The sequence below is a fragment of the Allomuricauda sp. NFXS6 genome (assembly GCF_040148835.1).
Classification (GTDB): Bacteria; Bacteroidota; Bacteroidia; order Flavobacteriales; family Flavobacteriaceae; genus Flagellimonas.
On sequence record NZ_JAGEMG010000001.1, the window covers coordinates 633,217 to 689,894 of the forward strand.

General features: G+C 42.2%; 66 protein-coding genes (2 of these 66 only partly in view). 23 read left to right on the plus strand and 43 right to left on the minus strand.

Annotation, left to right across the window (positions count from 1 at the left end; all coding sequences use genetic code 11):
* The 29 genes from rpsK to rpsL form a co-directional block, all read right to left on the minus strand.
* Positions 1-319, minus strand: partial view of a 30S ribosomal protein S11 gene (rpsK, locus tag J4E06_RS02695; protein ID WP_014031989.1) — the 5' portion only. It extends 74 nt beyond the left edge of the window; the window shows 319 of its 393 coding nt (coding positions 1-319); its start codon is at positions 317-319; its stop codon lies beyond the left edge, outside the window.
* A 12-nt stretch (positions 320-331) separates the two neighbouring features.
* On the minus strand, positions 332-706 hold the full coding sequence (gene rpsM, locus J4E06_RS02700; protein WP_349522506.1) for a 30S ribosomal protein S13: 375 nt from the start codon (positions 704-706) through the stop codon (positions 332-334).
* Between the two features lie 2 nt (positions 707-708).
* On the minus strand, positions 709-825 hold the full coding sequence (gene ykgO / locus J4E06_RS02705) for a type B 50S ribosomal protein L36 (protein ID WP_010519235.1): 117 nt from the start codon (positions 823-825) through the stop codon (positions 709-711).
* A gap of 4 nt (positions 826-829) precedes the next feature.
* Entirely contained in the window at positions 830-1,045 is a 216-nt protein-coding gene (gene infA / locus J4E06_RS02710; RefSeq protein WP_014031991.1) for a translation initiation factor IF-1, read from the minus strand.
* Between the two features lie 3 nt (positions 1,046-1,048).
* Positions 1,049-2,392, minus strand: coding sequence for a preprotein translocase subunit SecY (secY, locus tag J4E06_RS02715; RefSeq protein ID WP_349522507.1), 1,344 nt, complete (start codon positions 2,390-2,392; stop codon positions 1,049-1,051).
* A gap of 10 nt (positions 2,393-2,402) precedes the next feature.
* Positions 2,403-2,855, minus strand: coding sequence for a 50S ribosomal protein L15 (gene rplO / locus J4E06_RS02720; protein ID WP_349522508.1), 453 nt, complete (start codon positions 2,853-2,855; stop codon positions 2,403-2,405).
* A gap of 14 nt (positions 2,856-2,869) precedes the next feature.
* Complete coding sequence (gene rpmD / locus J4E06_RS02725; RefSeq protein WP_163626136.1) at positions 2,870-3,049, minus strand: 50S ribosomal protein L30; 180 nt, start codon at positions 3,047-3,049, stop codon at positions 2,870-2,872.
* Positions 3,050-3,061: 12 nt separating this feature from the next.
* Entirely contained in the window at positions 3,062-3,586 is a 525-nt protein-coding gene (gene rpsE / locus J4E06_RS02730) for a 30S ribosomal protein S5 (protein WP_349522509.1), read from the minus strand.
* 6 nt (positions 3,587-3,592) lie between these two features.
* Positions 3,593-3,946: a 50S ribosomal protein L18 gene (rplR, locus tag J4E06_RS02735; protein WP_014031996.1), complete on the minus strand. Its 354-nt coding sequence runs from the start codon at positions 3,944-3,946 to the stop codon at positions 3,593-3,595.
* Positions 3,947-3,957: 11 nt separating this feature from the next.
* Positions 3,958-4,500 carry a 50S ribosomal protein L6 gene (rplF, locus tag J4E06_RS02740; protein ID WP_349522510.1) on the minus strand — a complete coding sequence of 181 codons (543 nt, stop codon included), beginning with the start codon at positions 4,498-4,500 and terminating at the stop codon, positions 3,958-3,960.
* Positions 4,501-4,519: 19 nt separating this feature from the next.
* A complete protein-coding gene (gene rpsH / locus J4E06_RS02745; RefSeq protein ID WP_349522511.1) occupies positions 4,520-4,918 on the minus strand; it encodes a 30S ribosomal protein S8 in 399 nt (132 codons plus the stop codon).
* Positions 4,919-4,936: 18 nt separating this feature from the next.
* Positions 4,937-5,206 carry a 30S ribosomal protein S14 gene (gene rpsN, locus J4E06_RS02750; protein WP_207096771.1) on the minus strand — a complete coding sequence of 90 codons (270 nt, stop codon included), beginning with the start codon at positions 5,204-5,206 and terminating at the stop codon, positions 4,937-4,939.
* 1 nt (position 5,207) lies between these two features.
* Positions 5,208-5,759 (minus strand): 50S ribosomal protein L5, encoded by a 552-nt coding sequence (rplE, locus tag J4E06_RS02755; protein ID WP_349522512.1) that lies wholly within the window; start codon positions 5,757-5,759, stop codon positions 5,208-5,210.
* A 2-nt stretch (positions 5,760-5,761) separates the two neighbouring features.
* A complete protein-coding gene (gene rplX / locus J4E06_RS02760) occupies positions 5,762-6,073 on the minus strand; it encodes a 50S ribosomal protein L24 (protein ID WP_349522513.1) in 312 nt (103 codons plus the stop codon).
* 16 nt (positions 6,074-6,089) lie between these two features.
* Positions 6,090-6,458 carry a 50S ribosomal protein L14 gene (gene rplN, locus J4E06_RS02765; protein ID WP_014032002.1) on the minus strand — a complete coding sequence of 123 codons (369 nt, stop codon included), beginning with the start codon at positions 6,456-6,458 and terminating at the stop codon, positions 6,090-6,092.
* A 2-nt stretch (positions 6,459-6,460) separates the two neighbouring features.
* Positions 6,461-6,718, minus strand: a complete 258-nt coding sequence (gene rpsQ / locus J4E06_RS02770; RefSeq protein ID WP_100816200.1) for a 30S ribosomal protein S17 — start codon at positions 6,716-6,718, stop codon at positions 6,461-6,463.
* A 13-nt stretch (positions 6,719-6,731) separates the two neighbouring features.
* Positions 6,732-6,923, minus strand: coding sequence for a 50S ribosomal protein L29 (rpmC, locus tag J4E06_RS02775; RefSeq protein WP_100816201.1), 192 nt, complete (start codon positions 6,921-6,923; stop codon positions 6,732-6,734).
* A 19-nt stretch (positions 6,924-6,942) separates the two neighbouring features.
* On the minus strand, positions 6,943-7,362 hold the full coding sequence (gene rplP / locus J4E06_RS02780) for a 50S ribosomal protein L16 (protein WP_014032005.1): 420 nt from the start codon (positions 7,360-7,362) through the stop codon (positions 6,943-6,945).
* Between the two features lie 19 nt (positions 7,363-7,381).
* On the minus strand, positions 7,382-8,092 hold the full coding sequence (rpsC, locus tag J4E06_RS02785; protein ID WP_100816202.1) for a 30S ribosomal protein S3: 711 nt from the start codon (positions 8,090-8,092) through the stop codon (positions 7,382-7,384).
* A 9-nt stretch (positions 8,093-8,101) separates the two neighbouring features.
* Positions 8,102-8,509 (minus strand): 50S ribosomal protein L22, encoded by a 408-nt coding sequence (rplV, locus tag J4E06_RS02790; RefSeq protein WP_293168762.1) that lies wholly within the window; start codon positions 8,507-8,509, stop codon positions 8,102-8,104.
* A gap of 7 nt (positions 8,510-8,516) precedes the next feature.
* Positions 8,517-8,795 carry a 30S ribosomal protein S19 gene (rpsS, locus tag J4E06_RS02795; RefSeq protein ID WP_014032008.1) on the minus strand — a complete coding sequence of 93 codons (279 nt, stop codon included), beginning with the start codon at positions 8,793-8,795 and terminating at the stop codon, positions 8,517-8,519.
* Positions 8,796-8,806: 11 nt separating this feature from the next.
* The gene (rplB, locus tag J4E06_RS02800; protein WP_349522514.1) at positions 8,807-9,631 is read right to left on the minus strand and encodes a 50S ribosomal protein L2; all 825 of its coding nucleotides are present in this window, start codon (positions 9,629-9,631) and stop codon (positions 8,807-8,809) included.
* A 9-nt stretch (positions 9,632-9,640) separates the two neighbouring features.
* Positions 9,641-9,931, minus strand: a complete 291-nt coding sequence (gene rplW, locus J4E06_RS02805; protein ID WP_062787449.1) for a 50S ribosomal protein L23 — start codon at positions 9,929-9,931, stop codon at positions 9,641-9,643.
* Positions 9,932-9,938: 7 nt separating this feature from the next.
* The gene (gene rplD, locus J4E06_RS02810) at positions 9,939-10,568 is read right to left on the minus strand and encodes a 50S ribosomal protein L4 (protein ID WP_349522515.1); all 630 of its coding nucleotides are present in this window, start codon (positions 10,566-10,568) and stop codon (positions 9,939-9,941) included.
* The gene (gene rplC, locus J4E06_RS02815) at positions 10,568-11,191 is read right to left on the minus strand and encodes a 50S ribosomal protein L3 (RefSeq protein ID WP_349522516.1); all 624 of its coding nucleotides are present in this window, start codon (positions 11,189-11,191) and stop codon (positions 10,568-10,570) included. The genes rplD and rplC overlap by 1 nt, the downstream gene beginning before the upstream one ends.
* A gap of 239 nt (positions 11,192-11,430) precedes the next feature.
* Entirely contained in the window at positions 11,431-11,736 is a 306-nt protein-coding gene (rpsJ, locus tag J4E06_RS02820) for a 30S ribosomal protein S10 (RefSeq protein ID WP_014032013.1), read from the minus strand.
* An 11-nt stretch (positions 11,737-11,747) separates the two neighbouring features.
* Positions 11,748-13,874 (minus strand): elongation factor G, encoded by a 2,127-nt coding sequence (fusA, locus tag J4E06_RS02825; RefSeq protein WP_349522517.1) that lies wholly within the window; start codon positions 13,872-13,874, stop codon positions 11,748-11,750.
* Between the two features lie 8 nt (positions 13,875-13,882).
* Positions 13,883-14,359 carry a 30S ribosomal protein S7 gene (gene rpsG / locus J4E06_RS02830; RefSeq protein ID WP_349522518.1) on the minus strand — a complete coding sequence of 159 codons (477 nt, stop codon included), beginning with the start codon at positions 14,357-14,359 and terminating at the stop codon, positions 13,883-13,885.
* 19 nt (positions 14,360-14,378) lie between these two features.
* Positions 14,379-14,753 (minus strand): 30S ribosomal protein S12, encoded by a 375-nt coding sequence (gene rpsL, locus J4E06_RS02835; RefSeq protein ID WP_014032016.1) that lies wholly within the window; start codon positions 14,751-14,753, stop codon positions 14,379-14,381.
* Positions 14,754-15,282: 529 nt separating this feature from the next.
* Between rpsL and J4E06_RS02840 the strand changes: the two genes are divergently transcribed.
* The 5 genes from J4E06_RS02840 to rlmB all read left to right on the plus strand — a co-directional run bounded on the left by J4E06_RS02840 (position 15,283) and on the right by rlmB (position 23,050).
* Positions 15,283-18,528 (plus strand): SusC/RagA family TonB-linked outer membrane protein, encoded by a 3,246-nt coding sequence (locus J4E06_RS02840; RefSeq protein ID WP_349522519.1) that lies wholly within the window; start codon positions 15,283-15,285, stop codon positions 18,526-18,528.
* Positions 18,529-18,580: 52 nt separating this feature from the next.
* Positions 18,581-20,230 (plus strand): SusD/RagB family nutrient-binding outer membrane lipoprotein, encoded by a 1,650-nt coding sequence (locus tag J4E06_RS02845; protein WP_349522520.1) that lies wholly within the window; start codon positions 18,581-18,583, stop codon positions 20,228-20,230.
* Positions 20,231-20,248: 18 nt separating this feature from the next.
* A complete protein-coding gene (locus J4E06_RS02850; RefSeq protein WP_349522521.1) occupies positions 20,249-21,217 on the plus strand; it encodes a hypothetical protein in 969 nt (322 codons plus the stop codon).
* Between the two features lie 289 nt (positions 21,218-21,506).
* A complete protein-coding gene (locus tag J4E06_RS02855) occupies positions 21,507-22,250 on the plus strand; it encodes a hypothetical protein (protein WP_349522522.1) in 744 nt (247 codons plus the stop codon).
* Between the two features lie 62 nt (positions 22,251-22,312).
* Positions 22,313-23,050: a 23S rRNA (guanosine(2251)-2'-O)-methyltransferase RlmB gene (gene rlmB, locus J4E06_RS02860; protein WP_349522523.1), complete on the plus strand. Its 738-nt coding sequence runs from the start codon at positions 22,313-22,315 to the stop codon at positions 23,048-23,050.
* Positions 23,051-23,192: 142 nt separating this feature from the next.
* Here rlmB and J4E06_RS02865 read toward each other — a convergent pair whose 3' ends face one another.
* Positions 23,193-23,915 carry a rhomboid family intramembrane serine protease gene (locus tag J4E06_RS02865; RefSeq protein ID WP_349522524.1) on the minus strand — a complete coding sequence of 241 codons (723 nt, stop codon included), beginning with the start codon at positions 23,913-23,915 and terminating at the stop codon, positions 23,193-23,195.
* Between the two features lie 120 nt (positions 23,916-24,035).
* Here J4E06_RS02865 and J4E06_RS02870 point away from each other — a divergent pair, with 120 nt between their 5' ends.
* Positions 24,036-25,313 (plus strand): replication-associated recombination protein A, encoded by a 1,278-nt coding sequence (locus J4E06_RS02870; protein WP_349522525.1) that lies wholly within the window; start codon positions 24,036-24,038, stop codon positions 25,311-25,313.
* Here J4E06_RS02870 and J4E06_RS02875 read toward each other — a convergent pair.
* Genes J4E06_RS02875 through radC form a run of 6 tightly spaced genes read right to left on the minus strand, consistent with a single transcriptional unit; the run spans position 25,310 to position 30,913 of the window.
* Positions 25,310-26,155 carry a hypothetical protein gene (locus J4E06_RS02875; protein WP_349522526.1) on the minus strand — a complete coding sequence of 282 codons (846 nt, stop codon included), beginning with the start codon at positions 26,153-26,155 and terminating at the stop codon, positions 25,310-25,312. The genes J4E06_RS02870 and J4E06_RS02875 overlap by 4 nt on opposite strands.
* A 12-nt stretch (positions 26,156-26,167) precedes the next feature.
* Complete coding sequence (locus J4E06_RS02880; protein WP_349522527.1) at positions 26,168-27,631, minus strand: DUF5723 family protein; 1,464 nt, start codon at positions 27,629-27,631, stop codon at positions 26,168-26,170.
* Positions 27,628-28,179 (minus strand): hypothetical protein, encoded by a 552-nt coding sequence (locus J4E06_RS02885; RefSeq protein WP_349522528.1) that lies wholly within the window; start codon positions 28,177-28,179, stop codon positions 27,628-27,630. The genes J4E06_RS02880 and J4E06_RS02885 overlap by 4 nt, the downstream gene beginning before the upstream one ends.
* A 54-nt stretch (positions 28,180-28,233) precedes the next feature.
* On the minus strand, positions 28,234-28,923 hold the full coding sequence (locus J4E06_RS02890; RefSeq protein ID WP_349522529.1) for a YjjG family noncanonical pyrimidine nucleotidase: 690 nt from the start codon (positions 28,921-28,923) through the stop codon (positions 28,234-28,236).
* A complete protein-coding gene (locus tag J4E06_RS02895; RefSeq protein ID WP_349522530.1) occupies positions 28,916-30,211 on the minus strand; it encodes a polysaccharide deacetylase family protein in 1,296 nt (431 codons plus the stop codon). Before J4E06_RS02895 ends, J4E06_RS02890 begins: the two co-directional genes overlap by 8 nt.
* A 3-nt stretch (positions 30,212-30,214) precedes the next feature.
* On the minus strand, positions 30,215-30,913 hold the full coding sequence (gene radC, locus J4E06_RS02900; RefSeq protein WP_349522531.1) for a RadC family protein: 699 nt from the start codon (positions 30,911-30,913) through the stop codon (positions 30,215-30,217).
* Positions 30,914-30,966: 53 nt separating this feature from the next.
* Between radC and J4E06_RS02905 the strand changes: the two genes are divergently transcribed.
* The gene (locus J4E06_RS02905) at positions 30,967-31,419 is read left to right on the plus strand and encodes a DUF1569 domain-containing protein (protein WP_349522532.1); all 453 of its coding nucleotides are present in this window, start codon (positions 30,967-30,969) and stop codon (positions 31,417-31,419) included.
* A gap of 3 nt (positions 31,420-31,422) precedes the next feature.
* Here J4E06_RS02905 and J4E06_RS02910 read toward each other — a convergent pair whose 3' ends face one another.
* Entirely contained in the window at positions 31,423-32,316 is an 894-nt protein-coding gene (locus J4E06_RS02910) for a Mur ligase domain-containing protein (RefSeq protein WP_349522533.1), read from the minus strand.
* A 95-nt stretch (positions 32,317-32,411) separates the two neighbouring features.
* Here J4E06_RS02910 and J4E06_RS02915 point away from each other — a divergent pair, with 95 nt between their 5' ends.
* The 3 genes from J4E06_RS02915 to J4E06_RS02925 all read left to right on the plus strand — a co-directional run bounded on the left by J4E06_RS02915 (position 32,412) and on the right by J4E06_RS02925 (position 33,983).
* Positions 32,412-32,723, plus strand: a complete 312-nt coding sequence (locus J4E06_RS02915; protein ID WP_349522534.1) for a cupin domain-containing protein — start codon at positions 32,412-32,414, stop codon at positions 32,721-32,723.
* A gap of 3 nt (positions 32,724-32,726) precedes the next feature.
* A complete protein-coding gene (locus tag J4E06_RS02920) occupies positions 32,727-33,512 on the plus strand; it encodes an SDR family oxidoreductase (RefSeq protein WP_349522535.1) in 786 nt (261 codons plus the stop codon).
* Positions 33,513-33,605: 93 nt separating this feature from the next.
* A complete protein-coding gene (locus tag J4E06_RS02925) occupies positions 33,606-33,983 on the plus strand; it encodes a DoxX family membrane protein (RefSeq protein WP_349522536.1) in 378 nt (125 codons plus the stop codon).
* A 145-nt stretch (positions 33,984-34,128) separates the two neighbouring features.
* Here J4E06_RS02925 and J4E06_RS02930 read toward each other — a convergent pair whose 3' ends face one another.
* The 5 genes from J4E06_RS02930 to J4E06_RS02950 all read right to left on the minus strand — a co-directional run bounded on the left by J4E06_RS02930 (position 34,129) and on the right by J4E06_RS02950 (position 39,142).
* Positions 34,129-34,854 carry a LytR/AlgR family response regulator transcription factor gene (locus J4E06_RS02930; protein WP_349522537.1) on the minus strand — a complete coding sequence of 242 codons (726 nt, stop codon included), beginning with the start codon at positions 34,852-34,854 and terminating at the stop codon, positions 34,129-34,131.
* Positions 34,851-35,909: a sensor histidine kinase gene (locus J4E06_RS02935; RefSeq protein ID WP_349522538.1), complete on the minus strand. Its 1,059-nt coding sequence runs from the start codon at positions 35,907-35,909 to the stop codon at positions 34,851-34,853. Before J4E06_RS02935 ends, J4E06_RS02930 begins: the two co-directional genes overlap by 4 nt.
* Before the next feature lie 501 nt (positions 35,910-36,410).
* Complete coding sequence (locus J4E06_RS02940) at positions 36,411-36,935, minus strand: DUF4136 domain-containing protein (protein WP_349522539.1); 525 nt, start codon at positions 36,933-36,935, stop codon at positions 36,411-36,413.
* A gap of 64 nt (positions 36,936-36,999) precedes the next feature.
* The gene (obgE, locus tag J4E06_RS02945) at positions 37,000-38,001 is read right to left on the minus strand and encodes a GTPase ObgE (RefSeq protein ID WP_349522540.1); all 1,002 of its coding nucleotides are present in this window, start codon (positions 37,999-38,001) and stop codon (positions 37,000-37,002) included.
* 34 nt (positions 38,002-38,035) lie between these two features.
* Entirely contained in the window at positions 38,036-39,142 is a 1,107-nt protein-coding gene (locus J4E06_RS02950) for an adenylate kinase (RefSeq protein WP_349522610.1), read from the minus strand.
* 117 nt (positions 39,143-39,259) lie between these two features.
* Between J4E06_RS02950 and J4E06_RS02955 the strand changes: the two genes are divergently transcribed.
* From J4E06_RS02955 to J4E06_RS02990, 8 genes are all read left to right on the plus strand, one after another.
* Positions 39,260-40,414, plus strand: coding sequence for a 5-(carboxyamino)imidazole ribonucleotide synthase (locus J4E06_RS02955; RefSeq protein WP_349522541.1), 1,155 nt, complete (start codon positions 39,260-39,262; stop codon positions 40,412-40,414).
* A 3-nt stretch (positions 40,415-40,417) separates the two neighbouring features.
* Positions 40,418-40,912, plus strand: a complete 495-nt coding sequence (gene purE / locus J4E06_RS02960; protein WP_349522542.1) for a 5-(carboxyamino)imidazole ribonucleotide mutase — start codon at positions 40,418-40,420, stop codon at positions 40,910-40,912.
* A gap of 16 nt (positions 40,913-40,928) precedes the next feature.
* Positions 40,929-41,321, plus strand: coding sequence for a hypothetical protein (locus tag J4E06_RS02965; RefSeq protein WP_349522543.1), 393 nt, complete (start codon positions 40,929-40,931; stop codon positions 41,319-41,321).
* Between the two features lie 5 nt (positions 41,322-41,326).
* A complete protein-coding gene (locus J4E06_RS02970; protein ID WP_349522544.1) occupies positions 41,327-43,348 on the plus strand; it encodes a M3 family metallopeptidase in 2,022 nt (673 codons plus the stop codon).
* Between the two features lie 151 nt (positions 43,349-43,499).
* On the plus strand, positions 43,500-45,359 hold the full coding sequence (locus J4E06_RS02975) for a PAS domain-containing sensor histidine kinase (protein ID WP_349522545.1): 1,860 nt from the start codon (positions 43,500-43,502) through the stop codon (positions 45,357-45,359).
* 12 nt (positions 45,360-45,371) lie between these two features.
* Positions 45,372-45,770 (plus strand): response regulator, encoded by a 399-nt coding sequence (locus tag J4E06_RS02980; protein ID WP_349522546.1) that lies wholly within the window; start codon positions 45,372-45,374, stop codon positions 45,768-45,770.
* Between the two features lie 224 nt (positions 45,771-45,994).
* Positions 45,995-46,549, plus strand: a complete 555-nt coding sequence (locus J4E06_RS02985) for a sigma-70 family RNA polymerase sigma factor (RefSeq protein ID WP_349522547.1) — start codon at positions 45,995-45,997, stop codon at positions 46,547-46,549.
* 3 nt (positions 46,550-46,552) lie between these two features.
* Positions 46,553-46,783 (plus strand): hypothetical protein, encoded by a 231-nt coding sequence (locus tag J4E06_RS02990; protein WP_349522548.1) that lies wholly within the window; start codon positions 46,553-46,555, stop codon positions 46,781-46,783.
* On the opposite strand, the gene J4E06_RS02995 is transcribed toward J4E06_RS02990, so the two are convergent.
* On the minus strand, positions 46,780-47,604 hold the full coding sequence (locus J4E06_RS02995; RefSeq protein ID WP_349522549.1) for a UbiA prenyltransferase family protein: 825 nt from the start codon (positions 47,602-47,604) through the stop codon (positions 46,780-46,782). The two genes, J4E06_RS02990 and J4E06_RS02995, sit on opposite strands and share 4 nt — an antisense overlap.
* A gap of 126 nt (positions 47,605-47,730) precedes the next feature.
* Here J4E06_RS02995 and gcvP point away from each other — a divergent pair, with 126 nt between their 5' ends.
* The 5 genes from gcvP to J4E06_RS03020 all read left to right on the plus strand — a co-directional run.
* A complete protein-coding gene (gene gcvP / locus J4E06_RS03000) occupies positions 47,731-50,583 on the plus strand; it encodes an aminomethyl-transferring glycine dehydrogenase (RefSeq protein ID WP_349522611.1) in 2,853 nt (950 codons plus the stop codon).
* A 168-nt stretch (positions 50,584-50,751) separates the two neighbouring features.
* The gene (locus tag J4E06_RS03005) at positions 50,752-51,810 is read left to right on the plus strand and encodes a 3-oxoacyl-ACP synthase III family protein (protein WP_349522550.1); all 1,059 of its coding nucleotides are present in this window, start codon (positions 50,752-50,754) and stop codon (positions 51,808-51,810) included.
* Positions 51,811-51,991: 181 nt separating this feature from the next.
* Positions 51,992-52,516 (plus strand): class I SAM-dependent methyltransferase, encoded by a 525-nt coding sequence (locus J4E06_RS03010; RefSeq protein ID WP_349522551.1) that lies wholly within the window; start codon positions 51,992-51,994, stop codon positions 52,514-52,516.
* A gap of 224 nt (positions 52,517-52,740) precedes the next feature.
* Entirely contained in the window at positions 52,741-53,583 is an 843-nt protein-coding gene (locus J4E06_RS03015) for a glycosyltransferase family 2 protein (protein ID WP_349522552.1), read from the plus strand.
* A 402-nt stretch (positions 53,584-53,985) separates the two neighbouring features.
* Positions 53,986-56,678, plus strand: partial view of a T9SS type A sorting domain-containing protein gene (locus J4E06_RS03020; RefSeq protein ID WP_349522553.1) — the 5' portion only. It continues 79 nt past the right edge of the window; the window shows 2,693 of its 2,772 coding nt (coding positions 1-2,693); its start codon is at positions 53,986-53,988; its stop codon lies beyond the right edge, outside the window.

Genomic DNA, 56,678 nt, shown 5'->3' on the forward strand with positions numbered 1-56,678 from the left:
CAATACCCGAGTTGTGAATGGAACGGATAGCAGATTCCCTTCCGTTACCTGGTCCTTTTACATATACCTTCACTTTTCTCAATCCTGCTTCGTGAGCCACCTTGGCACAATCCTCTGCTGCTATCTGGGCTGCATAAGGAGTGTTCTTTTTTGAGCCTCGGAATCCCATTTTTCCAGCGGAAGACCATGAAATAACATCACCTTTCTTATTGGTAAGTGAAATAATGATGTTGTTGAAAGATGCAACAACGTGCGCCTCTCCGGTAGATTCTACGACTACTTTGCGCTTCTTAGCTGTTTTAGTACTTGCCTTTGCCATACTACCTACTTATTATTTAGTTGCTTTTTTCTTGTTGGCAACTGTTTTTCTTTTTCCTTTTCTGGTCCTAGAGTTATTTTTGGTACGTTGACCTCTTAACGGCAATCCAGATCTGTGGCGAATTCCACGGTAACAACCAATGTCCATCAAACGTTTGATGTTCATTGAGGTTTCGGAGCGAAGCTCACCTTCAATTGTGAAAGATCCCACCGCTTCCCTAATTTTTCCGATTTCATCATCGGTCCAATCGGAAACCTTGGTGTCCTCACTTACTTGGGCTGCTGCCAAAATTTCTTGCGCCCTACTTTTACCTATCCCGTAGATGTAGGTAAGCGAGATAACGCCACGCTTTTGTTTAGGTATATCTACCCCTGCAATTCTTGCCATAATTACCCTTGTCTTTGTTTAAATCTAGGATTCTTTTTGTTGATTACGTACAATCTGCCCTTTCTGCGAACAATCTTGCAGTCGGCACTTCTCTTCTTTATTGATGCTCTTACTTTCATGTAACTAGTATCTATAAGTAATTCTTGCTTTTGTTAAATCGTATGGACTCATCTCCAACTTTACTTTATCCCCAGGAAGCAACTTAATGTAGTGCATACGCATTTTCCCGGAAATGTGCGCCGTTACCACGTGCCCATTTTCTAATTCTACCCTGAACATTGCATTGGACAATGCTTCAATAATAGTCCCATCTTGTTCTATTGCTGGTTGCTTTGCCATGAATTATGCTACTTTTCTATTTTTACCGGTTTTCATTAAACCATCGTAATGTCTATTCAACAAATAAGAATTTACTTGCTGTACCGTATCTATTGCAACCCCCACCATAATCAATAGCGAGGTACCTCCATAAAACAATGCCCAACCGGCCTGAACATCCATCAATTTTACAACTACTGCGGGCAACACGGCCAACAGCGCCAAAAAGATGGAACCCGGTAATGTAATCAAGGACATTATCTTGTCCAAATAATTTCCGGTTTCCTTTCCTGGACGTATGCCCGGGATGAAACCACCACTTCTCTTCAAATCATCCGCCATTTTGTTGGTAGGGACGGTAATTGCCGTGTAGAAGTAGGTAAATATTATAATCAATACTGCAAATAGGATGTTATAGGCCAATCCAAAAATGTCGGCGAATTGTACTTCCATCCACTGACCTGCAGCTGTATCGTTAAATGTTCTACCGATCAAACTCGGAGCAAACATAATCGCCTGTGCAAAAATAATGGGCATTACACCAGATGCATTCAACTTAAGTGGAATGTACTGACGTGCTCCCATAACGTTCTTTTCGTATCCGCCAGAAGCCGTTCTTCTTGCGTACTGAACTGGAATTTGCCTTATGGCCATTGTTAGGTAAACACTTGCCAAGATTACCAAGAACCATATGATTACCTCTATCAACATAAACATGATGCCTCCAGTATTATTGGTAGTTCTTGATACAAATTCCTGTGCAAATGCTTGTGGCAATGTTGCGATGATACCTACCATAATCAACAAAGAAATACCGTTTCCAATGCCCTTATCGGTAATTTTCTCACCCAACCACATTGCAAATACACATCCTGTTACCAATATGACAACAGCCGGTGCGATAAAATCCAACCCCTTGCCCAAAACAAATGCACTATCCGGTACACCAAGGGCACCCAAACCGTACAAATACGCTGGAGCTTGAACAATACAGATACCTATGGTTAACCAACGAGTTATCTGATTGATGGTTTTTCTACCACTTTCTCCCTCTTTTTGTAGTTTTTGAAGATATGGAATTGCGATTCCCATCAACTGTACCACAATGGATGCTGATATGTAGGGCATAATACCCAATGCGAACACTGAGGCGTTCGCAAAAGCACCTCCCGTAAAAGCATTCAGAATACCCAAGATACCATTTTCGGTATTCGAGGATAATTCCGCCAATTGGGTGGTATCAATACCAGGAAGAACAACTTGAGCTCCAAATCGGTAAACCAATAATAGTCCCAATGTAAGGATGATACGCTGTCTCAGTTCATCAATCTTCCAGATATTTGATATGGTCTCAATAAATTTCTTCATGCTATAATTCTTATAAACTTATTGCTTCACCTCCTGCTGACTCGATGGCAGCTTTAGCGGAAGCAGTAAATTTATGTACAGATACTTTAAGGGCAGCTTTCAATTCGCCGTCTCCCAATATCTTTACCAAATCTTTTTTCTGGGCCAAACCGTTTTCCACAAGTGTTTCCAAGGTCACTTCTTTTTTAACAGCACCCTTGTCCACCAATTCTTGGAGTTTGCCCAAATTGACTACGGCATACTCTTTTCTATTTATATTGGTGAAACCGAACTTGGGTACACGTCTTTGCAATGGCATCTGACCACCCTCAAAACCAATCTTTTTGGAATATCCAGACCTAGACTTGGCTCCTTTGTGTCCACGGGTAGAAGTGCCTCCTTTACCGGAACCTTCTCCTCTTCCTACACGTTTTCCTTCTTTGTGCACAGCGCCATCCGCTGGTTTTAGATTATTCAAATCCATGTGCCTTTATTATTTTAAGCTTCCTCTGTGGAAACCAAGTGTTTTACCTTATTTACCATTCCAAGGATACTAGGAGTTGCTTCGTGCTCAACTACCTGTCCGATCTTATGCAATCCAAGAGCCTCCAAAGTTCTTTTTTGGTTCTGTGGCTTTTTGATGCCGCTCTTTACTTGTTTAACTTTAATCTTTGACATGTTATCCTCTATTTATCCTTTAAAGACTTTTTCCAAAGAAACTCCTCTTTGCTTTGCAACGGTATCCGCACTTCTCAATTGCAACAATGCATCGAAAGTAGCTTTTACCACGTTGTGCGGGTTGGAAGATCCTTGTGATTTAGACAATACATCCTGAACGCCTACAGCTTCCAATACGGCTCTTACGGCTCCACCGGCGATTACCCCGGTACCGTGGGATGCAGGCTTGATGTAAACTCGTGCCCCACCGTATTTTCCTTTTTGCTCGTGAGGAAGGGTTCCTTTGTTCAATGGAATGCGAACCAAGTTTTTCTTGGCATCCTCAATGGCTTTGGCGATCGCTGTGGCCACTTCTTTGGATTTTCCCAAACCATGTCCAACAACTCCGTTTTCATCACCAACAACGACAATGGCCGAAAAACCAAAGGCTCTACCCCCTTTTGTTACCTTGGTAACACGTTGTACACCAACCAAACGGTCTTTCAATTCCAGTCCACCTGGCTTTACTATCTCTACGTTTTTGTAATTCTGGTACATAGTTTCTTAGAATTTTAGTCCTGCTTCCCTAGCTCCTTCAGCCAATGATTTTATTCTTCCGTGATATAGGTTTCCTCCCCTATCAAAAGCTACGGCTTCAAAACCAAGCTTAAGCGCTTTTTCAGCTATGGCCTTACCCACGTTGGTCGCTACCTCGGATTTTGATCCTTTGGCATCCACATCCTTGTCTCTAGATGAAGCCGCCGCCAAAGTTACACCTTTATCGTCGTCAATCAACTGTGCGTATATTTCTTTATTGCTTCTGAACACAGACAACCTTGGTCTTGCTTCAGTTCCGAAGGATACTTTTCGTATTCTTCTTCGGATGCGTAATTTTCTTTCAGTCTTAGATAATCCCATAGTCTTAATTATTAAGCTGATTTACCTGCTTTTCTTCTTAATTGCTCACCTACAAACTTCACACCTTTTCCTTTGTAAGGTTCTGGCTTGCGGAAACCTCTAATTTTAGCGGCTACCTGACCCACCAATTGTTTGTCGTGAGATGTTAGTTTTACGATAGGGTTTTTCCCTTTTTCCGAGATAGTCTCAATTTTTACTTCGGGAGCGATGTCCAGAACAATATTATGAGAGAATCCTAGGGCCAAATCCAATTTTTGTCCTTGGTTGCTGGCTCTGTAACCAACTCCTACAAGCTCCAATTCCTTGGTCCATCCATTGGTCACCCCTTCTACCATATTATTGATAAGAGCGCGGTATAACCCATGCTTTGATTTGTGCTTATTGTCATCGGAAGGCCTTTCCAAAACTACACTTCCGTCTTCGATTTTAATGTCAATTCCTGAAAACTCTTGTGTAAGTTCTCCCAATTTACCTTTTACAGTAACGATGGAATCATTCACTTCTATAGTGACCCCATCAGGAATTTTTACTGGACTGTTACCTATTCTAGACATTTTTCTTCTCTTTTCTCAATTAATATACGTAGCACAATACCTCGCCACCTACGTTATCTTGTTGGGCCTGCTTACTGGTCATTACTCCATGAGAAGTAGACACAATTGCAATTCCCAATCCGTTCAATACTCTAGGCAAATCATTAGAGCTTGAATACTTTCGCAGACCGGGCTTACTTACCCGCTGCAATTTTTTTATGATAGGCTCCTTGGTGAATTTATCGTACTTAAGGGCGATCTTAATATTGCCTTGTACTTTATCTTCCTCGAATTTATAGCTCAAAATATATCCTTGATCGAACAATATTTTGGTAATCTGTCTCTTTAGATTGGAACCAGGGATATCAACAACCCTATGACCTGCCTTGCTGGCATTTCTCAATCTGGTCAAATAATCTGAAATTGGATCTGTAAGCATTTCTTTTCTTTATCTAAATTACCAACTTGCCTTTTTAACTCCTGGAATCAAACCTTTATTGGCCATTTCCCTGAACATCACCCTGGATACACCAAAAGTTCTCATGTAACCACGGGGCCTCCCTGTAAGTTTACAACGGTTTCTCATTCGAACAGGAGATGCATTCTTTGGCAACTTCTGCAAAGCCTCATAATCTCCCGCTTCCTTAAGAGCTTTTCTTTTCTCGGCGTATTTTTCTACCATTTTAGCCCTTTTTCTTTCACGGGCTTTCATTGATTCCTTGGCCATACTAGTTCTTTTTAAAGGGTACTCCCAGTTCGGTTAACAATGATTTTGCTTCTTTATCAGTTTCAGCAGAAGTAACAAACGTAATGTCCATTCCATTGATTCTGTTGATTCTATCTATATTGATTTCTGGAAAGATGATTTGTTCGGTAACTCCCAAATTGTAGTTTCCTCTACCATCGAACCCTGTAGCTTTAACTCCAGAGAAATCACGCACCCTCGGAAGGGCACTAGTAATCAATCTATCCAAAAATTCGTACATGCGCTCTCCTCTAAGGGTCACTTTTGCACCAATCGGCATTCCTTTTCTCAATTTAAAAGATGCAACATCTTTCTTGGAAAGGGTAGCCACCGCTTTTTGACCTGTGATGTTGGTCAACTCATCCACGGCATGATCGATTAATTTTTTATCGGAAACAGCAGCTCCGACTCCACGGCTGACTACTATTTTTTGCAACTTAGGAACCTGCATTACATTTTTGTAACCAAATTCTTCCGTTAGCGCCTTGATCACGCGCTCCTTATATTCTTGTTTTAATCTTGGAATGTAACTCATGACTAAATTACTTCATTGGATTTTTTGGAAAACCTTACTTTCTTACCATCCCTTACCTCGTACCCTACTCTAGTGGCTTCACCAGATTTTGGATCGATCAAGGAAAGATTGGAAATGTGCATCGGAGCTTCCTTTTTTGTTATGCCTCCTTGAGGGTTGTTAGCACTTGGCTTTTCGTGTTTGGACACCTCGTTGACGCCTTCCACGATAGCTTTGTTCTTTTCACGGTCTACTTGAAGTACTTTACCTTCGCTGCCTTTGTGGTCTCCCGCAATGACTTTTACCGTGTCCCCTGTTTTTATTTTCAACTTCATCTTTCTGATATTTCTTTTATAGCACTTCAGGCGCCAATGAAACAATCTTCATGAATTGTCTGTCCCTCAACTCTCTGGCAACAGGACCAAATACACGAGTTCCTCTCATCTCCCCGGTTGGGTTCAACAACACACATGCGTTGTCATCGAAACGGATGTAAGAACCGTCTGGTCTTCTCACTTCCTTCTTAGTTCTTACAACAACTGCTGTAGAAACAGAACCTTTCTTTACAGTACCGTTTGGAGTAGCTTCTTTAACGGTAACAACGATTTTGTCACCCAAGGAAGCGTATCTTCTTTTTGTTCCTCCTAGTACGCGGATGGTCAAAACTTCTTTTGCACCGGTATTGTCCGCAACCCTTAATCTTGATTCTTGCTGTACCATAATTATTTAGCTCTTTCTAGGATTTCTACCAACCTCCAGCATTTTGTTTTGCTGAGTGGTCTGGTTTCCATTATTTTAACGGTATCACCTTCGTTGCAATCGTTCTTCTCGTCGTGGGCAACATATTTCTTGGTCTTCAGAACGAATTTCCCGTACATGGGGTGCTTCATCCTTTTTACCTCAGAAACCACTATCGATTTCTCCATTTTGTTGCTGGTAACAACGCCTATTCTTTCTTTTCTTAAATTTCTGTTTTCCATAAGGCAGAACCGATTATTGTAATTCCCTTTTAGTTAATTCAGTTGCAAGTCTTGCTACCGTCCTTCTCGTCTTTCTGATCTGTAAAGGATTTTCCAAAGGAGTAACAGCGTGCGCCATCTTAAGATCAGCGTGTTGTTTTTTCAACTCGGCCAAACGCTCCTTTAGCTCTTCAATTGAAAGTTCTTTTATTTCTGATTGTCTCATCTTTCTTCTCAATTAAAAATTAGGCGGAATAATCCCTAGCCACGATAAACTTGGTTTTAACCGGCAGTTTTTGCGCTGCTAGCCTCAAGGCTTCCTTAGCAACATCCATTGGCACACCACCGACCTCGAACATGATTCTTCCAGGCTTTACCACGGCTACCCAATATTCTGGAGCACCTTTACCTTTACCCATACGAACCTCAAGAGGTTTTTTGGTGATAGGCTTGTCCGGGAATATTTTGATCCACAACTGACCTTGTCTTTTCATGTATCTTGTCGCAGCGATACGTGCAGCCTCTATTTGGCGGGAAGTAATGAAGTGAGAATCCATTGATTTGATACCGAACATTCCATTGGAAAGCTGGTGTCCTCTCTGGGAGTTACCCTTCATACGCCCTTTCTGGGCCTTACGAAATTTTGTTCTTTTTGGCTGTAACATTTTACCTTACTTTATCTTATTACTTTCTACGACGGGATTTCTTGTTATCCTTGCCGCCTTTTCCTTGACTCTTGCTCAATCCTACCAATGGGGAAAGCTCTCTTTTACCGTAAACCTCTCCTTTCATGATCCATACCTTTACGCCCAATCTACCATAAGTAGTGTGAGCTTCGTGCAAGGCATAGTCCACATCTGCACGGAAAGTCGACAAAGGAATCCTTCCTTCTTTGTAAGATTCTGAACGTGCCATTTCAGCACCGTTCAAACGTCCGGAAATCTGAATCTTGATTCCTTCGGCATTCATACGCATTGCTGCTGCAATCGCCATTTTGATGGCTCTTCTGTATGAAATCCTACTCTCAATCTGTCTTGCAACACTTGCCGCAACCAAATTGGCATCAAGCTCAGGTCTCTTGATCTCGTGAATATTGATCTGAACCTCTTTGTTGGTAATTTTCTTAAGCTCTTCCTTAAGTTTGTCTACCTCTTGCCCACCTTTACCGATAATGATACCAGGCCTGGACGTGGTAATGGTAATGGTGATCAATTTCAAGGTTCTCTCTATAATTACCCTAGATACGCTAGCTTTCGCCAAACGCGCATAAAGGTATTTTCTGATTTTATCGTCTTCAGCCAGTTTATCGCCGTAATCATTTCCTCCGTACCAGTTGGATTCCCATCCTCTGATAATTCCTAAGCGATTTCCTATTGGATTGGTCTTCTGTCCCATATTATTCTTCTAGCTTTGAACGTTGTTATTGGCCTCCAAAATCATAGTAACATGATTGGAACGCTTTCTGATTCTATGTGCTCTACCTTGTGGAGCTGGTCTCAATCTCTTCAACATACTTCCTCCATCTACACGGATTTCCTTGATGTAAAGATCGGCAGCTTCAATATCAGCACCCTCATTTTTAGCTTCCCAGTTGGCGATTGCAGAAAGCAATAGCTTTTCCAGTTTTCTGGATGCTTCTTTTGGGTTGAACCTTAGGGTAGCCAATGCCATCTCAATTTGCTTACCCCTTACCAAGTCAGCGACCAAACGCATTTTTCTTGGGGAAGTTGGGCAATTGTTAAGCTTTGCAATAGCAAGTTGCTTCTTCTCTTCTTTTAACCTTTCGGCCATTTGTCTTTTACGAACTCCCATAGCTTACTTACTTTTTACCTTTGTTTTTAGCTCCTGCATGACCTCTAAAAGATCTTGTAGGTGAAAATTCCCCTAATTTGTGACCTACCATGTTTTCAGTTACAAATACCGGAACAAATTGTCTACCGTTATGAACTGCGATGGTTTGCCCAACAAAGTCCGGCGTTATCATTGAGGCTCTTGACCATGTTTTGATAACTGATTTCTTACCTGATTCTATATTGGCCTGGACTTTTTTCTCCAGACTAAAATGAACGTATGGTCCTTTTTTTAACGAACGTGCCATTTACTTTTCTTTTATTTCTTTCTACGTTCTATGATATATCTATTGGTGTCCTTAGTTCTAGAACGGGTTCTAAATCCTTTTGCAGGAATACCGTTTCTAGATCTTGGGTGACCTCCTGAAGCTCTACCTTCACCACCACCCATCGGGTGATCAACAGGGTTCATAGCTACTGGTCTAGTTCTTGGTCTTCTGCCCAACCATCTGCTTCTACCCGCTTTACCGGATACCAGCAACTGGTGGTCAGAGTTGGAAACTGCTCCGATAGTGGCCAAACATGTGGCCAAAATCATCCTTGTTTCACCAGAAGGCAACTTCAAGGTCACGAACTTACCGTCCTTCGCCATCAACTGGGCAAAAGTTCCAGCACTGCGCGCCATGATCGCACCTTGACCAGGTCTTAATTCTATACAAGACACAATAGTACCCAATGGAACCTCACTCAATGGAAGTGCATTTCCAATCTCGGGAGCAGAACCAGAGCCAGACTTGATCGTCTGACCTACCTGCAATCCGTTTTGGGCAACTACATATCTTTTTTCACCGTCCTTGTACTCTACCAAGGCGATAAATGCAGTTCTATTGGGATCATACTGAATGGAAACCACAGTGGCTTCAACATCTTGTTTGTCCCTTTTGAAATCGATGATTCGATATCTTCTTTTATGACCGCCACCTTTGTGACGCATGGTCATTTTTCCTTGACTGTTCCTACCACCTGTCTTTTTGATCGGAGCAAGCAAGCTTTTCTCCGGCTTATCAGTAGTAATCGCGTCAAATCCGTTTACTACTCTAAAACGCTGACCAGGGGTTATCGGTTTTAATTTTCTAACTGACATTTCTCGTCTTTATAGATTACTGTAAAAATCAATAATATCACCTTCAGCCACATCAACAATTGCCTTTTTGATAGCATTTGTTTTACCGTGCTGAATTCCGGTTTTTGTATAACGACTCTTACGCGATGGACCATAGTTCATGGTTCTTACCTTTTCAACAGAAACACCATAAGTAGCCTCTACCGCTTCTTTGATTTCCAACTTGTTAGCAGCTGGGCTTACAAAGAATCCGTAGCGATTGAAAAGCTCGCTATCAGCGGTCATTTTTTCCGTAATGATCGGTTTTATCAACACACTCATGATACTTTTATTTCTTTAGGTTCGATTCAATTCCTTCCAAAGCGCTTTCCGTCAATACTAAACTTGTTGCGTTAACAATTTTGTAAGTATTTAATTCTGAGCCTGTTACAACTTCGGAACGTTCCAAATTACGCGACGACAAATATACGTTATTATTTGAATCGCCCAACACAATAAGGGACTTTTTCTTTTCTATTCCCAAGGAAGACAAGAAATTAACGAAATCCTTGGTTTTTGGAGCCTCAAAATTGAAATCTTCCACAACCACTATTGATTGCTCTTTGGACTTTATGCTCAAGGCCGATTTTCTGGCCAAACGCTTCATGTTCTTGTTCAACTTTTGGGTATAATCCTTAGGTCTGGGACCAAAAATTCTACCACCACCTCTAAAAATCGGTGATTTGATACTACCGGCCCTTGCGGTACCCGTACCTTTTTGCTTTTTGATCTTTCTGGTACTACCAGCAATCTCTGCTCTTTCTTTGGCTTTGTGCGTTCCTTGTCTCTGATGGGCCAAGTATTGCTTTACATCCAAATAAATAGCGTGCTCGTTAGGCTCTATCGCGAAAACATCGTCAGAAAGTTCTACTTTCCGTCCTGTTTCTTTTCCTTTGATATCTAAAACTGCTACCTTCATTATTGCCACCTTTGAATTGTTACGTAAGCATTCTTATGACCTGGAACACATCCTTTAACTACCAAAAGATTTTTCTCAGGAACCACTTTCAATACTTTTAAGTTTTGCACGGTAACTCTGTCACCACCCATTCTACCGGCCATTCGCATACCTTTCACAACTTTGGAAGGGTACGACGCGGCACCGATGGAACCAGGAGCTCTCAATCTGTTGTGCTGACCGTGGGTCGCTTGTCCAACTCCACCGAAACCATGACGCTTTACAACACCTTGGAATCCTTTTCCTTTTGATGTACCAACTACATCAACAAACTCTCCTTCTACAAATAAATCAACACCTACGGTGTCTCCCAATTTGTATTCACCTTCAAACCCTTGGAACTCAATGACTTTCTTTTTTGGAGAAGTACCTGCTTTTTTGTAGTGACCTGTTTCGGCCTTGTTAGCACGTTTTTCTGCCTTGTCATCGAAACCTAGTTGAAGGGCACTGTACCCGTCTACCTCTTCGGTTCTGACTTGGGTAACCACGCATGGCCCAGCTTCCAATACGGTGCATGGAACGTTCTTTCCATTCTCGTCGAAAATGCTGGTCATACCGATTTTCTTACCTATTAACCCAGACATATTTAATTAATTAACAATTATTTACTTTTTCTAACTCTAGCCAATTTCTTGGCAAAAAAATTGGGTCAAGAAAATATTCTGTTCTGACCCAGATTTTTTTCTTTCTCCGTTTTTCCCGAACCGTCGTTCGGGACATGTTTATGCTGAACTTGTTTCAGCACCTCTTCATTGAGACACTTCGGCTTCGCTCAGTGTTTGTTCGGCTAAAACTTTCTGTTAACCAGAAAGTCCAGTCCTCATCAAACTTTGATCTCAACCTCGACACCACTTGGAAGCTCCAGCTTCATAAGGGCATCGATAGTTTTTGATGAAGAGCTGTAAATATCCAATAATCTCTTGTAAGAGCTCAATTGGAACTGCTCCCTTGATTTTTTGTTCACGTGGGGCGAACGCAAAACCGTAAATATCTTTTTGCGCGTTGGCAATGGAATTGGTCCAGTTACCACAGCACCTGTTGTCTTTACTGTCTTCACGATCTTCTCAGCAGATTTGTCCACCAAATTGTGATCGTAAGATTTCAATTTTATTCTAATTTTTTGACTCATCTTGCTGAAAATTAAGCGGTTACTCCTTTAGCTGCTTTAATTACTTCCTCCGCAATATTGGAAGGAGTATCTGCATAGTGTGAAAATTCCATTGTCGATGTTGCCCTACCTGAAGACAAAGTCCTCAAAGAAGTTACATAACCAAACATCTCGGATAGTGGCACTTCAGCTTTGATCACCTTGGCACCTGCTCTATCTGACATACTGTTCACCTGACCTCTTCTACGGTTCAAGTCACCAACAATATCCCCCATGTTTTCTTCTGGAGTAAGCACCTCCAACTTCATAATGGGCTCCATAATTACCGCTTTGGCTTTCTTGGCAGCTACCTTGTATCCAAGTTTTGCAGCAAGCTCAAAAGAAAGCTGGTCGGAATCCACAGGGTGGAAAGAACCATCTTTAAGAGTAATTTTCATGGAATCCATTTCGAATCCGGCCAAAGGACCATTCTTCATAGCCTCTCTAAATCCTTTTTCAACGGATGGAACAAATTCCTTAGGAATGTTACCACCTTTTATAACGTTCACGAACTCAAGTCCGGACTTACCTTCTTCTGCAGGCTCCATAGTAAATACGATATCCGCAAATTTACCACGACCACCCGTCTGTTTCTTGTAAGTTTCCCTATGATCGGCTGTTCCGGTAATTGCTTCTTTGTACTCTACCTGCGGCTGACCTTGGTTAACATCCACCTTAAACTCTCGTTTTAGACGGTCACAAATAATATCCAAGTGAAGCTCGCCCATCCCCGAAATAATGGTTTGACCGGATGCTTCATCCGTTTTTACCTGGAAGGTTGGATCCTCTTCGGCCAATTTAGCCAAAGCCATGCCCAATTTATCAACATCAGCTTTTGTTTTTGGCTCTACCGCGATACCGATTACCGGCTCTGGGAACTGCATACTTTCCAAAACAATCGGATGTTTTTCATCGGAAAGGGTATCCCCAGTCTTAATATCTTTAAAACCTACTGCCGCACCAATATCTCCTGCTTCGATAAAGTCGATTGCATTTTGCTTATTGGAGTGCATTTGATAGATTCGAGAAATACGCTCTTTATTACCTGAACGGTTGTTCAAAATGTAAGAACCCGCATCCAAACGACCGGAATATGCTCTAAAGAATGCCAAACGACCTACGAAAGGATCGGTAGCAATCTTAAAGGCAAGAGCGGCAAATGGCTCTTTTGGGTCTGGTTTTCTCCTTTCTTCCTTCTCCGTATCTGGATTTATACCTATAATATCATCTTTATCCAAAGGTGATGGCAGGTAACGGCAAACGGCATCCAACAAGAACTGAACTCCTTTATTTTTAAATGAAGAACCACAGATCATTGGAATAATCGCCCTGTCCATAACGGCAGCACGCAAAGCAGCGTGTACTTCATCTTCAGTGATGGAGTCTTCATCTTCGAAGAATTTTTCCATCAACTCCTCATCATATTCTGCAACAGCTTCGATCAAGGCAGCTCTATACTCCTTAACCTCGGCTTTCATTTCTTCGGGAATATCCACAACATCAAAAGTAGAACCGAAGTTATCCTCATGCCATACAACAGCCCTGTTCTTAGCCAAGTCAACAATCCCTCTAAAATCTGCTTCGTCACCAATTGGCAATACAATCGGCACCGCATTGGAACCCAACATTTCACGAACTTGCTTGCACACGTTCAAGAAGTTGGAACCTTGACGGTCCATTTTATTAACAAAACCTATTCTTGGAACTTTATAGTTATCGGCCAATCTCCAGTTGGTTTCGGATTGTGGCTCAACACCGTCCACGGCACTGAACAAGAACACCAATCCATCCAACACACGCAAAGAACGGTTTACTTCAACCGTAAAGTCAACGTGTCCGGGAGTGTCAATAATATTAAAGTGGTAATCTTTTGTGTCAGGCAAGTCTTTTGCATTCTCCATTGGAAACTTCCATGTACAAGTGGTAGCAGCAGAGGTAATGGTAATACCACGCTCTTGCTCTTGCTCCATCCAGTCCATGGTTGCGGCACCATCGTGCACTTCACCAATTTTATGACTCACACCTGTATAGAAAAGAATACGTTCAGTAGTAGTTGTCTTTCCAGCATCAATGTGAGCTGCAATACCTATATTCCTTGTATATTTTAAATCTCTTCCCATTGTATTGATTAGAATCTAAAGTGTGAGAATGCTTTATTGGCCTCAGCCATTTTATGTGTATCTACTCTTTTCTTCACTGCCGCACCTTCTTCTTTGGCTGCCGCTAATATTTCAGCTGCCAATCTTTGGGCCATGGATTTCTCATTACGCTTTCTAGAAAAGCTGATCAGCCACTTCATGGCAGTGGAAATTTTTCTATCTGGACGAATCTGCATCGGAATCTGGAATGTTGCACCACCCACTCTTCTACTACGAACCTCTACGTGCGGCATAACATTGGAAAGAGCATCTTTCCACAGCTCCAATCCTGTTTTTTCTTCGTCAGTGTTCTTTTCATCAACAATCTCGATCGCATCATAAAAAATCTTGAATGCAACCGATTTTTTACCGTCCCACATCATCATGTTCACGAAACGCGTAACAAGTTGATCGTTAAATTTTGGATCCGGTAATAAAGGTCTCTTTTTTGCCTGCTTTTTTCTCATCGCTTCTTCTTAAAAATGATTAATTTTTAGGACGCTTTGCACCATACTTAGATCGTCGTTGCGTTCTTCCCGCAACACCTGCGGTATCCAAAGCGCCACGAACGATATGATATCGCACACCAGGCAAATCCTTTACTCTTCCGCCTCTTACCAATACTATCGAGTGCTCTTGAAGGTTGTGTCCTTCGCCGGGAATATATGCGTTCACCTCTTTACCATTGGTCAACCTTACCCTTGCAACTTTACGCATTGCAGAGTTTGGTTTCTTTGGCGTGGTAGTGTAAACACGTGTACAAACCCCTCTTCTTTGAGGACACGAATCCAAAGCAGCCGATTTACTCTTCTTGGTAATTGTGGCCCTTCCTTTTCGTACTAATTGTGAAATTGTTGGCATTAAATTTCTTTTAAAAACTAAATAACCCTCATTTTGAGGGCTGCAAATGTAGTGATATTTCCCAATAATTCAAATCCCAAGCAATTAAATTTAAGCTGAATCCAAAAAAAGTTAAAATACCTATACATAAGAGTCGTAGCATCCACGATACAACCGATCCTGCCAGATAGGTCTTCTCCAAAAAATCGAGTCCTATTTAAGTATATATATTAAGGTATCACCTATGAAGTCCGAAAAAAAATAATCTTTTCAACGCCGCACCAACCCAAATGGCCAATCAAAAAAAGCATCTTTAAATATGGTTAAAGTTTTGTCAAAAAAAATAAAACCCATTGTTCACTGGGCCTGACCGCCATTAATTGCATTAAGAACAATTCCACCCCCTCTAAATTATATAGTTGATAATGTATTTTAATGAATTTGCGGTTATTTCATTTAACACAGAACTCTTAAAGATTTTGTAAAATTAGTTTGGATTATTAACATGAAATTAGGATTTTAGCAATCAGCTAATTCAAATAATTTAACAATGAGAACAAAACTTAATGGATTGTTAACGCTATTATTGGCGTTTGTAGTGCATATATCCTATGCGCAAGACAAGACGATTACAGGTACAGTTACGGATGCCAATGGCCTCCCGCTGCCTGGAGTCAACATTGTCGTTGAAGGGACCTCGACAGGTACCCAAACAGATTTTGACGGAAACTATGCAATCAGCGCTAGTGAAGGACAAACATTGCTTTTTACTTACATTGGACAAAGACCTTCGACCAAAGTTGTCGGTGCCAGTAGTGTAATCAATGTTCAAATGGTGGAAGACACCCAAGCCCTTGAAGAGGTAGTCGTTACCGCACAGGGTATCAAGCGCGAGAAAAAAGCACTTGGATATTCGGTGACCTCGGTAGGTTCGGACCAAATTGAAGGAAAGTCCGAGGGCGATGTTGCCAGGGTACTTAATGGTAAGGCAGCCGGTGTGCAAATCACCTCTGGAGGTGGTACTTCCGGTTCCGGTACCAACGTTACCATCAGGGGATTCAGTTCCTTTAGTGGTAGCAACCAGGCACTTTTTATAGTGGATGGCGTACCCTTTAGTAACGATACCAACGCACCAGGGGACTTTTTGGACGGTAACCCAGCTCCATCACGTTTCTTGGACCTTGACCCGAACAACATCGCCAATGTGGAGGTGTTAAAAGGTCTGGCCGCAACAACGCTCTATGGAACCTTGGGCCGTAACGGTGTGATCTTGATCACCACCAAGGCCGGAGCTGGACAAGGAGGCGGCGCCAAGAAGACCGAGATCACCGTGAGCCAATCGGTCTTCACGAACGAGTTCGCTTCTTTGCCGGATTACCAAGATCAGTTCGGTAACGGTTTCGACCAAGCCTTCGGATGGTTCTTCAGTAACTGGGGACCTAGCTTTGACCGCGATGGTCTTTCCGGGTGGGGCAACCAACCGGCCATTGACGATCAAGGTACTCTGTTGCACCCCTATGCTTCCTCTGCTTTCTTGAACCCTGATGGTGCTAATACAGGTACAGGTGCATTGGCGCAACAGTTTGCAAATGCAAGATATGACTGGAAACCGTACAACTCCGTTGAGGAGTTCATGAGGCCAGGTAGAACCTTGAACACCTCCGTAAACATAGCAGGTAGTTCGGAAGATGGAAAAACTACGTTCAACGCTAACCTTGGATACTTGGACGAAGAGGGCTTTACACCTGGAAACTCGTTGAACCGTTTCAATTTTTCAGTGGGTGGTCAATCCCAGCTTTCCAACAAGTTCTCCATCCAGGCCACGGCCAACTATGCAAGGAGCGACGTTAAGACCCCTCCCATTGCAGCGAGTAGGGGTAATGGTACTTTAGGACTATCCGTATTTGGTAACATCATGTTTACACCTCGAAGTGTGGATTTGATGGGGCTTCCCTTTGAACAACCAGAAGACGGTTCCAGTATTTACTACCGTAACGGTAACGATATCATCAACCCGAGATGGACCGCAAAGAACGTTACCTACAATAACTTGACAAACAGGTTCAACTTCAATGCTTCATTGAATTACGAAATAAATGAGAACCTTGGGCTTACCTGGAGAACAGGTCTTGATTACTACAACGAAAGAAACGTCAACGGTTCCAACAGAGGGGGTGTGGAGTTCACTCAGGCCATATTCGGTTTCTTGAACACCTATGACAATAATAATACCATCTGGGACCACTATGTGGCTCTTAACGGAAACTACGATCTTTCGGAAAAAATCGGTATGACTTTCATCGCCGGTGCCAACGCACGTTCTGATTTCTTTGACCAACAAGGTGTTGCCAGTACCGGACAAATCGTGTACGGTATTAAAAGACATTTCAACTATGAAAACCAATTACCCATCCAGTCTTCTCAAAAGAGAAACATCGTTGGACTATTGGGTCAGGTGTCCTTTGATTATGACAGCATGTTGTTCTTGAACTTGAACAGCAGAACTGACTGGGTATCCAACCTGGCAACGGAAAACAGAAGCTTGACCTATCCTGGGGTAAGTGTTTCCTTCTTGCCCACGGCGGCCTTTAGGGATTTACAGTCCCAAAATGGGCTGAACTACCTAAAACTACGTGCGGGTTATGCCACATCGGCCAACTTCCCAACAGGCTATCCGACCGTTAGTGTTGTGGAGCAGAACACCCAGGTATATGGTGAAGGTGGTGAAATCACCAACAACCAAGTGGACAACTTTAGAGCCAATCCTGACCTGAAACCAGAGCTTTTGAAAGAGTTTGAGGTGGGTATCGAGTCCCGTCTTTGGCAGAACAGGATATCCTTTGATTTCACCTATTATGATAGAAGGACGGATGATTTGATCGTGAGCCAGCCGCTTCCCCCATCTACAGGATTTACATTGACCCAGTCCAACATTGGACAGATCAGCAACAAAGGTATCGAGGCCAATTTGGGAGTTGATATCTTCCGAGGTGGCGCTGACGGATTCAATTGGAACGTAAGGGCCAACTTCTTTGCCAACGAAGAGGTAGTGGAAGAGCAGGAAGAAGACATCATCTTCTACGCCGGTAGTACAGCGCTTTTTGTGGGGGCGAACGCCGCCATCGAAGGAGAATCATTGGGTACCATCGTAGGTACGGCCATTGGGCGTGACGATGACGGAAATTTCCAAGTGAACAATGGAGGGGATTACGTGATCGTGGAACAAGACAACGAAGGTAACGTGCCGATTATAGGGGATGCAATTCCTGACTACACGATGAACGTGTTCAACAACATCTCTTTCAAAAACTGGAGCCTTGGTTTCCAGATACAGCACGTCAAAGGTGGGGACGTCATGTCCAGTACTATAGCGACATTGTTGGGTAGAGGTTTGATCACAGAAACAGTTGACAGGGAAAATACCTACATCCTGCCTGGTGTGAGTCAAACAACAGGAGAGCCGAACAACAAACAGATCAACAACTCGACCTATTACTTCAACAACGTTTTGTTCGGTCCAGCTGAATTGAAGATTTATGACGCATCGGTCCTCCGTTTGCAAGAAGTTTCCCTGTCCTACTCCTTCCCAAAGAAGTTCTTGGACAAAACACCTTTCGGATCTTTGACATTGACCGCACAGGGCTTCAACTTATGGTATGATGCCTACAACACTCCCGATGGGGCCAACTTTGACCCCAACGTGGCAGGTATCGGTATCGGCAACGGACGTGGTTTCGACTTTATAAACGGGCCATCACAACGTAGATACGGATTCAGTGTAAGGGCATCGTTCTAATAAAAATTGTTAATGATATAGCATTATGAAAAATTATTTAAAATATATTTCGATGGTTTTGTTTGCAGGCCTCACTTTCAATGCCTGCGAAACGACCGAACTGGACTTAAGAGTAAGTCCAAACGATCTTGCTGCCGATCAGGCAGACCCCAATCTCCTGTTGAACTCCATACAGTTGGCCTATGCCTCCAATATGGATGCCATCAGCGATTTGGGAGCAGAACTCACCCGTATCGACTATATGTTCGGTAGGAACTATTTCAACGAATATCCCGGTGATACTTTTAATGGTATCTGGTCCAGAACCTACAGTAGTGGGTTCAACGATCCGGGGGATGGTACTGTTCAAGTTGGTATGTTCACCAACGTAAGTACCTTGGAGAGAATCAACGACGAAACTGATGTTGATTATTCGTTCCATGTTGGAGTCGCCAAAACGCTACAGGCACATATGCTGATGTTGTTGGTGGATTACTTGGGCGAAGCTGGTTTTAGCCAAGCAGGGAATCCCGATGAATTCCCCGCGCCCACTTTGGACGATGGTGCATCCGTGTACGCAGCTGCGCTGGCCTTGTTGGATGAAGCGGAAAGCCTTTTGTCCACAGAACCATTGACATTGGGTGCCGATGACCTGTTTTATGCCGGAGACACTGAAAAATGGTTGAAACTCGTAAATACGGTTAGGTTGAAAGCCTATGTGACCACAAATGATGCGGCCAGTTTCAATGCTGTTATCGCTGATGGAAACTATATTTCCTCAGCAGAGGATGATTTTGAATTTCAGTACGGAACAAGTGAATTGCAACCGGATACCCGTCATCCTGATTACGCATTGGACTACACACCTTCCGGGGCAGGAATTTACCAGTCCAACTGGATGATGGAGTTGATGCTGAACAACGAGGATCCGCGTATCCGTTACTATTTCTATAGGCAGACCGATGCCACTCCTGGTGCGGATGGTGAGCCCGCGAACGAAGAAACCTTGGCGTGTTCCCTGGCCGTACCACCACAGCACTACATTGACGGTGGATTCACCTATTGCAGCGTGCCCAATGGGTACTGGGGCAGATCACATGGAAACAACGAAGGTACGCCTCCGGACAACTTCTTCAGGACTGCAGTTGGCGTTTATCCAGCAGGCGGTAGATTTGACGATAGCAGTTTCGGTGTAGTTGGCCTCGGAGCAGGTGGAGGTGGAGCAGGTATTGAGCCCATCATTCTATCCTCTTATGTAGATTTCTGGAGAGCCGATATGGCGAGCAATGATGCCGACCGTGCCACGTTGATGGCAAGTGCATTGCAAAAATCCATTGACAAGGTACAATCCTTTGGAGCCTTGGATGCGGATGCGGACCTTTCCGTAGCAGCGGATGAAGCTGAAGTAACCGCTTATATCGACGGCATCGTTGCCGATTTCAATGCGGCAACGGGAGACGACAAGGAGAACATCTTTGCCGAGCAGTACTTTACGACATTGTTCGGGGGTGCAACGGAAGCTTACAATTATTACAGGAAAACGGGTTATCCGACCACGGTATTACCGAACTGGGAACCAAATCCAGGGCCATTCCCTAGGACCTTCCTTTATCCACAGAACGAGGTGGTGACCAACCCTTCGTTGACACAGAAGCAAACAATGACGCAGCAGGTATTCTGGGACACCAATCCGGCAAGTCCAACTTTTCCACCTGCTAACTAAAAATTTAAAACATACAATATGAAAAATTGGTTTAAACATATTACGATACTCTTCGCGGGAGTTGCGCTATTGGCAACATCCTGTGACGATGGTGACGCGGTCATTGACGAGGTCACCGCTGAGACCACAAGAGGAGCTATACTGAGAACCGTAGCCATAGACCAGAACGAAGTTATTTTCGACTTGGACAACAGTGTCTTAGTTGAGGGTGGTTTTTCAGCTACTGTTGAGGTTCAGGATACCGAAGGCGGTGACCTGCTCTCTGAAATTGAAGTTTACGGAGGTTTTCGGGATAACACTTCCGATGGCGTAGATGATAGAGCAGAGGTGTTGTTGGAGACAATACCGGCTTCCGAGGGTGTACCTGGTGAATTTGGTTTACCACGATTCACTTATTCAGCCGGTTACGAGGAATTACAACAAGCTTTGGACCTTCCGGGTGATGCCTTCTTTGGAGGTGATCAGTTCACCGTGCGTTTTGAACTCGTTCTTACCGATGGCAGAAGGTTCTCCTTTGACGACAACACGGGTACCATAACAGGTTCTTTCTTTAGTTCGCCTTTCCTATATACCGCAAACGTTGTTTGTTTTGTTCCAGATGGCTACTTTGAAGGAGAATATTCCATTACCCAAAACAGCGGCTCTGGACCATTCGATATTTTTGATGGTTTTAGCCAACCGAGTGTAACAGTTGAAGCTAATTCAATGACAGGTAGGTCCATTGGATTCACCTATGACCCGGGAGGATTTGATTCAGCCTATACCTTCACTTTTGACCTTGTTTGTGGAGAAATCCAGAACTTCTCAGGAACCATTAACTCTGGAAGTTTAGGGTGTGATGGCAGTAGTATTGGACAAACCGCAGTTGCCAACGTGGAATATGATGTAGAAGATGATTCAGAATTTACCATACTAATCGAGGATTTTAATCCTGATGGCGGATGTGGCGGAACCTATGAAGCTTCTTTGACATTTACTAAGCTTTAATTGAACAATCTTTTTCAAAGATTTGTTTTTAAAAATAAATTTATTAACCCCCGTGCGCGCACGGGGGTTAATTTTTTAATAAACTTAATTTTACGTTATTTTATGGTGTTAAATAATGATTTAATTATTCCTCAAACATCAATTGACCAAGCTTAAAAGTTGGAGTAAAACCATAAAATCCAGATATTCGCAACGATAATACAGGTAGACTAAAACTTTATAATCTATTTAACGTAGTTTTCCATTGTTTTGCTTTAGTTTACAATCACTTAACAAAAAAATTCTATCCATGAAATCCATTAAATTTTTAACATTTTTTCTTTCCTTGATCACCACACATTTTGCCGTGGCCCAATTCGCAGGCCAATCTCCTGTCGTAGCTGGGAAAGGCGGTCCGGGAGGAGCCAGTTCTGCTGCCATAGGATACGTTACCGGTTCCATGATGGACGAAAAAAACACCAAACTGGACGTGACCGATTTTCAAGGATCTCCATACACCTCAAACGAGTTCCAACCCACCGTGCTTTTTGACAAAGACAAAAGAGTGGGTGAAATCTATTACCGTTACAATGCGTACAACGGTGAAATAGAGATAAAGGCTTCGCCCTTGGACTCAGAAATTGGCAGTTTGAGCCGGGACAAATCGATTGCCATTTTGGAAGATGGGAAAAAACTCAGCTTCAAGACCTTTATCGATAAAAACAACAATACCTTGAACGGGTATCTTACAGAGCTTATCGATGGAGAGCGGTACAATCTGTACAAGAGGATAACGGTGAAATATACCGAGGGGGCACCAGCGGCAAATTCCTTCGTAAAGGCCACCCCAAACAGATTCTCACAGTTTACCGAATATTATCTTGAAAAAGAGGGAGCCAACCGAATCGATGAAATGGAAACCTCCAAAAGAAAGGTTCTAAAACTGCTTAAAGGAGAGGATAAGGAAAAAATCAAAGCCTATATCAAGGAAAATAAAATGAAGATTCGCTCGGTCGAAGACTTGATGAAAATCGTGGAACTTTTAAATTCCTAAGGGAATTATAATTAACCAAAAACCCACTACCTTTGGTCAGTGGGTTTTTTATTTTGAAATCATTGGAAAAAAAAGAAACAGTCTACGGAATACGTGCCGTGCTGGAAGCGATAAACGCCAACCAGCCCATCAACAAAATATTTGTTCAAAAAGGACTTAAAGGCGAGCTGTACAAAGAACTGGAATCCACTGTGCGCAAAAATGGCATCAGCCTTTCTTACGTTCCCGTAGAAAAGCTCAACCGCCTTACCCGAAACAACCACCAAGGCGTAGTTGCACAAATATCCCCGGTGGAATTCCACAATTTTGAAGCATTGGTGGAAAAAGTGATTGCCGAGGAGAAGCAGCCGCTGTTCTTGATGCTCGACGGTGTTTCCGATGTTCGGAATTTTGGAGCCATCATTCGTACCGCCGAATGTTCTGGCGTCCATGGAATCATTATCCCTAAAAATGGGGCCGCACCCATTACGGACGATACCGTAAAAACATCCGCGGGGGCCGCCTTTAATGTGCCAATTGCCAAAGTAGATCATTTAAAAGACGCTGTTTTTTATCTTCAATCTTCGGGAATTGTAGTTACCGGAGCCACTGAAAAAGCTGATGAAGAGATTTATAGTGTAGATTTCAACAAACCTACGGCCATTATTATGGGCTCGGAAGATAAAGGCATCTCCCCTTCTACCCTAAGTATTATCGACCATAAAGCTAAATTGCCCCTTATGGGAAAAATTGGTTCGTTGAATGTTTCCGTGGCCTGTGGAGTTTTCCTTTATGAGGTGGTTCGGCAAAGAAGAAAATAGCATTACATACCGGTAGTGCATTATATGTTTATTTATCACAAAAAACGCGTCAGTTCGAGAGCGAAGCGTATCGAGAACAGGTGTTTTTAGAGTGAAAAACTACTCGAATTGACGATTTTTTTCCAATAATGCACCACGGGCATCATTCCTTTTTGTTTTCCCGATAGTGATATTTGATTTCGATTTTTTGCTCGTTGTCTTCAGAGCTTGTTTCTATAAAGTTACCCTGCTCATCAAAATGCTTTAGAAATGGATCATCATCCTCGTTGAAATCTTCATGCTCCCAATCGTATTTTTGCACTTCGGGCACACGCACTTTGGTAATGAACGCAAAAACAAGACCCGTAGCAAATCCCGCAAGGTGGCCTTCCCATGAAATGCCGTCCTTTACTGGAAATATATACCAGATCATGCTGCCGTAAATAAACACAACAACCAAAGACAGGGCGACCAAGCGATAATTCTTGGCCAAAATCCCTTTAAAAAAAATAAAACTGGCGAGTAAATAAATTACACCACTGGCCCCGATATGGTAGGACGGACGGGCAATTGCCCATGTGAGCAAGCCAGATGCAAGCGTCCCGAACAACAACACCCGAAGTGCCGCACTGTGATAAAAATAGAATAGAAAGGCGGTCAATACCGCCAAAGGGATGGTATTGTTGTACAAATGCTCAATAGAACCGTGAATAAACGGACTAAATAATACTCCTTTTAATCCGGACAATCTTCTTGGGTATACCCCATAATCGTTCAGGTTGATTCCAAACTGTACCTCTACCCAAAACACAATCCAAATGGACAATATCGCCAACAAAGGGGCTACAACTACTGCATTTGAAAACTTAAATGAATCCGAACTCATATCGTCACAAAATCAAACATCTGGCCATAACCTTAAATTTATACAAATTGTCAGGTTATCTTGATAAACCTTTCCCTTAACAAGAACAAAAGACCATCAAATTTATTTTATTTTTGACCTATGAACGAACCTTTGGCAGAACGCATACGTCCAAAAACTTTGGAGGATTACATAAGTCAGCAGCATTTGGTGGGCAAACAAGGTGCTCTGACCACCCAAATCAAAAATGGGGTGATTCCTTCCTTGATTTTTTGGGGACCACCTGGAACCGGAAAAACTACGTTGGCCAACATTATAGCGACCGAAAGTAAAAGACCTTTTTACACCTTAAGCGCTATCAGCAGTGGAGTCAAAGACGTTCGGGAAGTAATCGAAAAGGCCAAACAAAGTGGAGGCCTATTCACTTCCAAAAACCCTATTCTTTTTATTGATGAGATTCACCGTTTTAGCAAATCGCAACAGGATTCGCTACTTGCCGCCGTGGAAAAAGGTTGGGTAACCTTAATTGGTGCCACTACGGAGAACCCGAGTTTTGAAGTGATTCCAGCACTTTTATCCAGATGCCAGGTTTACACCCTGAACCCCTTTGGAAAAGAAGATCTTATCGCACTTTTGGAACGTGCCATAAAAACAGACACCAACCTTTCCAAGAAACAAATAGCATTAAAAGAGACGGAAGCATTGTTACGCTTATCTGGCGGAGATGGTAGAAAACTGCTCAATATTTTTGAGCTCATCATCAACTCGGAAGCAGATGACAAAATTACCATAACCAATGATTTGGTTCAAAATAAGGTTCAGAAAAATACGGTACGATACGATAAAACCGGCGAGCAGCACTACGACATTGTTTCCGCTTTCATTAAAAGTATACGCGGAAGTGACCCCAATGCCGCTGTTTATTGGTTGGCACGTATGATCGAGGGTGGCGAAGATGTGAAATTCATCGCACGACGAATGATCATATTGGCTTCTGAAGATATCGGAAATGCCAATCCCACAGCCCTTGTTTTGGCCAACACCACATTCCAGTCCGTTACGACCATTGGGTATCCCGAAGCCCGGATAATATTGAGCCAATGCGCCACCTATTTGGCAAGTTCCCCAAAGAGCAATGCCAGTTATATGGCCATTAACGAGGCACAGCAAAAAGTGCGTCAAACAGGCGACCTTTCCGTGCCTATACCGCTAAGGAATGCACCTACCAAATTAATGAAGGATTTAGGGTATGGCAAAGGGTATGACTATGCCCATAACCATGAAAATAATTTTGTGGATTTTGAGTTTCTACCGGATGAAATTACTGGAACTAGCTTTTACCGACCGGGAAACAATCCCAGAGAAAATGCAATGAAAGACTTTTTGAAGAAAAGGTGGAAAAACAAATACGATTTCTAGAACTTGATATTAAGTTCTTGCTGTACTTTTTTTCCGTTCTCCGAATACTCCAACAACCATTTGCCATCTTTTTTAAAGACCACCGCATTGTTCCCCTGGAAATCAGTCATAAAAACATCTTCCATGGAGGTTTCTTCCAATTTAAGTATAACCTTGGGAGTTCTGTCTACCAGTTGATAACCATTTTCCATAGGTTGCGCGTACAAAAGACCGGTTGGAATTGACTCCATCAGTGTAACGCCTTCCGTAGCTTTAACAATAGTGGTCGTTTTCGGCTCTACACTTTTATATACCTGTTCTTCCGTGGTCGCCTTTTGTTCTACCACATGCTCTTTTGGATCTTTAACTGATTTTACATCGTTTTTAAAGCTTACCGTTACTGGTCCTTCTTTTTGCACAAGGTCATTTTTATTTGGATCGTATGTATAGTTCATCCCCGCAAAGGAAACAAATGCTTTTTGCAAAGCCTCCCTGTAGGACTCGTTATACTCTTTGATCTTGCTGACACCTTCAACAGATTTGAATATTTCAACATTGTTACAATCTTTCAGAGAAATAGCAACCTTTGTGGTAAAAAGATTGGAACCATCAATAATATCGGCAACAAGACCCAGACACCTTTGGTTTACCAAATCTGCCGGTAGGGCATCATCATAAACGGCTTCAAATCCGTTTTCCGTAAAAAAATATTTGGTCAAAGTACTGGTCTGATGCTTGTTCATGGCATCGAAAGCCTCGAATTTCTTCGGTACAATAATATATTTATAGTTGTTCAATTGTGCGTTGACAGCTCCAGTGAACCCTATCGCAAAAAGCAATATGTACAATATTTTAGATTTCATATAGAAGGATAATCAATTACCGTTCCAAGATATAATATTAAATCCGAACAGTAAAGAAGCGTAGTGACTGTCTGCAATATTGGAGTAACTTAGAAGATTGTTCGCCAAAACATAAAAATTGACCGGACCCAATTGAACGTTTGCACCCAATCCAATATTTGTAAAGGAATATTTATCGACCGTATACGTACCTTTTAAGGATACCATCCTCCCAAACCGCCTTTGGTAAAAACCGGTTAAAGCAGCTTGCACTCCTCTTGGCCTTTTCATCATAAACAATTGCCCTCCCAGACTGTTTCTGTAATAATCACGGTTACTTGCCATTCCACTACCACCATTGACAGCGCACCCGCAATTGTCCAAAACAGAGCCTCCGCCCTGGCCAAAATCATATCTAATGGAGCCATACACTTTTACCGGTCGCCAAGAAATATAGCTTGACTCATTTTCGTCTCTGGGCAAGGCTTCATCAATTTCGTCAATCAACTCTTGCCATAAATCGTTGTTCACATTATCTATGTCCTCTGGGAGGATAATCGAGATTCCATCGGTGGTTGTGCTTCCTGAAAAGGTGTAGTTCCACACATCTTTGGAATTATTGATAAATCCCAAGTCTAAAATACTTCCTGTTACGGTGGTTTGCGGACTTAGGTTGTAGCTGAAACCAAAATCAAGACCAAAACCCAAATTGCCTCCAAACAAAACCCGTTCAGTAAACAAACTGGTCACGTCCTTTTGTGTGGTTCCCGTATCTTCTTCGATGATATCGTAAAACCCCTTAACTCCAGAAGTTTGAAGCTGCATATCGGCATTGATCGTACTTTCGTAAACATTGTTTTGCCCTTGCCGGGTAACAAAGGAGCCTGAATTATTTATGGATTGAAATTGAAAAACGCTTGAATACAATTTTGCTCTCGCCCCCAAAGTAAGTGCTTCACTCACTTTTCTATTGATTCCAAAATGAAACACATTGATCATTTCACCGCGAAGGTTTAAATCCCCAAGATCAAAACTTCTACCCAAATTGTCCCCTCCATTGCCTTCAAAAGCCAAAATGGCCAAATCTTTGGGCCAATAGGTTATGATGTCCGTTTCTCCGTATATTCCAAAGGAATAATAATCATCTGGGCGGTTCTTTCCTCTAAAACCTACGGTAATCCCCTCAATCTGACTTGTGGTGCTAAAATCGTCCTTACTCCCCATCACATCCAATAACCGTTCCTGTACCTTGGTGGTAAAATCAATGCCGTCATTGGCGAAGAGGTCGTTGACGGTAACGCCACTGCTTGCACCCTGTACAGATAGTCCAGAAATCACCGGAATACCCGCATGCCATTTTTGCGATGTTCTTACTCCCGGGTTTACCATCAAAGATTGGGGTATCTCGTAAAAATCGTACAACAGTTCCTTGTTTTGGGCAAATAAGGTTGACCCACAAAATAGGACAAAGTATGTGAGTTTGTTGGCTATTCTCATTTTAATCGAAATACAAATTGTGCTCCTGAGCGAAAGATGATTTTGGGATCTTCAGCCGAAGATACACTGGACCCGTCCCCTAAATTGTTTGCTGTTACCCGAAGACTGGATGTGTTCGCAAGAATATCTATCGGCTTGCCATCCGGGCCATAGACCACCTCTCGAACCACTGTGTCCGAAGGACCTGCTTCAATGGTAAAAACCTCCCTATCCAATGGTTGCCCAGCTTCATCCAAAAAATCAATAAATATGCGCAATTCCTTGCTAGTGGTATTATCTATTTCGTAGGTAATGACACCTTCTATAAGACGCTCTGCCACATACTGTTCGTTAAAAGCGTCAAAATTGACCTCTTGGGAATAAAATGTAGTTAGCCCTCCCGCTGAATTTATGGTTGCTTCATCCGATTCAAAATAAAAAAGGCCAGAGGCCAAGGTAGGTGTGATGCTCAAATCATCAATCTGATCAAAATCCTGTTCCTCCGTGCAGGATTGTGCCAAAAACAAAAATCCCGTGAACAAGAAAACGGAATAGAATACTCTTTTCATAGCAGAAAGCATTTTCCAGTGTAATTAATGGGATATACTACTCTTACTATAACTCTACAAAATGCTTTTTATTTCAATTAAATCATTAATCATAGTACATTCGCCATGATTCGATTCCCTGTGAAAATTGTAATGAAGTACCTGCATGCCCATAGCTTTGGCTCCCAAAATATCGGCTTCGAGATTATCCCCCACCATCAAAGAGTTTTTAGGTTTTACCTTGGCCATGTCCAATGCCAGTTCAAAAATGTATGGGTCCGGTTTTTTAACGCCTGCCATTTCGGAATCCACGATTTTTTGAAAATAGTGGTGTATGCTGCTGCCTTTTAGTTTTTTCTCCTGAACCTCTTGAAAACCGTTGGTAATAATGTGCAACTTATATTTTGGAAAAAGGTACTCCAATGTCTGCACCGTATTTGGAAGTAAATGGGTAAAAGATGAAAGATGCGCAATATAATCGTGAGCCAATACATCGATCACCTCATCCGAAATAGGGACGCGGAGCGTATCGAAAGTTTGTTTTAAACGTTGATATCGCAATTCCGACTTACTTATTCCATTTTCGCGGTATAAAGTCCACATTTGCATATTGATCGGCGCATAAACTTCCAAAAAACCATCTAAATCCACTTTTACCTTGTTATCAACCAAAATTTTTGCAAAGGTGAGGGCCGAGTTCTTTTCAAAATCCCATAAGGTATGGTCCAAATCAAAAAAAACATCGGTTATTTCATGATCAAACATAATAACGCTTTAGAATTGATCGATAAAGCTCCATCCAGTCCAAATGCTGTTTCCCCCCAAAAAGCTCGTTGGAAAAAACAAGAATAAAGTCCCCTTTCACCTGTTTTACCAAACGGTACACTTTATCCATTTTTTCAAAAACCTCTTCTTTGCTTTTATACTTGACCAAGGCGTAATCGTGCATGGCAAAGGGATGAATTTTTATCGGTTGTCTTACTTCGGTATTGATATCGTAAAAATAAAAAGGTGTACACGTACCGGCCCTAAAACCAACCTCATGGGTATAGCCCATGGAAAAATCGTCCGTAAATTCCGTTTCCACCAAATTTCTGTAAGTTGCGGGGACATTGACCTTGTTGTATCGCAACCGGGCATAGCTTATGGGCCTGTTGATCAAGTTTCCGAGCTGTTTTTTTTCTTCCCGAAGCACATTTTTATCCGAGGTGGACACAAAAGATGTGCTCAATGATACTACGCTATAATCTGCCACGGATTTGATCAAATAACGAAACTTGTTGCTGTTGGTCGATACGTTCTTGTCATGCGCCGAGTGTTTGGCAAATTGAAAAAAGAACATGGTTTTGATCGGGAACTTTTTATGAATGTCCACCAACTGGAAGAAGTTATCGTACGGATCCTTTTTCAATCTCAAGATTACGGACATTCTTTCCCAAACATCCCTAAACCTTAAATTAACCAAGTCCAACAAAAATCCGCCAAGGGTTCTTGAAATTCCTCGCATGGCATAAGCGTGCGATGTGGTTACATTGATAATGGAGGTGAAACCGTAACTTTTTTCCTTGGCATCTATGTCTGGAAAGCGTTCTTTTAAAGCTTCCAACAGCTTATATGCCCAAAGATCTACCACGGGCAGTTCCAAAAAATTATTTTGATAAGCTATGCTTTCCTTTACAGGGAACCTACCAACACTGTCCTTAACATGAGGCAAATACTCCTCATATCTGCTCAACAGAAAAAAACTGGCGGAAAATATATCAAAGGGAATGGCGCTCTTCTCCCCTGAAGAAAAAAAACAGGGAAGACCTTCCCAATCGGCTACCTTGATTTCAAAATCGTTGATTCCCTGCTCGAACAAAAGATCGTTGCTCCTGATAAAAAACTCGTTTTGCAAGGGTTGCTTGGAATACGTCATTTTTGGACCATTGTGTTTAATGAAGTCCTCGACCTTTGTGGTAAACCCCATTTCCACTCCCAAGATTTTTTCAAAAATCTGTTTGGCCGTATAAGCCAATCGGTTGGTTACTTTATGGGTGAAAATCAACAACATGGTCTATAGTATTCCTTTGTCCGCAAAACTCAGATACTCGCGCTGGGTCAAAATCAAATGGTCCAATATCTTAATATCCAATGCTTCTGTAGCCATCTTTAATTTTTGAGTTATCTGTTTGTCGGCTGTGCTTGGTTCCAGAGTTCCCGATGGATGGTTATGGGCAAGGATAATTCCCACAGCCCCCAATTCCAAAGCTTGTTTTAACACCAGACGCACATCAACCAAGGTCCCTGTAATTCCGCCCTTGCTCAGTTGTGCCTTGTGAACCACCTTGTTGGAATTGTTTAAATATACAATCCAAAATTCTTCGTGGGGCAATTCCCCTATCAAAGGGTATAACAGCTCAAAAACATCGTGGCTACTTTTAATTTTGGTGATTTTTGAAGTATCCTCCATTCTCCTTCGCCTACCTACTTCCAAAGCTGCAGCTATGGTGACTGCTTTAGCCTCTCCAATACCTTTAAAGCGCATTAACTGGTTTACAGATAGCTTGCCAAGTTCGTTCAAATTATGGTTTACCGAAGCCAGTATACGCTTGGAAAGTTCCACGGCACTCTCCTCCCGGCTCCCTGAACCAATCAAAATGGCAATCAATTCTGCATCGGATAGTACAAAACTGCCTTTTTGCACCAGTTTCTCCCTGGGCCGATCATCATCCGCCCAATTTTTTATGGAAAAGGAAGCTAGTTTTTCTTGCATGGGCTAAAGATAGGAGAATAATTTTATGTAATTTTCAATATAAATACTTCATTATGAAATCCCTTTTCAACAGCGAGGCACACGAAGAAATTTTATCACGAGTCAATCAACTTTCGGAATCTTCGGAAAGGCAATGGGGCAAAATGGAAGTGGGTCAAATGATCCATCACTGTCAATACCCCTTGAAAATAGCTTTAGGAAAGCACAATCCGAACAACAAACCGAGCCTTATGTTGAAGCTGATGGGGAAATTTTTCAAAAAAAGCTTGTACAACGATAAACCCTGGCGACAAGGACTTCCCACGGCCAAAGGATTAAAAGTAGTGGACGATAAAAATTTTGAGGAGGAAAAGAAGGTCCTAGTTGGTTTGATCAATGATTTTCACAATGAAAAGACCAGAAAAGAATGGGACCCCCACCCTACATTTGGCTCCTTTACACGCGAACAATGGGGACAGATGCAATACAAACATTTGGATCATCATTTAAGGCAATTTGGAGTGTGAAACCTATTTAAAAGTTGCCATCGCTTCGTAAAACTCCACTTCGTCCACGCCCATTTGTTGGCATATCCACTTGGCCCCTGCCATATTCCTTAAATTGGTTTCCCCTGAAATTTCCAGAGGCATTTCACCATCGGGCGTTTCCAAAAACACCTCGCCATCTACTTCTTGATATTCTGGAGTTACGTAAGGAAACTTTCTAATTGGATTTTCAGATGATTCCACAAGCTTCCTCACTTCCATATCCTCATCGTTATAGGTAATGCTTCCGCCCTTTACAATGCTGTCCACAAAAATGCTATACTGTTTCGCATAGGTTTCAAAATCGGTATAAAAACTGCCTTCTTCAAATTCAATATCGCTCAACAAAGCAATGTTTGGCCGATGTTTTTGAAATTGTGGTGTATTATCGATTACCGAAGAAGGATGGTCGATTCCCTCGATTACAATAAAGTCGTTTTCCTCGGTTAGTTGGAGTCCGTTTTGCACTGACAAAGCATAATCCACCTCAACATCATTATATTCCAATACGTGCAAAATCATTGATGCAATAGTTTTTTTCTGTTTACTACCAGCAACTACCACCCGTGTTTTGTATTTGGATTGTTCGTATAAGAATTCAGGGCAGGAAAAAATCCGCAAGCCCAATTCTTGTGCCTTGGCGAGCTCTGGGTTATCCTTTTTAATGGAGGCTCCCAAAATCACCGCATCCAATCGATCATTGATTTTATCGGAAGACCAACCTGTTTCATTGTACTCCAAACCCTGTTCCTGCATTATGGCATTAAGTGATTCATCAAAAACGGCATCACTACCTGTTACCTTTTCGCCCTTTTTGCGCAGGGCAATGGCCAGATTGCACATATTTACTTCTCCAATACCTATAAAATGTACCTGCATCTGTTCAATTTAGGGCTCAAAAATAGCCAAAGCCGTTGCTATTGCAAACCCAAAGCTTTATATAAATTTATATCTTGCTTCTAAATTTGAGAACAATGAACCTATCAGAAATCGAACCCAAGGAAATAATGCCAGGCTACCACGGAAAATTGGTGCACGGCGAACGCATGAGCTGGGTGTTTTGGGATGTTGACCAAGATGCCGAAGTACCGGAGCATCAACACGACCACGAACAAATTATGCACGTAGTGGAAGGCACATTTGAGTTTAGCCTGAACGGCAACAAAGACACCTATACCTCGGGAGACGTTGTAGTAATCCCTTCCAATGCACCACATAGCGGAAAAGCACTGACGCCCTGCAAATTGATGGATATTTTTAGTCCTGTAAGAGAAGAATACAGATAACACATGCATATATCACTAAAAGGAAAAAATGCCCTAGTGGGCGGCAGCAGCAAAGGAATCGGTGAGGCCATTGCACGACAATTGGCCGAAAGTGGCGCTAATGTAACTCTAATGGCCAGAAGTGAAGGACGTTTGCGAGAATTGACCCAAAAAATGGACAGTTCCCAAGGACAAAAACACCAGTTCCTGGTCGTTGATTTCAACGATTTTAAAGCCTACATGACAAAAATATCTGAATTTTTCAAAACCAATACCGTAGACATTTTGGTAAACAACACCCAAGGTCCCGAAGGTGGTGGAGCTTTGGAGAAAAATGTGGAGGACTATCAGCAAGCCTTTGATTTGCTGTTTAAATCGGTTGTTTTCACTACCGAACTTGCCCTAAAACATATGCAGAAAAACCAGTGGGGCCGTATCATTAATATCGCTTCCATATCCGTAAAAGAACCTTTGAATTATTTGGCACTCTCCAATACCATAAGAGCTGCGGTGGTCACTTGGGCCAAAAGTTTGGCTTACGATGTCGCCCAAGATGGCATTACCGTGAACAGTACCTTGACGGGGTATTTTGATACCGACCGCATAGCGCAATTAAATACCAAAAAAGCAGAAAAATTAGGTGTTTCTGTTGATGAAGTCCGCTCCACCATGAAAGAACAAGTACCTGTAAAACGTATTGGAGATCCTAAAGAATATGGATATTTGGTGGCATTTTTGGCTTCGGACAAAGCGGCTTTTATTACCGGAACCAATATTCCGATAGATGGCGGACTGTTGAAATCACTATAAAAAACTGATTAACAGTAAATTAAATCATACAAAAATCATCAGGTGTTTGTTTTTTGAATACTTTTAGTATGTAATCAATAAAAACAAAGTCTTATGAATTCAAAGATTTTTATGGTAGTTCGAATCCTTTTAGGGGTATTTGTCCTCATATTTGGATTGAACAAGTTCTTAAATTTTATGCCTGCTGGAGGTGAGATGTCTGAAGGAGCTATGACATACTTTGGCTCACTTTCATCCACAAACACCATTCAGCTTGTGGCCATTGTTGAGATTTTGGCTGGGCTTGCCTTTATCTTCAATAAGTTCGGTGCCCTGCTGGCGATAATTTTAATGAGTGTTTCTGTCAACGCCGTTTTATTCCATGCCACATTGGACTCGGCAAACATTGGCCCGGCTTTAGGGCTCTTAATTCTGAATATTGTAGTACTGATCGGATATAAGGATAGGTACAAAGATTTGCTCAGGGCATAGAAAAATGAAGAGGGTGTTTAAAAAGTAAGGCGATTTTATATTGAGCTTGTCGAAATATTTTCAACTTACTGATAATCAATATCGGTTTCGACAAGCTCAACCTGACAAATCAAGCTATGAAAACTTTTTAGATACCCTCTTCATTTTACAAACTCATACGGTCTTTAAAAATGTAGGATTGTCTTCGGGAAACCTCGACCTCCTCGCCGTTTTTCATCGTAAGCTTTAGCTTACCGTTGAACCATGGCACAACATTTTGAATATAATTGATGTTTACGATTTGCTGCCGATTCGCCCTAAAAAAAGAGTCTTCGGGCAACTTTTCCTCTACTTGGTTGAGTGATTTGTACAGCATCGGTTTCTTCTCATCAAAAAACACCCGGGTGTAATTGCCCACAATTTCAAACAGTGATATATCGCCGATTTTTACCAACCAGCAAGATTCACCATCCTTGATAAATATTTGACTGCTTTCGGTCAACTTTTTGGAACTTGAAGAAGCTTCTTCCCTGGACTTCATCTTGGTCCTTACCTTTTCCAAGGCCATATCAAAACGTTTATTGCTCACAGGTTTAAGCAAATAATCCAAAGCATTGTACTCAAAAGACTTTATGGCATACTCATCATAAGCGGTGGTAAAAACGGTGATTGGCACATCATCCAACATTTCCAAAAGGTCAAACCCATCTTTTTCGGGCATATTGATGTCGAGAAACAAAAGGTCTGGGGATTCAGACTCAATCAGCGCCGCACCATCATCTACGTTTTCTGCCTCGCCTATCAGTTCTATATCTTTGTGCAATTTGATGAGCTCTTTGAGCTCATTCCTCGCCAATCTGGAGTCTTCGACTATCACCGCCCTGATTTTCATACCAATGGAATTTTGATTTCTGCCACCACCTCTTCGGATATTTCCTCCAATTTAAATGATGCCCGGTCGGCATACAACAATTTCAATCGTTGCTCAATATTATTCAAACCCAATTTGGTGGAATCCTTCGAAATGTTCAATTTCCCCGTATTCCTGACTTCTACATAAAGATCATCGCCTTTCTTGCAAATGGCCAATACAATCCGTCCACCACTTTTAAGATTAGAAATTCCATGTTTGGTCGCGTTTTCTATCAGCAATTGAATGATCATAGGTGGGATTCGCAAATCCAAGGTGTCGTCATCCACTTTTTTTACAAACTCCAAGCGATTCTCAAACTGGATTTTTGATAAATCTATATAGTTGTCCACTACTTCCAATTCTTCACGAACAGGAATATCGTTGATATTGTTTTTGGTTAGGGAATATCGAAGAATCTCGGATAGCTTGGTCAGCATTTCCCGGGACCTGTCCACATCTTCGAGCATCAAACCACGAATATTATTGAGGCTATTGAACATAAAATGCGGGTTGATCTGTCCTTTTAAAGTATTGAGTTGGGCTTGCTTAAGAGTGGTGTTAAGTTCTAACCGCTCAATTCTGTTCTGATTCAGCTTCAATAGCAATTTGATCACCAAATAAGTGATTACCCATGCCCCGACCAAAAATATCGAGTTCAGCACCTGAACCATAATTTTGTCGTACCCCTCGAACATACGCATTTCGGTCTCGGTAAGATCTGGGCCAAATTCTACATAGATGTATCCAAAAAAAACATTGAGCAGACCAAAAAGTGTAGCTGCCAGTAATGTGGAAACAATTATTTTGATGACCTCTTTGACCCCAAAGGAATCGAAGTGCACATTTCGTTTGAGGTACCATCGTAAAATAGAAGTTGAAAGTACACCAATAAAGGTTCCGACAATGATTGAAAACACGACCATCTCGAAACTGATGTTCTGAGGGATCAATGCGCCTATGGAGTTAATAAAGCCCCAGCCCACTATTTGAAGAACCCAAAATGCAATATTCCTTTTCCTTGAACTTAACTCCATACTGTTGAGCGCGTATTGCCCAAATTTATTTTAAAATTAAACGGTATAAGCTAAACTACGGTTTTTGAACTGCTTTTCTTTTAAACGGATTGTTACACGATTTCCTATGGGGCAAAAACACAATCCACATCATACTAAGGCTTGAATAAAAAATCGGGAAGTATTCGTTGTACTCCCATCCTTGAAATTTTCCATATGTTGATGCAACAACGCCTAGTAAGCCTAGCGTAAAAACAACCTTTTGTGTTGTGTTCAGTTTTTTCATATTGATGATTTTTAATCGGCTAAGCGAGTTAAAGAATAATGCTTACTAAAATTGAGATGATAAATTTGGCTAATGCTACCATGACCTTTTTGATTTAGAATTTATTTCTGAAGCTAAAGTACAAGACAACCCTTGTCCTATGAAGGGGTTTATGACAAGTGGTAATTTTGGAGCACCGAACGGTAAAACCATTGGGTTTCGGCATCAAATATTACGTAATACGTTGGTTATGAACACTATTTTACCTTTGGTGGGAATTTAGAAAATACCTTTTTCACCAAGGCCCTGAGCCTATCTTCCCTAACACTGGGGGATACATTTTCTTTAAGACCACTTTCGGCAACGGCCTGCCAAACCAGAGCATCGCGCTGTGCATCCACCAAATCAAACTGAATGCTGCGCTGTAAGTTTGGGCCGCCCAACGGCAACCCCACAGAAATACCTCCGCCTACATTTCGGCCCGTACCGCCAATACCCACCCCAACATTGTTGTTGGGAGCGCCTTGGTATTCATCACTGATAATATTGATGAAGATCTCCGGTTCTTCGGCCAAACGGTAACCACGGGTTTTTAAAGTAGAATCCAAAGCACGCAGCAAACGTCTTTCATCCAATTGGCTTAAGCCAGATTGCATATCGGCATAATAGTTATAGGTAGAATAACTCGAAAAATCAACGTCCTTATCGTAATCATAATTTACCCTGACCGAACTACAAGATACAACAATAAGCACCAATAGTATTGAAATTAAATAACGCATGACAAACATTTGGGTCCACCTAAATTTAATCAATATATTGATTAAACCTGCTGAAGAACACCTCTTATTCGTTCAACAACTTCCAAAGTCTATCCTTGAGTTGCTGAATACCCAGACCACTAACTGACGATATGAAGGTATAAGGCACATCCTTGAAATCTTCTTTCATGTCCGCATCCATTTCATCAATAAGTTCCTGATCTAACATGTCGCACTTGGAGATGGCCACCAATCTTTCTTTGTCCAACAATTCTGGATTATACCGTCTCAGCTCATCCAAAAGAATCTGATATTCCTGACTTACATCTTTACTGTCTGCAGGAATCAGAAACAGAAGTGTAGCATTGCGTTCTATGTGTCGTAAAAAATAATGTCCCAGTCCCTTGCCTTCGGCGGCACCCTCAATAATCCCTGGAATATCTGCCATTACAAAACTTTGAAAATCGCGATATTCCACAATGCCCAAATTCGGTTTTAGGGTTGTAAATTCGTAGTTGGCAATTTTTGGTTTTGCAGATGTCATTACCGAAAGTAAAGTGGATTTCCCTGCATTCGGAAAACCGACCAGACCCACATCGGCCAAAACCTTGAGTTCCAAGGTAAGGTGTCCCTCCTGCCCTTTTATGCCGGGTTGGGCATACCTAGGAGTTTGGTTGGTGGCGCTTTTAAAATGCCAATTCCCAAGGCCGCCCATACCACCTTCCAACACGATTTTTTCTTCACCATCTTCGGTAATTTCAAAAAGTATCTCGTTGGTTTCGGTATCCCGTACCACCGTTCCCAGAGGTACTTCCATATAAACGTCTTCGCCATCGGCTCCTGTGCTACGGCTTTTACTTCCGTGCTCACCATGCCCTGCTTTAAAATGCTTTTTGAACTTGAAATGGACCAACGTCCACAAGTTTTTGTTCCCTTTGACTATAACATGACCTCCTCGACCACCATCACCTCCATCGGGGCCGCCTTTGGCCACATATTTTTCGCGACGTAAATGCGCAGAACCCTTACCTCCGTTTCCGGAAGAAATGTGCACTTTTACATAATCGACAAAATTTCCTTCGGTCATATTCTAATATAAAAAAGTCTTTGTTTGGAATCAATTACAGGGAGTCGATTACCTTGCTCAAGCGCTCGGTAATCTCATCAATCTCTCCGATTCCGTTTACAGAATGGAATTTTCCCTGCTTTTCATAATACGCTTTTAAGGGAGCCGTTTTTTCATTGTATTCATCAAAACGGTTACGGATTTTGCTCTCGTCCTGATCATCGGAACGGCCACTACTTTTGCCACGCTCCAACAAACGTTCCACCAAAATATCATCTTCAGCTTCCAGAGCTATGGTTGCATTCACTTTCATATCCTTGGATTCCAAGAAATTGTCCAATGCTTCAGCTTGGGCTGCAGTTCGTGGAAATCCGTCAAAAATGAAACCTGCTGCATCCGGACTTTTCTCTACCTCGGCCTTCAACATATCTATGGTTACCTCATCGGGAACCAAATCGCCCTTATCAATGTAAGACTTGGCCAACTTGCCAAGTTCGGTTCCATTTTTAATGTTGTAACGAAAAACATCTCCTGTAGAAATATGCTTCAAATTATACTTTTCCTTTAGGAACCCTGCTTGGGTGCCTTTTCCTGCTCCTGGCTTTCCAAAAAGCACTAGGTTGATCATATCTGTTTGATTTAATTGGTAAACTTCTCTTAGGTTTCGGCCAAGCTCGTCATAGTCCAGCCCATATCCCACAATAAAATGGTCGGGAATCTCCAGCCCTACATAATCTATGGCATATTCCCCATTATAAATATCGGACTTATAAAAAAGTGTCCCGATTTTAAACTCTTTTACATTGGTATTGGAGAATAGATGAACCAACTCTTTTAAGGTCCGACCGGTATCCACCACATCTTCCAAAATAATGACACTCTTGCCTTCTATTTCCTCCGGAACATCCAAAAGAGTCTCCACAATACCAGTTGACGTTAATCCCTGATACGAGCTCAATCTCACAAAAGAGACTTCGCAGGGGTGCTGGTAAGCTTTCAGAAAATCTGCCACGAACATAAAAGCACCGTTGAGCACACCAACAAACAAGGGTGTTTCATCTTTGTAATCGGCGGCAATTTCCTTGGCCATTTTATCTATGGCCGAAAGGATTTCCTCTTCTTTTATATAGGGCTTAAAAAACTTATCGTGGAGCTTAATCAATGTTCTCAAGTTATGGTCAGGTTGGCAAAGATAATATTTTTAAAGCTGCTAAGCCTTCACATCTTTTATACCCTCGTGGATTTCACGTATTTTTGCTCACATTCAATTTACAAATCAATGCAATTTTTCTCTTCCGACTTTAAATTAGGAATTTTAGGTGGTGGACAGTTGGGCAAAATGATGCTCTACGAAACCAGAAAATGGGATATTCAAACTAAGGTAATGGATGCTTCTGACGAAGCACCCTGCAAAATAGCCTGCAACGAGTTTGTAAAAGGTAGTTTGATGGATTTTGACACGGTTTATGCTTTTGGCAAAGATGTAGACGTGCTCACCATTGAGATTGAAAACGTGAACGTCCACGCCCTTGAAAAATTGGAGCACGAGGGAGTAAAAGTCTACCCTCCGACCAAAACCTTGAGAACCATTCAGAACAAAGCTGTTCAAAAATTATTCTATACCGACCACGGGATTCCAACGGCTCCTTTTACACGATTTGCCTATACTTCCGAAATCGAGGACAGTATTCAGAATGGGGGACTTTCGCTCCCATTTGTTTGGAAGAGTGCCCAATTTGGGTACGACGGACAGGGCGTAAAGGTGGTCCGCAAGATGGAGGACCTTAAGGACTTGCCCAATGTGGAGTGCATTGCTGAAAAAATGATTGATTTTAAAAATGAATTGGCAGTCGTTGTTGCACGGAACACCAAAGGTGAAGTAAAAACGTACCCCGTAGTGGAAATGGAGTTTCACCCAGAGGCCAATCAGGTGGAATACGTAATCTGCCCCGCACGAATTGATGATGCCGTGGCACAAAAAGCCCAAGAAGTTGCCTTGAAAGTTTCGGAGCACATGCAGCACGTAGGGTTGCTGGCCGTTGAAATGTTCCAAACCAAGGACGACCAAATTTTGGTGAACGAATCTGCCCCAAGACCACATAATAGTGGGCATTACAGCATCGAAGCAGCATACACCAACCAATTTGAACAACATGTTCGTGCTATTTTAGGTCTACCACTTGGAAAAACGGACAGCAAAGTGGCCGGAATTATGGTTAACTTGGTGGGTGCTGAAGGCCATACTGGAGAGGTAGTTTACGAAAATATCGGAGAAATATTGGGGATGGATGGGGTTACACCGCACATTTACGGCAAAAAACAGACCCGTCCGTTTCGTAAAATGGGCCATGTAACCATTGTGGACGAAAATATGGCCAGAGCTCGGGAAGTGGCTCAGCAGGTAAAAGAAACCATTAAAGTGATAAGCAAGTAAGATATGAGCAAAGTAGCCGTAATCATGGGAAGTACAAGCGACCTTCCCGTTATGCAAGAAGCCATTGATATATTGAAAGAATTGGGCGTTGATGTGGACGTGGATATTGTTTCCGCCCACAGAACACCAGAAAAATTGTTCAGCTTTAGCAAAAGTGCCCACACAAGTGGCTATGCCGTGATTATTGCTGGAGCAGGAGGCGCGGCCCATTTACCGGGAATGGTGGCATCCTTATCCCCATTACCTGTTATCGGAGTTCCCGTGAAAAGCAGCAACTCCATTGATGGTTGGGATTCAGTTTTGTCCATTTTACAAATGCCCGGAGGCGTTCCCGTTGCCACAGTGGCTTTGAACGGAGCAAAAAATGCTGGAATACTCGCTGCACAGATTATCGGAAGTTCGAACCATGAAATTATGGACAACATTATTTCTTATAAAGAAGGGCTCAAAGAAAAAGTAATCAAAGGTGCCGAAGAGGTAAAGAAAACATTCCAGTAGCAAACCTTGGTTGATTATGAACTATAATCAAATTGGCATATTGTTGGGGATTTGCGCTATTGCCTTTTTTGGTTTTTCACTAAAGAAAGTAAGCAACCCTTACCTAAAAGGTCTCTGGAAGAGTGGCCTTTTGGTTTTCACTATATATGCCGTCCTCTTAATTTATATTGAAATTCATTGGCAATTTATTTCGGATTATGCCAGCAAATATGATGTCAATGGAAACGGTTTTGTGGACCTTAACGAATATTCCGATGCAGCCATTGAGGCGATGAACAAAAAAACCTATGGTTCAACTATTCGTGGATATGCCCCGGTGACCATGGCAGTACTCTCCTCTATAATTGGTTTTGCCTATTTAGTAAGCGATTGGACCGTAACACGTTTAAAAAACAAAGAACAGAAGTAAAATATATGAGCAATCCACTTTTGGAGCCTTTTAATGAAGCTCCATTTTCCAAAATAAAGAACGAACATTTCAAGCCTGCTTTTCTCAAAGCCATCGAGGACACTAAAAAGGAAATCGATGATATTGTAAACAATCCAGAACCGCCAACATTCGAGAATACATTGGAGGCCTTGGACTTTTCCGGTCAGCAATTGGATCGCATCTCCAGCATTTTTTTCAATTTGAATTCCGCGGAGACCAATGAAGAAATTCAGAAAATTGCCCAAGAAGTATCTCCCCTATTGTCAGAGTTCAGCAATGACATCACTTTAAACGAAGGGCTTTTTGCACGTATCAAAACAGTTTTTGAGCAACGTGAATCCTTGAATCTTACCAAAGAGCAACAGACGCTTTTGGAAAAGAAATACAAGAACTTTAGCAGAAACGGGGCCAACTTGAAGGAAGAAAACAAAAAGCGTCTTCGTGAGATAGATGCAGAGCTTTCCAAATTAAAACTGACCTTCGGTGAAAACGTATTGGCGGAGACCAACAAATATGAAATGTTCCTCACTGATGAAAAAGACGTGGAAGGTCTTCCCGAAGGCACCAAAGAAGCGGCTGCCCAATTGGCCGAATCCAAGGGCAAGGGGGGTTGGTTGATTACGCTGGACTATCCGAGCTACATCCCATTTATGAAATACGCCAAAAACAGGGAATTGCGCAAGGAACTATCCCTGGCCTTTGGCAGCAAAGGGTTTCATAACGATGAATTGGACAATCAAGAAAATGTAATACGCATTGTGAACCTTCGTCACGAAAGAGCGAATCTTTTGGGGTATGACACGCACGCTGATTTTGTGCTTGAAGAGCGCATGGCAGAAACTCCAAAAAAGGTATTGGATTTCTTGCACGAACTTTTAGAGAAAGCAAAACCTGCCGCCGAGAGGGAATTTGCCGAATTGGAGGCATATGCCAAGGAACTTGACAATATTGACCGTTTGGAAAAATGGGACAGTGCCTATTATTCCGAAAAATTGAAGCAAAAACTCTTCAATTTGGATGATGAAAAGCTGAAACCCTACTTTAAACTTGAAAATGTAATAAACGGGGTATTCAAAGTTGCAGAAAAATTGTTTGGGCTCACTTTTAAAGAAGTTGACCATATCGACAAATACCATGAAGAGGTGAAAACCTTTGAGGTTTATGAAAACGACAATTTCATCTCCTTGTTTTATGCCGATTTCCATCCCAGACCCGGAAAACGTGGTGGTGCATGGATGACCTCCTACAAACCACAATATACCTTGGGCGAAAAAAACAGCAGACCACACATTTCCAATGTATGCAACTTTACCAAACCCACAAGTTCAAAGCCGTCCTTGCTCACGTTCAACGAGGTCACCACACTTTTCCATGAATTTGGACATGCCTTGCACGGGATGCTTGCAAACACCACTTACCCTAGTCTATCGGGAGCTTCGGTATATTGGGATTTTGTAGAACTTCCCAGTCAAATAATGGAAAATTGGTGTTATGAGAAAGAGGCTTTGGAGCTTTTTGCCCATCATTACGAAACTGGCGAATTGATTCCAATGGAGTTCGTGGAAAAAATCAAGGAATCTGCCACTTTTCAAGAAGGTATGGCCACGGTGCGCCAATTAAGTTTTGGATTGCTGGATATGGCTTGGCATGGTAAAGACCCATCAGAAATAAAGGATGTAAAAGCCTACGAGACAAAAGCTTTTGAAAGCACCAACCTGTACCCTGAAACACTGGAAACTTGTATGAGCACTTCGTTCGCCCATATTTTCCAAGGTGGGTATTCATCCGGTTATTACAGCTATAAATGGGCCGAAGTATTGGATGCGGATGCCTTTGCGTATTTCAAGGAAAATGGCATATTTAGCAAAATGGTGGCTGACAAATTCAAGGAACATGTACTTTCCAAAGGTGGTACGGAAAACCCTATGGAACTGTACAAACGTTTCAGGGGAGCAGAACCGAATATTGATGCCCTATTGGAGCGGGCTGGCTTATTGCAGAAGTGATCGGTATTCCCATAAAATTTGACATACCCCATAAAAAATGAGGAATATTTACTATCTTTTTGATTCAAATTGCTTTACCGCATTCCTATTAAGCTAAATAATTCCCATAAATGATAGAAGCTCCCATTTTTTATAACCAACCCCATAGCGTATGAAAAATTGGGATATTGAGGATTTTGGTCCCGAGAGTTTGCTTAAAAAAACCATCAAACTTGCAAAAATCGGTATCTATGAGCTTGACGTGGCATCGAACGAAATCTATTGGAGCGATGTGACCAAGCAAATTACCGAGGTTGCCGAAGACTTTGTGCCAACATTGGAAAACCTTCCTTCCTTTTTTAATGAAGGGCATTATAGGGACATTGCTCGAGATGCGATGAACAATGCCATCACAAAAGGTGAACCGTATGATTTGGATTTAGAGGTTTTAACGGCGAAAGGAAATATAAGGTATGTCCGCAATGTGGGGAATCCAAAAATGGAAAATGGGGTTTGTGTAAAATTATTCGGTTTCCTCCAAGACATTACCGAAAGGAAACAGACAAAAGTTGAGCTTACCAAAAAAATCCAGCAGCTCAATCTTGCCGAACAATTGTCCCAAATTGGCTATTGGGAATGGGATATTATGGCCGACAATATTATTTGGTCGGACAACCTTTATCGCATATTTGGTCTGGAAGCGGGCACTCCCATCCATTTTGAGCGCGTTGTCGAAGCGATACATCCCGATGACCGAAAAACTTTTCGTGAGAATGCCCAAAAGTTTATTGACGAGAAACGGTTTCGGAAATTTATGCACCGCATAACTCATGAAGATGGCAGTGTCCGTACAGTTGAGTTGATTGGGGAACTCATCATGAATCAATATGGCGATGTGGTAAAAATGATCGGAACCACACAGGATATTACCGAACACCGGATGTCCGAAATCAAGTTTAGAGGTTTATTGGATTCCGCACCGGACACCATGGTCATTGTTGATCGAAAAGGCATTATCCAATTGATCAACAAACAAGCAGAAAAAATGTTTGGCTATAAATCATCGGAACTTGTTGACGAACATGTGACCGTTCTCGTCCCAAACCGACTTTGGGACACTATGGAATATTATGCCGAGACATTTTTTAAAGCCCCAAAACATACCGGGCTTCCTGCGGACCTTGATTTTTTTGTACATAACAAATCAGGTTTCCAAATTCCTGTTCAAGTCACCCTAAGTCCGCTTGAAACCACCGAAGGCCTCCTTGTTTCCATTGCCTTAAGGGACATTACCGTTCAAAAACAGGCGGCCCACCGCATATTGGAAACCAATAAAAGCTTAAAAGAATCCGCAAAGCGACTGAAGGCCCAAAATCGACAACTGGAGGAGTTCAATCAAATTACATCACATAATCTAAGGTCTCCAGTAAGCAATCTAAATGCATTGCTGGACATTTACAAAACAGAAACCGATTCCGGGACGAAAGAAATGATTATTGACAAAATAAGTTCCGTTACCAAACATCTCACTTGGACATTGGACACTTTGGTGGAATCTTTGCTGATCAAAAAAAACGCACAACAGTCCCTGGAAAAAAATCATTTTGACAAGGTATTGCTTAGGACAAAAGAAATGCTGGCGGCGGAAATTATAAAAACAGAAGCGACCATCACCTATGATTTTTCCGAAGCTCCAACCGTTATGTACAATAAAGTATATTTAGAGAGTATTTTTCTTAATTTGGTAAGTAATTCCCTTAAATACAAAGTAGAGGGCAGGCCTCCTGAAATCTTTGTGCAATCCAAAATAAAGGAGGGAATAGTACAACTGGAGTTTAGGGACAATGGATCAGGAATCAACCTGAAAAAAAATGGGCACAAACTTTTTGGATTTAGCAAGGTTTTCCATAGAAACAAGGACGCCAAAGGTGTTGGTTTGTTTTTAACGAAAGCACAAGTCGATGCCATGGGCGGTAAAATTTGGGCCAAAAGTGAAGAAGGCAAGGGAACTTCTTTTTTTATAAATCTGTAACCATTGATGATTATGAAACCAATCAATGTATTTGTTATTGATGATGATGAAATCTATCAATTTACCATCGGAGTAATCCTAAAAAGTATTCCCAACGTGAATTCCATACAGATGTTTGGTGATGGCGCAGAGGCTCTGGAGCATATTTTGACCCATAAAAATGTGGAAAGTGAACTCCCGGACATCGTCTTTTTGGATATTAACATGCCCGTAATGGATGGGTTCCAGTTTATGGACGAGTTTATCGAACTACTTCCTAAATTGAGCAAAAGCACCAAAGTATATATGGTTTCCTCTTCCATGGACCCCAAGGACATCAAAAAGGCGGACAGAATTGAGGAAATATCCGATTATTTGGTAAAACCTTTAAAATCCACACATATCAAGGAAATCCTGTTAGAAATATCATAATACAGGAACATGTGTTCAACAATTTCATCAACTTGCATTTCAGCATTAAAATGATGTTTGGTATTATACTCATTCCATGAGCGTTTTTTTTGCATAAAAATTGAACAATCTGGACTAAACCCCTGCTCTTTGTCAGGCTATTACATTTTACACGTCTAATCCATTTTTCAACCATATATAAGTATATACCCAAAAACCTTTACATTTGGTAATTCGATAAGAATATGACCAAACACAAACTTCAACCGAACAATTGGGTCGACCAATATGCAGATTATCTGTTCAACTATGCCGTTTCTCGGGTTAGCGATGCCGAAATTGCAAAGGATTTGGTACAGGAAACCTTTTTCGCCGGTCTCAAATCAGCTAAAAATTTTAAAGGTGATGCCGCGGAACGCACTTGGTTGGTATCCATCCTAAAAAGAAAGGTAATCGACCATTACCGAAAAATAAATTCAAAAAAAGGTAAAGCGGAAGTACGGATGAACTACAGTTCCGATTCCGACACCGAAGGCGATTGGTTGGAGCAGCAGGTGGCCGACCCTTACAGCAGTGATGGCGACAATGCGCTAGAAAACGAGGAGTTGGGCTCGGCCATCCAAGATTGTATTTCAAAATTGCCGCAAAAACAGGCTTTGGTTTTCAAATTGAAAACAATTCAAGGTATGAGCACCGAAGATGTCTGTAATGAACTGGACATTAATCCGTCCAATCTTTGGGTAATGATACACAGAGCAAGGACCTCACTTATGGGTTGTTTAAATGAAAATTGGTTTTAGGTTATGAAGATTTCATGTAAAGAAGCATCTGGCATTTGTGACAAATCCCAGTATAAAGAAGCAAGTTGGTGGGAAATAATAAAACTTCGCATTCATCTTCTCTATTGCAAAGTTTGCCGGGGGTATTCCAAAAAAAATGGAGAACTCACTTCATTGTGCGATAAAGCTGGCCTTACCATGCTTTCTGATGATGACAAGAAAAAGATGAAACGGGATCTCGAAGAAAAACGCTAGAAATAACTTTCCACACACCAAAACAAACAAAACCAGAAAACAGGAATCGCCTCCACCCAAAACATTACAAAATATCTGGATTGCAATCGCTTTTTGGAACCAAGTGCAAAAATCAATGCTACCGACAAGAACAACCGCAACACAATTTCCAGTTGATGGAGCTCATCCTTTAAAAAAGTCAAGAAAAAGAAAATTACGGAGAGTCCCATTCCCAATCGTCTTGTGACTTTTACTCCCAATACCTGCGGCAAAGTCCTCAAACCTTTATCGTCCCATTGCATATCCCTAATCTCAAAAGGTAAAATCAAAACCAACACCAGAAGCATTCTTTGAATAAAGGTCAAAGCAAAGTCCCAATTCAAAGGCATATTGGCATCCAAAACGGGCAACAGCACCGAAAAACCAGCCCAAACAAACGCCACAATATATATTTTAAGTCCCGCCAAATTCCTTAAGTTTTTGGCCCTCGGCAATAACGGAACTGCATACAAAGCGGACAAAACGCCCAAAACAAGGGTCGCCACCCAAATTTCCTTCTTCAATTGCGACAAAAAATAAATGGCGAACACAAAAGACAGAAAACTAAATGCCTGTATGATTTTGTGGTAGGCATTTGAAACAATCAAGTATTTGTATGCCTCTACCCCATATTTGATGAAATTGTAGCAAACAATCACACTAAAAAAAATAAAGCCCAAAAGATTGATATTCAACGAACTATCCAAAAGGTAAAACGTGACTCCCGTTAAGGAAATTACCGCGATGGCCACATGAATACTGGCATCGAGGTAAAAATCCAAAATGGTTTTTAGGGTTCGCATAAGGGTAAAATCTTAGGTCTTTTCTCAAAGGTTAACTTGTGGTTAACAACTTTGGATCATAGACCTTCAAAATTGACCATTTTCATTGAATTTATCCCTAATTTTGTGCTCTTTATTGGATTGAACATGAACACAGAGGTTTTTGCCGCCAGACACATTGGCATCACAGAAAGAGACTTGCCCCACATGCTCGAAACCATTGGGGCGGAAAGTATGGAACAGCTCATTTATGAGACCATTCCTGACGATATCAAATTAAAGAATCCTCTGGACCTTCCCGAGGGAATCAGCGAACACGAGTTCCTGAACCATCTCCACGAGCTGGCCAAGAAAAACAAGGTATTCAAAAGCTACATAGGTTTGGGGTACCACGAATCACTGACTCCTTCCGTGATCAAGCGGAATATTTTGGAAAACCCGGGATGGTATACGGCCTATACCCCCTACCAAGCAGAGATTGCCCAAGGTAGATTGGAAGCACTTTTAAATTTCCAAACCATGGTGAGCGACCTTACCGGAATGGAACTTGCCAATGCATCCCTTTTGGATGAAAGTACCGCTGCCGCCGAAGCTATGAGCATGCTGTTCGAGGTGCGCAGCCGCCAACAAAAAAAGGATGGTGTCGTAAAATTCTTTGTTTCTGAAGAAATACTTTCACAAACCATGAGCTTATTGCAAACGCGGGCTATTCCTTTAGGTATAGCGTTGGTCGTAGGCGACCACGAAAGCTTTGACTTTTCCAATGAGTTTTATGGGGCATTGTTGCAGTACCCTGGAAAGCATGGGCAGGTAAACGATTATGCCTCCTTTGTAGAAAAAGCCAAGGCAAACGAAATTAAAGTAGCTGTTGCAGCTGATATCTTGAGTTTGGTTATGCTCACCCCTCCCGGAGAGTGGGGTGTGGATGCCGTTGTGGGAACCACCCAACGTTTTGGGATTCCCTTGGGGTATGGCGGACCACATGCCGCATTTTTTGCCACCAAAGAAGCCTATAAAAGAAATATTCCCGGCAGAATTATCGGAATCACCAAGGATACCGATGGCAATCCGGCCCTACGTATGGCGCTACAAACTAGGGAGCAGCATATAAAAAGGGACAAAGCAACTTCCAATATATGTACCGCACAGGTGCTTTTGGCCGTTATGGCCGGAATGTACGCGGTGTACCACGGACCTGATGGTTTAAAATATATTGCCGGAAAAGTTCATGACAACACCAGAAAGTTGGCCAAAACATTGGAAGCTTATGGTTTTGAACAATTGAACAATGCTTATTTTGATACTATTCAGGTAAAAGTTAAAAATATCAAGCGACTTAAGGAGGTAGCAGAAAGCAAGAGCATCAACCTGTATTATATTGATGACACCAAGGTTTCCATCTCCTTGAACGAAGCAGTTTCGGAAACAGATTTAAACACACTGGTCTCCTGCTTCTTGACATCGCACGACTTAGACACAAAATCCTCAGGAGAAGTCGAATTAGATGAAGCTATTCCGTTCAACCTGCAAAGAAAAGCTCCATTTATGGAGCATGAGGTATTCAATTCCTATCATTCAGAAACGGAGTTGATGCGTTATATCAAAAAATTGGAGCGCAAAGATTTGGCATTGAACCACTCCATGATCTCCTTGGGCAGCTGTACCATGAAGTTGAATGCTGCTTCGGAAATGCTGCCGTTAAGTTGGCCGGAATGGGGCAACATTCACCCATTTGCACCGGTTGACCAAGCGGAGGGGTACCACGTGGTCCTAAAATCACTGGAAGAACAATTAAACGTGATTACTGGTTTTTCCGCCACTTCCCTACAACCCAACTCAGGGGCACAAGGAGAATATGCCGGACTTATGGTTATCCGGGCCTATCACGAATCACGGGGCGAATCGCATCGAAATATATGCTTGATTCCAGCTTCGGCACACGGAACCAATCCAGCTTCGGCAGTAATGGCGGGCATGAAGGTAGTCGTGACCAAAACCGATGACAATGGAAATATCGATATAGCCGATTTGCAAGAAAAAGTGGAGAAGCACGCAGAAAATTTAGCGGCATTGATGGTTACCTACCCTTCGACCCATGGCGTTTTTGAATCATCCATAAAACAAATCACAAAACTCATTCACGATAATGGTGGTCAAGTATATATGGATGGCGCCAACATGAACGCTCAAGTTGGGCTAACAAACCCTGCAACAATAGGTGCAGATGTTTGCCATTTGAACCTTCACAAAACATTTGCCATTCCACATGGTGGTGGTGGCCCGGGAGTTGGGCCCATTTGTGTCGCCGAACAATTAAAACCATTCTTGCCAACAAACCCTGTCATCGAAACAGGGGGCAAAGAAGCCATTACCGCTATTTCAGCTGCACCGTGGGGAAGTTCTTTGGTTTGTTTGATTTCTTACGGATATATAAAAATGTTGGGGACGGGAGGACTTACCAAAGCCACAGAAGCGGCTATTCTTAATGCCAACTACATCAAAGACCGCTTAAAGGGCAAGTTTGATGTGCTTTATACCGGGGAGCGCGGACGAGCTGCCCACGAAATGATCATTGATTGCAGACCCTTTAAGGCTAATGGTATCGAGGTGACGGATATAGCCAAACGCCTTATTGATTATGGCTTCCACGCACCTACGGTTTCGTTTCCGGTGGCTGGCACTATGATGATAGAGCCAACGGAAAGTGAAAGCCTTGCCGAGCTGGACCGATTCTGCAATGCACTGTTATCCATTCGTGAGGAAATTGATGAAGCTTCGGCAGAGGAAGCGGACAACGTACTGAAAAATGCTCCACATACATTGGGCATGCTTACCAGCGACACTTGGAGTCACCCTTATAGTAGGGAAAAAGCGGCGTTCCCATTGCCTTATGTGGCAGAAAACAAGTTTTGGCCAACAATTAGAAGAACTGATGAAGCGTTTGGGGATCGTAATTTGATGTGCACCTGTGCACCAATTGAAGATTATATAGAAGCCTAAGAACCACTATAAACATTGAAGAAAAGCCTTGATTCCAAAATTATATCAAGGCTTTTTTCGTATCCCGCAATATATAAGGTATCTTTTGGATATTGTAAATTATACTATGCATGCATAGTATAAGATATTGAATACCTTAACTTGTATGGATCAAAAACCTCTGGATAAATGAAAATTGGCATAACAGGCACCGGAAGCCACATCCCTTCCATAATTACCAAAAACGAAGATTTTTTGAATCATAAGTTCATGGAGACCGATGGATCTGTTTTTGAACAGCAGAACAACGTGATCATTGAAAAATTCGAGGCCATAACCGGTATAGTCAATAGGAGATATGCCAAACCCGACCTTAAAACATCCGACATTGGTTTTTTGGCGGCAGAAGAGGCCATTTCAAATGCGGGGATTGATAAAGAAGAACTGGATTACATCATATTCGCGCATAATTTTGGAGACCTTACACCTGGAAAAATTCAAGGTGACACCTTACCGAGTTTGGCTACTCGGGTAAAGCATTTGCTGCGGATTAAAAACCCAAAGTGCGTGGCCTATGATCTTATTTTTGGTTGCCCGGGATGGATTGAAGGCATGATTCAGGCCAAGGCATTTATCCAAAGTGGAATGGCCAAAAAGTGTTTGGTGATTGGAGGGGAAACCCTTTCCAGAGTGGTAGACCACCATGATCGGGACAGTATGATCTTTTCTGATGGAGCTGGAGCCACAGTTGTAGAGGCCAATACATCAAACGGTGAAATATTGTCCCATGCATCGGAAACCTACGCCAATGAAGAAGCGTACTATCTTTACTTTGACAAATCAAACAGTCCCTCAGCTTCCAAGGACACACGTTATATTAAAATGCAAGGCAGAAAAATCTATGAGTTCGCCTGCATCAACGTGCCCAAGGCCATGGCTTCCTGTTTGGACGGCAGTGGTGTTGGTATCGATGATGTAAAAAAGATTTTTATCCATCAAGCCAATGAAAAAATGGACGAGGCCATCATCAAACGTTTCTATAAAATCTACGGTAAATCAGTCCCTGAAAATATTATGCCCATGAGCATTCAGGATTTAGGAAATAGTTCCGTAGCTACGGTACCTACCTTGTATGATATGGTCCTTAAAGGAAAATTACCGGGACATGAAGTAAAAAAGGGAGACGTTGTTATATTTGCAAGTGTTGGTGCCGGAATGAACATCAATGCCATTGTTTACAGATATTAAAATGCTTGGAAACAAGTTCAAGTATCGGGCATCAGACTCAAGCATCAAGTTCCAAATTCCAAAAACCAAAAACAGGAGTTACTACATACTGCTGACTGCGTACTGCACACCAACTCCCAACTAAAAAAATAACATTAAAACTAATTTGGGATATGTGGTTTGTTTTTTGGAATTTTAGCCCATGTACGAAAACAACTTTCCCAACAAACGCTACAAGCATACTTTAGCATTTCTGCAAAAACATATCAATACTTCGGAATCCATTTTGGACCTAGGGGTGGAAAATCCCTTTTCGGAAATTATGAAATCCAATGGGTACCAGGTAAAAAACACTTCAGGTGAGGATTTGGACGTAGATTTTCAAAATGCCGCCCAAACGGATGTTGATGTAGTGACCGCTTTTGAAATATTTGAACATTTGGTGGCTCCCTTTAACGTACTTAAGGAAATTAAAGCCGAAAAATTGGTGGCTAGCATTCCCATGCGATTATGGTTTTCACCGGCATACCGCAGTAAAACAGATCCTTGGGACCGCCATTATCACGAGTTCGAGGATTGGCAATTCGATTGGCTTTTGGAAAAAGCGGGCTGGACGATAAAAGATACGGCCAAATGGACAAATCCTACTAAAAAAATAGGCATACGCCCCATACTCAGATACTTTACCAATAGGTATTATATTGTTTACGCTGAACGGGAAACATAGGGTCACAAATTCAGTTTCAAGTTCAAGTGCAAGAACATAGAGAAGAGAAACAAGAGCCATGAATCAAGACACAAGACCTCGTGCATCTTACGGATATCTGACTTCCAACAATTTCAAGTGCAAGAGCCAAGTTCAAACTCAAACATCTGACATCTGACATCCGACTCCTAAAACTAAACAAAACTTCTTTGGGATAAGTGACCATATTTTTGGAATTTTAGCACATGCGAATCAGTATTGTTATTCCTGCTCACAATGAAGCATCCTACTTAAAGGGTTGCTTGGATTCTTTTGTGGCACAAACCTACTTGCCCAACGAGCTTATAGTGGTGGATGACAATTCTTCCGATGATACTTTTAAAATTGCGAAAAGCTATGCCCAAAAGTATGATTGGATCAAAGCGCTTCAACGTAAATCTATTGATGAGCATATTCCCGGGAAAAAAGTAGTGGATACTTTTAATTATGGATTGAAACATACAACGGAATATGACCTCATTGGAAAGTTTGATGCAGATATTATCTTACCCAACAACTATTTTGAGGATATCGTCAATAAATTTCAAGCCAATTGGAAACTCGGGATGTGCTCAGGGCTCCTCTTCATCAAAAAAGGAAACGATTGGGTGTATGAAAACATTGCGGACAAATCCCATATCCGTGGGCCTATAAAACTATACCACAAGGCGTGCTTCAATAAAATTGAGGGATTGCGCCCAGGAGTGGGCTGGGACACCGTGGATGTCCTTTTGGCCAAATATCACGATTTTGACCACTTAACACTCCCTGAGCTGCAAGTGAAGCACCTTCGCCCTACCGGACATGGGTATAGTTCTAAAAGTTATCAAACCAAAGGTGAAGCATTGTACAAAATGCGCTATGGAATTATCCTTGCCAAAATAGCCGCCCTTAAGATGGCTTGGCAAGCCAAAAGTATTAGCTTATACCTCCAAGCCGTTTTTGGCTACCTAAAAGCATTTTTTCGGCAACAACCAAAATATGTTACCAAAAAAGAAGGGAAGTTTATTCGATTTTTTCGTTGGAAGGGGATTTTATCCAAGATTTAATTTTTTCCAAAAAAACTGAGAATCATATTTTCACAAGTCCTTTTTATTGGATGTCCGTAATGGGTCATAATATCACTAACCCTGAACTTGATTCAGGGTCACATAAAGATGCTCATATTTAGCAGGATGAGATGTTGAAACAAGTTCAACATGACGCCCAAAACACCCATTATGACATTAAATGGATAATCAGGTTCTTTTTTGTAAAAAAAAAGGAATACACCTACATCTTTCCGATAATTAAATTACAGCTTCTATCATAGATGGTTCTTCGTCAATTCAAAACAGCCATCCGTCAATTCATAGACTTTCACAGACAACTCTGTGGTTAACTTTATAGGACGAACAATCCCTCGGTGTAAAACCCCAACATCAAAAAGGATTCATAAATCAGATTAGAATATGAAACCTTACCTACGATTCCATTCAACATTGCTCCTCACTCTTCTTGCTGCTTTTTGGGTAAATACCTTATTGGCACAAATTCCTGGAGAAAGTTATTTTGATGATAAGGGTTACATTGAATATATAGCAGGCGATTATCCTTTGATAATTTCTGTACCTCATGGAGGATATGAAATACCCAATGACATTGCCGATAGGGACTGCGATGGTTGTGTCTACACGCATGACTCTTTTACCCAAGAAATCGGAAGGAGCATTACACAATATTTTTTTAATGAAACAGGACATTATCCCCATGTCATCATTAGTTTATTGGATAGAACCAAACTGGACCCTAATCGTCCTATTGAGGAAGGTGCTGATGGCGACCCTCTTGGAGAAGAGGCTTGGACAAACTACCATAATTTTATAGAAGATGCCAAAACAAAAATTATCCAAGATTTTGGAAGAGGACTTCTTATTGATCTTCATGGTCATGGACATCCAATTCAGCGCATTGAATTGGGGTATATTTTAACCCATAACGACCTAAATGAGACCGATGAAACACTGAACACTCCGTTTCATATTAATAGAAACAGTACCAAAAATTTGGTCAATGATAACGTCCTAAATCTTACACATGCCGAATTGGTGCGGGGTCCCTTAAGCTTTGGTGCGCTCATCCACAATAAGGGATACCCAGCAGTTCCAAGTCCGGCCGACCCGTATCCAGAGTTTGGTGACCCCTATTTTAACGGAGGGCAAATTGTATATGATCATGGAGCATTTTTCAGTAATGATTTTGACGCCTTCCAAATTGAAGCTAATCAAGATATTCGAATAAATGGAGGAGAGTCCGTAAGAGAAGAATTTTCAGAGCTATGCGCAATCACTATTAAAGAATATCTGGCCCTTCACTATGGCATTGGAATCATAGATTTTGATGAAGATGGAACTATGTCAGATGTGGATTGTGATGATCTCAATGCCGACGTTAATCCAAATGTAGAAGAAATTCCGTACAACGGCATCGATGATGACTGCGACCCCGACACTCTGGACGATGACCTTGACCAGGACGGGTTCAACAATGCGGAGGATTGCGATGACTCAAATGCAAGTATCAACCCGGATGCGGGGGAAATCCCGCACAACGGCATCGATGATGACTGCGACCCCGACACTCTGGACGACGACCTAGATGGCGACGGGTTCAACGACGCAGAGGATTGCGATGACAGCGAAGCAAGTATCAATCCGGAAGCGGGGGAAATTACGTACAACGGCATCGATGATGATTGCAATCCTGCAACCTTGGACGATGACCTCGACCAAGACGGGTTCAACAAAGCGGAGGACTGTGATGACAGCGACCCGAACATCAACCCGGATGCGGAGGAAATCCCATACAACGGCATAGACGATGACTGCGACCCAGCTACTTTGGATGACGACCTCGACCAGGATGGGTTCAACAATGCGGAGGACTGCGATGATAGCAATGCCAGCATCAAACCGGATGCGGAGGAAATCCCGTACAATGGCATCGATGATGACTGCGACCCCGACACTCTGGACGATGACCTAGATGGCGACGGGTTCAACAGTGCAGAGGACTGCGATGACAGCGATGCAAGCATCAACCCGGATGCGGGGGAAATTCCGTACAATGGCATAGACGACGACTGCGACCCCGACACTCTGGACGATGACCTAGATGGCGACGGGTTCAACAATGCGGAGGACTGCGATGACAGCGAAGCAAGCATCAACCCGGATGCGGGGGAAATCCCGTACAACGGCATCGATGACGACTGCGACCCTGACACTCTGGACGACGACCTCGACCAGGATGGGTTCAACAATGCGGAGGACTGCGATGACAGCGACCCGAACATCAACCCGGATGCGGGGGAAATCCCGTACAATGGCATCGATGATGACTGCGACCCCGACACTCTGGACGATGACCTAGATGGCGACGGGTTCAACAGTGCGGAGGACTGCGATGACAGCGAAGCAAGCATCAACCCGGATGCGGAGGAGATTCCGTACAACGGCATAGACGATGACTGCGACCCCGACACTCTGGACGACGACCTCGACCAGGATGGGTTCAACAATGGGGAGGACTGCGATGACTCAAATGCAAGCATCAACCCCGATGCGGGGGAAATTCCGTACAATGGCATCGATGACGACTGCGACCCTGACAATCTGGATGATGACCTCGATGGCGACGGGTTCAACAATGCGGAGGACTGCGATGACAGCGAAGCAAGCATCAACCCGGATGCGGGGGAAATCCCGTACAATGGCATCGATGATGACTGCGACCCCGACACTCTGGACGATGACCTAGATGGCGACGGGTTCAACAATGCAGAGGACTGCGATGATAGCGACGCAAGTATCAACCCGGATGCGGAAGAGATTTTAGATAACCAAATCGATGAAAATTGTGATGGCACTATAGCGGTCACATCCTCATCGGAGCCTGAGCCTGAGCCTGAGCCTGAGCCTGAGCCTGAGCCTGAGCCTGAGCAAAAAACGCAAGATTATTTGATAATATATCCAAATCCAGCCAATCAGGTCATTCACATTGAAAAAACTGATAAAAACAACTTCAAAATTGAAATCTTTGATGTGAACAATCGGCTTGTCCTAAGCAATCATGATTTAACTACTTTAGATGTATCACACCTATC

Coding starts and splice junctions, on each gene's coding strand:
- rpsM (WP_349522506.1), bottom strand. CDS start 706: ATGGCAAGAATTGCAGGGGTAGATATACCTAAACAAAAGCGTGGCGTT.
- ykgO (WP_010519235.1), bottom strand. CDS start 825: ATGAAAGTAAGAGCATCAATAAAGAAGAGAAGTGCCGACTGCAAGATT.
- infA (WP_014031991.1), bottom strand. CDS start 1,045: ATGGCAAAGCAACCAGCAATAGAACAAGATGGGACTATTATTGAAGCA.
- secY (WP_349522507.1), bottom strand. CDS start 2,392: ATGAAGAAATTTATTGAGACCATATCAAATATCTGGAAGATTGATGAA.
- rplO (WP_349522508.1), bottom strand. CDS start 2,855: ATGGATTTGAATAATCTAAAACCAGCGGATGGCGCTGTGCACAAAGAA.
- rpmD (WP_163626136.1), bottom strand. CDS start 3,049: ATGTCAAAGATTAAAGTTAAACAAGTAAAGAGCGGCATCAAAAAGCCA.
- rpsE (WP_349522509.1), bottom strand. CDS start 3,586: ATGTACCAGAATTACAAAAACGTAGAGATAGTAAAGCCAGGTGGACTG.
- rplR (WP_014031996.1), bottom strand. CDS start 3,946: ATGGGATTATCTAAGACTGAAAGAAAATTACGCATCCGAAGAAGAATA.
- rplF (WP_349522510.1), bottom strand. CDS start 4,500: ATGTCTAGAATAGGTAACAGTCCAGTAAAAATTCCTGATGGGGTCACT.
- rpsH (WP_349522511.1), bottom strand. CDS start 4,918: ATGCTTACAGATCCAATTTCAGATTATTTGACCAGATTGAGAAATGCC.
- rpsN (WP_207096771.1), bottom strand. CDS start 5,206: ATGGCCAAGGAATCAATGAAAGCCCGTGAAAGAAAAAGGGCTAAAATG.
- rplE (WP_349522512.1), bottom strand. CDS start 5,759: ATGAGTTACATTCCAAGATTAAAACAAGAATATAAGGAGCGCGTGATC.
- rplX (WP_349522513.1), bottom strand. CDS start 6,073: ATGAAGTTGAAAATAAAAACAGGGGACACGGTAAAAGTCATTGCGGGA.
- rplN (WP_014032002.1), bottom strand. CDS start 6,458: ATGGTACAGCAAGAATCAAGATTAAGGGTTGCGGACAATACCGGTGCA.
- rpsQ (WP_100816200.1), bottom strand. CDS start 6,718: ATGGAAAACAGAAATTTAAGAAAAGAAAGAATAGGCGTTGTTACCAGC.
- rpmC (WP_100816201.1), bottom strand. CDS start 6,923: ATGAGACAATCAGAAATAAAAGAACTTTCAATTGAAGAGCTAAAGGAG.
- rplP (WP_014032005.1), bottom strand. CDS start 7,362: ATGTTACAGCCAAAAAGAACAAAATTTCGTAAGGCCCAGAAAGGGCGT.
- rpsC (WP_100816202.1), bottom strand. CDS start 8,092: ATGGGACAGAAGACCAATCCAATAGGAAATCGCTTAGGAATTATCAGA.
- rplV (WP_293168762.1), bottom strand. CDS start 8,509: ATGGGAGTTCGTAAAAGACAAATGGCCGAAAGGTTAAAAGAAGAGAAG.
- rpsS (WP_014032008.1), bottom strand. CDS start 8,795: ATGGCACGTTCGTTAAAAAAAGGACCATACGTTCATTTTAGTCTGGAG.
- rplB (WP_349522514.1), bottom strand. CDS start 9,631: ATGTCAGTTAGAAAATTAAAACCGATAACCCCTGGTCAGCGTTTTAGA.
- rplW (WP_062787449.1), bottom strand. CDS start 9,931: ATGAGTGTGTTGATAAAACCGATCATTACGGAAAAAATGACCGCTGAT.
- rplD (WP_349522515.1), bottom strand. CDS start 10,568: ATGAAGGTAGCAGTTTTAGATATCAAAGGAAAAGAAACAGGACGGAAA.
- rplC (WP_349522516.1), bottom strand. CDS start 11,191: ATGTCTGGGTTAATAGGTAAGAAAATCGGTATGACCAGCATTTTCGAC.
- rpsJ (WP_014032013.1), bottom strand. CDS start 11,736: ATGAGTCAAAAAATTAGAATAAAATTGAAATCTTACGATCACAATTTG.
- fusA (WP_349522517.1), bottom strand. CDS start 13,874: ATGGGAAGAGATTTAAAATATACAAGGAATATAGGTATTGCAGCTCAC.
- rpsG (WP_349522518.1), bottom strand. CDS start 14,359: ATGAGAAAAAAGCAGGCAAAAAAGAGACCTTTATTACCGGATCCAAAA.
- rpsL (WP_014032016.1), bottom strand. CDS start 14,753: ATGCCAACAATTTCACAATTAGTACGAAAAGGAAGGGCCACAATTACC.
- J4E06_RS02840 (WP_349522519.1), top strand. CDS start 15,283: ATGAGAACAAAACTTAATGGATTGTTAACGCTATTATTGGCGTTTGTA.
- J4E06_RS02845 (WP_349522520.1), top strand. CDS start 18,581: ATGGTTTTGTTTGCAGGCCTCACTTTCAATGCCTGCGAAACGACCGAA.
- J4E06_RS02850 (WP_349522521.1), top strand. CDS start 20,249: ATGAAAAATTGGTTTAAACATATTACGATACTCTTCGCGGGAGTTGCG.
- J4E06_RS02855 (WP_349522522.1), top strand. CDS start 21,507: ATGAAATCCATTAAATTTTTAACATTTTTTCTTTCCTTGATCACCACA.
- J4E06_RS02865 (WP_349522524.1), bottom strand. CDS start 23,915: ATGAGTTCGGATTCATTTAAGTTTTCAAATGCAGTAGTTGTAGCCCCT.
- J4E06_RS02870 (WP_349522525.1), top strand. CDS start 24,036: ATGAACGAACCTTTGGCAGAACGCATACGTCCAAAAACTTTGGAGGAT.
- J4E06_RS02875 (WP_349522526.1), bottom strand. CDS start 26,155: ATGAAATCTAAAATATTGTACATATTGCTTTTTGCGATAGGGTTCACT.
- J4E06_RS02880 (WP_349522527.1), bottom strand. CDS start 27,631: ATGAGAATAGCCAACAAACTCACATACTTTGTCCTATTTTGTGGGTCA.
- J4E06_RS02885 (WP_349522528.1), bottom strand. CDS start 28,179: ATGAAAAGAGTATTCTATTCCGTTTTCTTGTTCACGGGATTTTTGTTT.
- J4E06_RS02890 (WP_349522529.1), bottom strand. CDS start 28,923: ATGTTTGATCATGAAATAACCGATGTTTTTTTTGATTTGGACCATACC.
- J4E06_RS02895 (WP_349522530.1), bottom strand. CDS start 30,211: ATGTTGTTGATTTTCACCCATAAAGTAACCAACCGATTGGCTTATACG.
- radC (WP_349522531.1), bottom strand. CDS start 30,913: ATGCAAGAAAAACTAGCTTCCTTTTCCATAAAAAATTGGGCGGATGAT.
- J4E06_RS02905 (WP_349522532.1), top strand. CDS start 30,967: ATGAAATCCCTTTTCAACAGCGAGGCACACGAAGAAATTTTATCACGA.
- J4E06_RS02910 (WP_349522533.1), bottom strand. CDS start 32,316: ATGCAGGTACATTTTATAGGTATTGGAGAAGTAAATATGTGCAATCTG.
- J4E06_RS02915 (WP_349522534.1), top strand. CDS start 32,412: ATGAACCTATCAGAAATCGAACCCAAGGAAATAATGCCAGGCTACCAC.
- J4E06_RS02920 (WP_349522535.1), top strand. CDS start 32,727: ATGCATATATCACTAAAAGGAAAAAATGCCCTAGTGGGCGGCAGCAGC.
- J4E06_RS02925 (WP_349522536.1), top strand. CDS start 33,606: ATGAATTCAAAGATTTTTATGGTAGTTCGAATCCTTTTAGGGGTATTT.
- J4E06_RS02930 (WP_349522537.1), bottom strand. CDS start 34,854: ATGAAAATCAGGGCGGTGATAGTCGAAGACTCCAGATTGGCGAGGAAT.
- J4E06_RS02935 (WP_349522538.1), bottom strand. CDS start 35,909: ATGGAGTTAAGTTCAAGGAAAAGGAATATTGCATTTTGGGTTCTTCAA.
- J4E06_RS02940 (WP_349522539.1), bottom strand. CDS start 36,935: ATGCGTTATTTAATTTCAATACTATTGGTGCTTATTGTTGTATCTTGT.
- obgE (WP_349522540.1), bottom strand. CDS start 38,001: ATGACCGAAGGAAATTTTGTCGATTATGTAAAAGTGCACATTTCTTCC.
- J4E06_RS02955 (WP_349522541.1), top strand. CDS start 39,260: ATGCAATTTTTCTCTTCCGACTTTAAATTAGGAATTTTAGGTGGTGGA.
- purE (WP_349522542.1), top strand. CDS start 40,418: ATGAGCAAAGTAGCCGTAATCATGGGAAGTACAAGCGACCTTCCCGTT.
- J4E06_RS02965 (WP_349522543.1), top strand. CDS start 40,929: ATGAACTATAATCAAATTGGCATATTGTTGGGGATTTGCGCTATTGCC.
- J4E06_RS02970 (WP_349522544.1), top strand. CDS start 41,327: ATGAGCAATCCACTTTTGGAGCCTTTTAATGAAGCTCCATTTTCCAAA.
- J4E06_RS02975 (WP_349522545.1), top strand. CDS start 43,500: ATGAAAAATTGGGATATTGAGGATTTTGGTCCCGAGAGTTTGCTTAAA.
- J4E06_RS02980 (WP_349522546.1), top strand. CDS start 45,372: ATGAAACCAATCAATGTATTTGTTATTGATGATGATGAAATCTATCAA.
- J4E06_RS02985 (WP_349522547.1), top strand. CDS start 45,995: ATGACCAAACACAAACTTCAACCGAACAATTGGGTCGACCAATATGCA.
- J4E06_RS02990 (WP_349522548.1), top strand. CDS start 46,553: ATGAAGATTTCATGTAAAGAAGCATCTGGCATTTGTGACAAATCCCAG.
- J4E06_RS02995 (WP_349522549.1), bottom strand. CDS start 47,604: ATGCGAACCCTAAAAACCATTTTGGATTTTTACCTCGATGCCAGTATT.
- gcvP (WP_349522611.1), top strand. CDS start 47,731: ATGAACACAGAGGTTTTTGCCGCCAGACACATTGGCATCACAGAAAGA.
- J4E06_RS03005 (WP_349522550.1), top strand. CDS start 50,752: ATGAAAATTGGCATAACAGGCACCGGAAGCCACATCCCTTCCATAATT.
- J4E06_RS03010 (WP_349522551.1), top strand. CDS start 51,992: ATGTACGAAAACAACTTTCCCAACAAACGCTACAAGCATACTTTAGCA.
- J4E06_RS03015 (WP_349522552.1), top strand. CDS start 52,741: ATGCGAATCAGTATTGTTATTCCTGCTCACAATGAAGCATCCTACTTA.